The sequence below is a fragment of the Chitinophaga varians genome, from assembly GCF_012641275.1.
Taxonomy (GTDB): domain Bacteria; phylum Bacteroidota; class Bacteroidia; order Chitinophagales; family Chitinophagaceae; genus Chitinophaga; species Chitinophaga varians_A.
In genome coordinates this window covers 2,191,027-2,248,697 of record NZ_JABAIA010000001.1, presented here as the reverse complement: position 1 = coordinate 2,248,697, position 57,671 = coordinate 2,191,027, and the positions used below count along the sequence as shown (strand labels likewise).

The following is a 57,671-nucleotide window of genomic DNA, read 5'->3' as shown; positions in this document are numbered from 1 at the left end:
TTGGTAAACCATTCGGGGGTATTGAAACCCGGTACGAGTGCGTCGTCTTTGGTTTTGTCCTGTGCGAGTTTGTTGAAATTGGCGTTACCGCTGACGGTATAATTTTTATAGATGTCGTAGGTGACAGCTACTGCGAAGCCGTAGTTGCTAACGGTAGATTTACTGTTGGTCCACACGCGGTAGCGGTTCTGCAGGGTTTTATCGAGCATCTGGTTCAACACTGCGGCGTCGGGTGAATTAACGTTACCGGTTTGCGGTACCACTGCTTCAATCTGACCGATAAAGTTTTTGTAGGAGCTGTAATAGCCATCCACATCGATGAATAATTTATTGTCGAGTAACACAGCTTTATAGCCTGCCTCGAAAGAGGTGATTTCTTCCGGCACGATAGGATCGAGATTGGCCACTTTGAGAACGCCTGCGTTTTTAGCGGCAGCAGCGTCTTTGCTGATATGTTCCGCGTTGATGGTTTTGTTTACGGCTACGTTGAAAGCGTCAACGGAGGTGGTGAGGTAGGAATTTTTGAAATAGCCCAGTCCTTCTTCAATAAAAGCGAGACCGCCTACACGCCGTACCTGGCCGTTGTTAACAAAAGAGTATGCTTCAAACAGGGAGGGGAAACGGAAGCCGTTTTGCCATGATATGCGGAAGTTGTGTTTATCTTTTACAGTATACACGGCTGCGATGCGGGGATTCACTTTCCCGGCAAACTGCTCGTTTTTATCGTAGCGCAGGGAGCCGGTAAGTTTCAGGGCGTCATGGAAGAAAGACCGGCTGATTTGTGCGAAGCCGCCTACTTTGCCGTACCAGATATGTTTGCCGCCTTCCTGGTTACGTTTGTCTAGTGGCAGGCTGAAATCCACGAAGTTGTTGCCATCGGGGATAATCTCGTAGGTGCGGTAATCGGCGCCCACCAGTACATCGGCGAAATGGACGTATTTACGCAGGTTCCAGGTTCCTTCTGTATGATAGAAGCGGCTTCTTTGTTTGAGGGCAGCGCCGCCGGTGGTGTTGAGCGGATTTTTGGAGGTAGGGTATATATCCCAGTCGTTGATGGTTTTGATTTTGTCCCTTTGTGCTTCAAAGGCGGCGGTGCCGGGCTCAAAGCGGCCGGCATCTGCAAAAGCGCGGGCTGCTTTATGTGCGGCAACGAGGTCCTGGCCTTGTGTCAGCGCGTTATTAAGACCGGTGGTATAGTCTTTCTGCCATACTTTGTCGGATTTAAAAGACTTCTCCAGGTTGTCGGCCAGTGGGTTCATGTTGTAGGAATCGCCGGTATTCTCGATGGAGATGTAGGAGCGTACGGTGAAATCGGGGTGTACGATTTCCAGTTTGTGGTTGGAGACGGTAACACCTTTGAGCCCGATGCGGTTACCACGCTGGAAGAAGCCGTCCATCTGGCCCCAGCGGGAAGCGAGGGAGATCTCTATTTTATTCGGCAACCGGAAATTGAGGGAGCCGTCTATTTTGGTGTTGCGTACGGTATAGTCGCCCACGAGGTCTTTTTCCCAGTAGCCGGTACGGTGCACGGTGTAGGCGCGGCCGTCTTTGTCGGTAATGGAGATATTGCCCTGATCGGCGTATTTGTTCCAGTTATCGGCGGCGATATTGTTCTCGCCGCTGAGCTGCGGGAAATCGGGATTGATCTTGCTTTGCGGCGTGAAGTCATCGTGACTGTCGGCGTACCAGTCGGTGCCCTGCATGTAGCTGGCATTGATTTTCCAGGCGAACCATTTGGAATAGGCCTGTGCATAACGTACGGCCGTTTCCGTGAGGGGCTTGGGACTGCTGCCATTGCCGTCGAAATGGTTGAATGCGATTTTCTGATATACGCTGACGCCCTGGTAATCGAAGGGATTTTTAGTGACGAGGTTGGACATGCCATTGATGGCGTTCATGCCGTACAGCGCTGAAGACGCGCCGGGCGTGACTTCCACGCTCTGGATGTCCAGCTCCGTAGGCCCGATGGCGTTACCCAGCGGTACGCCAAGCGTGGCAGCCTGGTTGTCTACCCCATCAACCAGCTGCATGAAGCGGAAGTTATTGGGCACGTTAAAGCCGCGGGTGTTGAATACTTTAAAGGTAAGGCCGGCGGTGGTCATCTGTACGCCTTTGAGGTTGCCCAGTGCGTCGTAGAAGGTGGACGATGGCGTTTCTTTCAGGGCACGGATGTCCAGTTTTTCGATGGCTACCGGGGAGCGCAACAGTTTCTCCTGCTGCCGGGAAGCGGATACCACGACCTCGTTGACCAGCAGCGATTGGGTAAACAGCTGTATGGCTACTTTGCTGTTACTGTTTTTAACCTCAAATTCCTGCGGCTGATAGCCAATCAGGCGGATCACCAGTTTCAGCGGAAAACGGGTGTTGGTGGTCAGCTGAAAACGGCCCAGGCTATCGGTGGTAGTGCCAAACGAGGTGCCTTTTATCTGTACAGAAGCGCCTGGCAGGCCGGCGCTGTGATCATCCGTGATTTTGCCCTCGATTACATAAGAGCCGTTGAGTTGTGCCTTTGATAGGGTTGGACTGAGTACCAGGGCCAAAATGAGGATTTTGGCCAGTATCGGAAAGAACTTTTGCATGATGTGGTAAAAGTTATAACATTATATAGATCCTGGATTGTGATAAAAATGGTAGGGAGCGTCGGAAAGCCCGATGTTTAAGCCTCAACATCGGTGTAGCAACAATGTATGTACAGTTTCAAAAACCATATAGTCTATAGAATTGGTAGACAAATATAGAACGGGGATTGTTCATTTCAAAGCCGTAATAAAAAATAAATTGCAAATAGTTGATAACGAGACAAATAATTTGGGGATTTTTTGAACCGGATTTTGGGGGATGTTAGGGAGGTGGCAGGGCTTCTGCTGGATATCGGCAATAATTTAGGGATTTCCTGGTTTTCGGTTTTCTGACTGGAGTAAATACTATCTACCCCAAAATCAAAAAATCGAAAATCAAAAAATCCCTGAATAAAATATCTAAGTACTAAATGTCTGAATAACTAAATCTCCACGGGTGCTTTTTCCTGCTGCGGGGCGGTATGCCGGGCCAGGAATCTTCTCTGGAACAGCAGGATGGTGATCACGCCAATGGAAATGGCGGCATCGGCGATGTTGAATACCGGGCGGAAGAACACAAAGTAGTCGCCTCCTTTGAAAGGCACCCAGCTGGGCAGGTAGCCTTCATAGATGGGGAAGTACAGCATATCCACCACACGGCCGTGGAGGAAGCTGCCATAACCGCCGCCGGCAGGCATAAACTTCGCTACTTCATAGCCGATGCTGTCGTTGAAAATAAGGCCGTAGAACATGCTATCTATCAGGTTGCCAGCTGCGCCTGCCAGGATGAGGGAGCCACAGATCAGCAAACCGGTGCTGTATTTTTCCCGGATAAGCTTTTTGATGTAGATGAAACCAGCCACTACTGCTACCAGCCGGAAGGTGGTCAGCAGGATCTTGCCGAAATCACCACCAAACTTGAGACCATAGGCCATCCCTTCATTTTCGATGAAATGGATACGGAACCAATTGGGGAAAATGATGAACTCCTGTTGCATGAACATGTGCGTCTTGATCCAGAATTTCAGCGTCTGATCAATGACCAGGATAAGGATAACAATGAGTACTACGTGACGATATTTCAACTTATATTAAAATTTTGTCAAAAATAACAGATTATTTCAAAGTCCGAAACCTGCAATATCATTATTCCTGAAAATATACCCGTTTCACCCGCTGTGAAATTCCTGTTAATATTTCATAGGCAATGGTGTCTGCCCAATCGGCCAATTGCTGCACTGACAGGTCCTGGCCGAAAACGATCACCTCGTCGCCTTCCATGATATCAGGGATATGGGTCACGTCCAGCATCAGCATGTCCATGGCCACTGCGCCGATAACGGGCGCCAGTTTGCCACGGATCAGCATTTTACCTGTGCCGTTGCCCATTCTGCGGGGGTAACCGTCGGCATAACCAATACGCACAGTGGCGGTCACGGCCGGTCCTTTGGCAGTCCAACGGGCGCCATAACCCACCGTGTCACCGGCTTCCAGGTTCTTCAGCTGTGCCACCGTGGTTTTCAGGGTGCTGACATTCCGCAGCTGGTCCTGGATTCCATTGCTGTAATCGAGGCCATACATGCCAATGCCCAGTCTTACCATGTCCAGGTGCAGGTCCGGATGACGGGTAATACCGGAACTATTGGAAATATGTCGGATAACCGCATAACTCAGCGCTTTCTGCAGCTCATGGCTCATTTCATAGAATAAACGGCCCTGCTGTTGTGTCAGCGCGTCTTTCTCCGGGTCTTCGCTGGCTGCCAGGTGACTGAAAATAGACTGCACTTTGAGCAATTGGTTGGCCGTGAGGGCCTGCGCCAGTTCGGGGATATCCTTCTTTACAAAGCCGAGCCGGTGCATACCGGTGTCCAGCTTGATATGGATCGGGAATTCGGTCTTGCCGGCAGCGCTCACTTCTTCCATAAACTGCAGCAGGATGCTCATGGAATAGATCTCCGGTTCCAGGTTCCAGTGCAGGATAGCATCGAAACTGGCTGGTTCGGGGTTCATCACCATAATCGGCATGGTAATGCCGGCACGGCGCAGTTCCACGCCTTCATCGGCATAAGCCACGGCGAGGTAGTCTACCCCATGGAATTGCAGCAGGTTGGCTATTTCAAAGCTGCCGCTGCCATAGGAAAACGCTTTTACCATGGCCATCAGTTTGGTGCCTGGTTTCAGCAAAGACTGGTACTGCTTCACATTATGCGCGATAGCTGTCAGGTTGATCTCCAGGATGGTCTGGTGTGCTTTCTGCTCCAGCAGTTTGCCGATACGCTCAAACTGAAAAACACGGGAGCCTTTCACCAGAATGGTTTCGTTCTCGAAATCATCGGCATTGAACTGCTGCACATATTCGTCGGTCGTATTGAAAAACTGTGTCTTTAAGCCTTCCACCTGCTGGAAACTTTTCTTTTCCCGGCCGATGTTTTTGCCGATGGCGATGAGTTTATTGATGCCTTTTTTCTGTAACAGGTCAGCCACTTCCTCATACAGGATAGCATCGCTTTTGCCGCTTTGCAGGATATCGCTCAGGATCACGGTGCGGGTGGCATGCTGTTGTTGCTGTTGCAGGAAATCGAGCGCAATGGTCAGTGAGCCCAGATCGAGATTATAGGCGTCATTGATCACGGAGCTGTTATTGATGCCCTGTTTCAGTTCCAGCCGCATGGCCACATTGCTCAGCAGGTCCATCCGTTGTTGTATCACTTCCTGCTCTTTGCCGAGGTACAGCATCAGGGCCCAGCAGTGAATGGCGTTTTCGATGGAACCTTCATCTACAAAGGGAATGCTGATATGCAGTGTTTCCTGTTTGTACAGGGCCTCAATACGGGTCTGGTTATCGTGTTTGTCGATGGTGACGATGCGCAGGTCGGCGTCTGTTTTACGGGACCAGGAGAACAGTTCCGGTCCGCCGCCGCCTTCCTGGTTTTCTCTTTTGCCTACCTGGTTGTGGAAAGACAACACACATTCGTTGAGTGCGAGGTAGTCTTTACAATAGATAAGAATATCGCTTTTAGCAAAGAGGACCAGCTTTTCGTTGATCTTTTGCCGGATGTTAAGGAACCCTTCACTATGCGCTTCGCCGATATTGGTGAAGATGCCAACAGTAGGACGGATAATCTTCTCCAGGTTCACCATCTCACCGGGCTGTGAAATACCGGCTTCAAAAATAGCCAGCTGATGTTCAGGTTTCATCTGCCATACGGAGAGCGGCACCCCTATCTGGGAGTTGTAGCTCTTCGGGCTGCGCACAATGTTATAATCCTTTTCCAGCAATTGGTACAACCATTCTTTCACGATGGTTTTACCGTTGCTGCCGGTGATACCAATAACCGGAATATGGAACTGCTGCCGGTGGAATGCTACCAGCGTATGCAGCGCCTGTAAGGTATCTTTTACCAGGATAAAGTTGGCTTTAGGATATTTTTCCAAAGGCACGGGCTCACTCACAATGAAGTTGCTGACCCCTTTGCGGTACAGCTCTTCAATATACTGATGAGCGTTGCGCCGGGGGCTAACCAGGGGTATGAACAGAGATGTTTCCGGAAAACTCAGCTTCCGGCTGTCCAGTAAGAGATGTTCAATTTCAGAAAATCCGGTCTCTTGCAACAATTCCCCTTTGAGCGTCTTGTTAATGCTTGCTGCGTTATACACTTTTATCAGATTTGAATAATCATTAACAACTGCTGTGACTCTTGAAGCAGTCATTTTATTACTAGGCTTTTCTTTCCGGTGACTCATTTTTCTGATGACGGAGGGAATACCAGATTGACCCTCCCAGACAAAGAACAATCACTAACAGCGATACATATATCGGTATATGGATAAAGTAATCTGCCAGCATTTTCAGTCCTATGTATATCAGTACGATGGCAATACCCTGGGGCAGATAATCAAATTTATCCACCGCCCCTCTCAACAAAAAGAACAGGGACCGTAATCCCAGTACCGCAAATATGTTGGAGGTGTACACCACGACCGGTTGTTGTGATATGGCAAATACCGCCGGAATGGAATCCAGGGCGAAAATAATATCGGTTACGGCAAGCATCACGACTACTACAGATAACGTAGTCAGATACACCTTATTATTTCTGCGGACCACAAATTTTCCATCTGCCTCTTCATGCGTTACCCGCAGGTATTTGTTCATAAACCGGTAGGCCACATTTTCTCCCGGTTTAAATTCATCATCCGGTTTCGCTGTAAACATCTTATATCCGGTATACAACAGAAATGCGCCAAAAAGGTACAATATCCAGTGAAACCGCGCGATCAACACCACTCCCACACTGATGAAAATAGCCCGAAAAACCAACGCCATCAGGATACCTATCAATAATACACGCGAGTAGTGCTCTTCCTTTATTTTAAAGAAACCAAAAATGAGAATAAATACAAAAATATTGTCCATAGAGAGTGATTTCTCCATGAGATAAGCACTCATGAAACTGATGGCCGTATCTGCGCCATCTTCAAACCACATAAATCCAAAGAACAATACTGCAAGCCCTACCCAGAAAATGCTCTGCCACAGAGCCGTTTTTAGCGTTGTTTTGGTGTTTTTTTTACTAAATAAACCCAGGTCAAAAACTAAAGCCAGGACTATCACCATGCCGAAAATGAGATATGTCCACTGGATGGGTGTCATGAGACGCTCGCTTTTTGTGAAGGGCAAAGATATGTATTTATCCACGCAAAGGCGTCAGACAGACCATTGGCAAAGTGCATATAATAAAGTTAAAACCGGATGACGCCGGTCATCATTTATTTGTATGGGTTAAAAAAATAATATTTTTTACTGCGATATCTTTGGTATTACAGGCTGATTTATCTGCCTTTATTCGGCAAACTTACGCTGGCGCACAAACTGGAATACCATCGCGAAAAGCAATACCAGTCCTATTGGCACCAGGAAGCAGATAGCCTGCCATTTTGTTTTTTCCTTTTTTATTTTTTCTGTGTCCAGCAATCGGAGCGCGAGTTCTTTGTTCCGGCTTTCCATGATACCGCTCTTACCGCTCAGATATTCGAGACAGTTAAGAAAAAACTCTTTATTGGCGAAGGCGAAGCCGGGATTAAACTCATTAATGCCCATTTGCAACGGGCCGTCTTTGCGGGACACTGCATTGGCTATAAGGTCGCCATCGCTGACAACGATCATTTTATTAGCAGTATCAGCTGTTTCCCGGAAGGGATGTCCGCTTGCCTGCTGAAAAGCAGCCATAGTGGCCTGGTCCAGGCGGTTGCGGAACAATGAGGTGAAACGCCCTTCCAGCAATACGGCCGCAGGGATGTGCTGCTCGCGGTATTCCCGGATATTGGGTTTTGTTTTTACAATGTCCCAGCTAACCTGTGCCGGTATACGTACACGGCGGCTGCTGCGGGAGGTGGTCAGCAGGATGGTTTTCTTTACTCCTTCTGCTTTAACGGTGTCCATAGAGCTGACAAAGCGGCTCAGTACCATATCCATATTTTTTACAATAGGATGTGCGCCGGTGGGCGTCAGCATCGGGAAATAAGGAAATGGCACCGGTTGTATCTGCGGCCTGTTGCCCACATTGCCCACTACCAGCGGCACGATGTCTGACTGCAGGTCCTGCACCAGGTCCTGATTGATACGCACGCCATAACGGAATAACAGGTCTTCCAGGTTCAGCCCTCTGTCGAATGCAAGGAATTCGGAACGCTGGTGCAGGCTGTCCATAGCGGCGTTGGTTTCATCCAGGAACCACAACACTTTTCCACCGTTCATGACATACTGATCGATCTTTAATTTGTCCTGATCGCTGAAAGCCGCTGCAGGCTTGGCAAACAGGATGATATTGAAATCCTGCGGGATAGCAGGAACAGATTGCAGCGTCAGCGTGTCCAGTCCGTAACCGGATTGCAGCGTGGTGAGCGCGTCATATACTTCTGCGCCCAGCGATTCTCCATGGCCCAGCATATAGCCTACCAGCGGCTTTTTTTCTTCCTGCAATTTGCTGATGGCATTGGCAAACTGGTATTCCAGCAAGGCTTCCGAGCTGTTCATGGTCTGCAGGGGATCTTGTCCGCCCTGGTTTTTCAACAGGTTCACGCCGATCGTTTTCCCTTTGTAATGCACCAGTGCGCCGGGAAAGATGAGCTTTTCGGAATAGCTCTCGTTGGCATCTTCCTGTACTTTCATATTAAACGGCATGATGCCCTGTGCGGTAAGCTCACCGAAAAACTTCATGCGGGATGAGTCGGAAAGGCCCTGCCCCGGATTGATGAAAGTGACACGGATATTTTGTTTGCCGTATTCACGGAATTCGTCCAGCAGCTCCTGTGTGGACTGTGCCAGCTGTTTAAAGGAGGCAGGATAATCCCCTTTCAGGAACACTTCAATATCTACCGGGCTGTTGAGCTGCCGGAGCAGCTGTTTGGTCCCGCTGGTGAGCGTATATCTTTTTTCAGCAGTCAGGTCCCATCGGCCGTGGAAGTAGGCCGCGGCTATATTCACCCCTATAAGTACCAGGATAATGACCAGTGCCCGCTGTATGTATTTTTTTCGTTTAGCCATACTGTTTATATTAACCGTTCTGCCAGAGTTTTCTTTGTAGGGATAATTTGGTGAGATATAACATCAGGCCGATGACGCTGATAAAGTAGACGATATCGCGGCTGTCGATGACGCCCCGGCTGATAGACGTATAGTGGAAGCGGATACCGGCCATTTGCAGGTAATAATCTGCGCCACCGCTGAAAGCGGGGATTTTGCTGAGCGCATCGAAGCCATTGTAAAAAATATAGCTGGTGAAAACGGCAATCAGAAAGGCGATCATGGCATTGGCCGTAAGGGAAGATGCCCACAGGCCGATAGCAGTGAAAACGGCGCCCAGCAGGAACAGGCCGGTGTAGGCGCCCAGCATGCCGCCGTTATCGAGCTGTTGCGGGTTTACGCTCAACTGCCGCACGGCGATGTAATATACCACGGTTGGTACCAGGGAGATGCCTACGATCAGCAGGCTGCCCCAGAATTTACCCATCACAATCTGCCACCAGCTGAGGGGTTTGGTGCTCAACAGCTCCATGGTGCCGGTTTTGAACTCGTCGGCAAAACAGCGCATGGTGATAGCAGGTATAAGCAGCAGGTAGATCAACGGAGCAAGGTCGAACAGCGGGTCCAGATTGGCATAGCCGGTGTCCAGCAGGCTGGTGTCCGGGAATACGAAGAGGAACAGGCCGTTTGCCAGTAAAAACAGCACAATGGCCACATAACCCGTGACGCTGCTGAAAAACTGGTTTATCTCTTTCTTAAAGATGGCAAGCATGGACAGTTGTGTAAGGATTAGGATACATAAAAATACAAATATATAAGATTATGGTTGCCGGGAAGAAAATCATGGATGTGCCCAGGAAGCGCTGTCCTGCAGATGTCCTTCCAGGTACATCTCCCAGAGGGGGCTTTCGGCCCGCAGCTGTTGAACGGTGCTGGTAACGGTACGGATAGCATAATCGATTTGCTCGTCGGTGGTGAACCGGCCCAGAGCGAAGCGCAGGGAGGCATGGGCGAGATCGTCGCCAATACCGAGGGCTTTCAGCACATAGCTGGGTTCCATGGAGGCCGCTGTACAGGCGGAGCCGGAAGAGAGTGCAATTGTTTTGTTGAATCCCATCAGTAAGGTGGTGCCTTCTATATATTTAAAGGAAATATTCATGACATGCGGCAGCCGGTGTTCTACAGAACCATTCACATGCGCCTGTTCTATTTGTAATAACGCATCCTGGAGGCGGTTTCGCATGAGCGACAATCTTTTTGCATCAGACGACATTTCCTGTTGGGCCAGCTCACAGGCTTTACCCAGTCCTACGATGCCGGGCACGTTGAGGGTGCCGGAGCGCATGCCTCTTTCATGGCCGCCGCCGTCCATCTGGGCGGTGAGTTTTACCCGCGGATCGCGGCGCCGCACATACAGCGCACCTACGCCTTTGGGCCCGTACATTTTATGGGCACTGAGCGTGAGCAGGTCAATATGATCGTTGAGCACATTGACCGGTATTTTACCAACAGCCTGGGACGCATCGCAGAGATAAATGACGCCGTGCTTTTTGGCAATGGCGCCAATGGTCTGCACCGGATGAATGACGCCGGTTTCATTATTGGCGTACATGAAGGCAATGAGGATGGTCTGCGGGGTGATAGCGGCTTCCAGCGCTTCCGGGTCAGGAAGGCCTTCACTGTTGACCGGCAGATAAGTCACTGCCGCGCCTTTTTTCTCCAGGTGCTTGCAGGTATCCAATACAGCTTTGTGTTCTGTTTGACAAGTAATGATATGATTGCCTTTGGCGGTATAGGTCTCAAAAACGCCTTTGATGGCGAGGTTGACCGCCTCAGTGGCGCCGGAGGTAAAGACGATCTCCTGTGGTTGCGCCCCTATCAATCGGGCTACCTGTTCCCGGGCCTGGTCCACGGCTGCTTCCGCTGACCAGCCAAAGGCGTGGCTGCGACTTGCCGCATTACCAAACATCACGGTGAAATAAGGCAACATGGCTTCCAGCACCCGCGGATCGCAAGGCGTGGTGGCGTTGTTGTCCAGGTAAACGGGCAGATCTAACATATTCTCTTTATTTTTTATATTATCTCCCAAACAATCCAAATCTACGACATAAGTTCTATTTTTACCGGGTTAAGAAAGACAGTAATTAATCATACCGGTAAAAGAATTTCCCATGTTAAAAGTTGAGCATATCGGGATTGCGGTCACATCCCTGGACGTGTCTGTTCCGTTATTTGAGAAACTATTGAACACACCCTGCTATAAAAAAGAGGAAGTAGAGAGCGAACAGGTACAGACCGCTTTTTTTCAACAGGGTGAAACCAAGATAGAATTATTGGAAGCTACAGGGCCGGACAGTGCCATTGCTAAATTTTTGGCTAAAAAAGGAGAAGGAATGCATCATATTGCTTTTGAGGTGGCGGATATTTATGCGGAAATGGCCAGGTTGCAGCAGGAAGGCTTCGTTTTGCTGCAGGAAACCCCCAAGAAAGGCGCTGATAACAAGCTGATTTGCTTCCTACATCCTAAAAATACGAACGGGGTTTTGATCGAAATTTGTCAAGAGATCAAATAACGAATTCATTATACATATGGAAATTTAATAATTAAATTTATTTTAATTTTTTTTCCATTTTAGCAATCCAAACAGACAATGTGATACGTAGATAATTACGAGCGACCCTGAAAGGGACCCTAAAAACCAAAATCAGAAATAATAAATGCCCAAAAATTTTTGACTTTTTTGAACAAATATATTTTCTGATATGTTATCTCAATAAAAGACAATCAAAAACAAAAAATAAAAAAGACAGACCTTTTATTAACACAAGATATTATAAAACTTATAGTTAATATATGCTGTAAGTTTTCACGATTACTCTAAAGTTGGCATAGGTTATGAACACCTGCGGGTTTTTTAGCTTGCAGGTCTTTTTTTTTAGCTAACTCCACACTTTCTCCTTTCGTCTCTTTTAGTATTTTAAAAGAAACAAAACTTCAAAAAAGGGCGGATAGTTTATTGAATATCTAAAATGGCAATGGAAGCAGTTGATGAATTAGTTCGCTAATCAGGTTTAATCACAGCTGCATTACAGTTTACTGTCGTTGTTGTTTTCTGCCTATAAGTACTGCATATAGGCGTTTAAGGTATTAAACGCATTTGTTTTCAGATTATTGTAACGGAGCGTCTATTGAAATCAAGTCAGATAACTTACATCATAAAAAAAGCCCCTGCTGGTCACACAGCAGGGGCTTTTTTATGATGTAAGAAATTTTTTTTAGTTGAAGATATACCGGATACCCACTTGTCCCTGCCAGCGGGAAAGCGCGTTGGTATTGTCTCTCCAGGAATTGGTAACGGGGATCTGGTTGTCCTTGTCCTGGTAAGGGAAAGAGAATGCCGGTGCGGCGGTAGGCTTACCGGTAGCATCGCGGAGTTGTCCTTCATATTTCAGGAAGTTAGGCACATTGGCAATCTGATAGGTACCCCATCTTCTGTTGAGCAGGTTGCCGAAATTGATGATATCAAAAGTCAGGCGCAGCGTATGTTTGTTTTTCTGTTTGCCGCTGAACACGAAGATATCCTGTGTGATGTTCAGGTCCATGCGTTTGAAGAATGGCAGCACTACGGCATTGCGCTCTGCATATTGGCCGCGGTGGTGGCTCAGGTAATCATCCTGTTTAATGAAATTGTCCAGCTGGTTCCAGATAACCGTTTCACTGCGTTTGTCTGCAGGGTTGCTGGCATCGAAATTTTTATCACCATAACCTACCGGTACCAGTTTGATATCATTTTTGGTAGCCGGAATAAAGATCAGGTCATTGTTACCGCCGGAGCCGTCATTATTGAGGTCGCCATTGTAAGTATAGGAGATAGCCCCGTTAGGCGCGGCTTCAAACACCATACCGACAGACGTGGCGAAGTTCTTCGCCCAGTTGAAACGGTAAGTGGCTGCGGCAATAATGCGGTGCGGCAGATAGTAGTTGGAATAACCCAGAGACGCTTCATTGGGATCGCCGCTTACAGGACGGTCGCGCCAGTTGCCCTGCGCAATAGTACCGCCATCATTGATGGAGCGTGACTTGCTGTAGGTATATGCTGCGCTCAGGTACAGGTTAGGCAGGTTTTTCTGCACCTGTAAAGTAACGAAGTAAGAATAGCCTTTGCTGGTATTACGCATCAGGATGGCATCGCTGATATTGGGATTGCCGAGGCTGGTGCCTGCACCGTAGATTTTAGTGCTGCTGTAACGTAAACGGTGGTCCGGCGTGCTGTCCAGCTGGAGACCGGTAGCAGGCAGGTTCACGTTCTGGAAGTATACGGCATTGATGTCTTTGGAATAGTTGCCTTCCAGTGTGGCCACAATGCCCCAGGGCAGCTGACGGTCTACTGCCAGGGTTGCTTTCAATACCTGCGGATACTTGAAGTTGGGATCAATTACCGCAATGTTATATTGTTTGGATGGCTCAGTGGTGACTACACGGTACTTGCCCGGGTCTGCATTGAAGGCATACGGAATAGTGGAAGCGGGATTGTTGGGATCTGTCTGCGCAACAAAAGATCCGAATTGCACACCGTTGTTGCCTGCCTGGTTGCTCAGCCATACTGCCGGCGGAGGACCGGAGAACAGGCCAATGCCGCCACGTACCTGTGTTTTGCCATCATGGGTTGCGTCCCAGTTGAAGCCGATGCGCGGAGAGAACATCGGTTTGGTTTTAGGCGCACGGCCTACGTCCAGATGAATGCCATCGCGGAACGTCAGCGTTGTCAGCGAATCGTTTCTGTCGAAAGTGCTTCCGATAACGGGAACGTCTATACGCAAACCATAGGTCAGCGTAAAGTGATTGGTGATGCTCCATTTGTCCTGGATGAAGGCGCCCAGTTCCAGCTGGTTGATTTTAGCATACGGGAAAGAACCGTCTTTGGTAGTGGTATAAGACAGCGCGTAACGGGAGGCGGTAAGCGCGCCGGTCTTTGCGCTGGCGTAAAAATCAGTCATCGAATTGAAACGGTAGTTGCCCATATAGTTGGGAGCAAAACCGTTCAGGAACGTTTTGTAATAGTTCTGGGTACCGATGGTGATTTCATGTTTACCACGATAGAGGTTATAGATATCGGATATCTGGAACACGTTTGTGTTCAGTTTATTGTTGTAGGTAAACGGCTCATAACCGAAAGCGGTATAGCTGTTGCCTTGTCCGTCGAGGATATCCACCAGCGGGAATTCTTTGGCAGACAGCGGAGTCCTGAAATCGCGCATGGCGGAGAAACCTACCTGTAATTTGTTGGAGGCGCGGTTGCCGATGCGGGTGTTCAGCTCGGCGATGAAGATATTGAAGTTGTTATTGATCGTATATCCGCTGCCGCTGAAAGGCAGACCGGTGCTGCTGGGCTGGCGGCCTGCTCCCGGTGCGCCGCTGTTGCTGGCGGGAATGTCTTTGTAAGATTTCAGGTAGTTGTATTTGAAAGTAAACGTATTGTTTTCGTTTACGTTCCAGTCAACTTTAACGGTGATTTTATCGCTGGAAGTGCGGTAAGTGTAGTCCTGGTAGTCACCGGGGTTATACTGGTAGTTGTCGATCAGGAACTGGCGTAGTGCGTTCAAAGTATCGGCTACCGCCCTGGAAACGTTGCCTGTGGCAGGTGCGCCGGCTTTACTGTTAGCAATCAGGCTGGTGGCAGGTGCAGTGATTCTTTCCTGTTCAGCGCTCACGAAGAAGAACAGTTTGTTCTGTACGATAGCGCCGCCGGCGGAGAATCCGCGCAGGTTGTAATCGAAGACAGGTTTGGTAACGGTGGCATTGCCTACTTTCAGGCCCTGCAGTCCGGGTGACTGGATATAAGTGTACACAGAGCCTTTGAACTGGTTGGTACCGCTTTTGGTAACGCTGTTGATGCCGGCGCCGGAAAAGCCGCCTTGTTTCACGTCATAAGGGGAAACGTTTACCTGTATCTGTTCCAGCGCTTCGAGGCTGATTGGCTGAGAGGCGGTCTGGGAGCCGAGGGTAGGCTGCAGGCCGAAAGAGTTGTTAAAGTTGGCGCCATCAACCGTGATGTTGTTGAGCTGATTGCTTCTGCCGCCGATATTAAGACCATTGGCGGAAGGGGTAAGTTTGGTAAAGTCCTGCATGGAGCGGGTGATAGTGGGCAGGCGGTCCATCTGCGCACGGGTGATCACTTCCTGGCTGCCGGTGCGGGCTTTGTTGATTACTTTGTTTTGTGCGGCGGTTTTCACCACAATTTCATTCAGGGTGCTGGTACTCTGTTGCAGCTTGATGTCTGCTTTGTATTCCTGTCCCAGCTGGAGGAATATATTTTCCCTTTTTTCATCTTTGAAACCGATGTAAGACACGGTGAGCACGTAAGGGCCGCCCACACGGAGGTTAGGCAGGTTAAAGCGTCCGTCTTTACGGGATACGGTCACATAACGGGTACCGGTTGGCTGATGCAGGGCTACGATACTGGCGCCTGGCACGGGCCCGTCGCCACTGCCGATGATGCCGGCAATGTCTGCGGTGGTTTCCTGGGCAAAAATCAAAGCAGGGATTAGTAGTATGCAAACCAGCATACATAGGGTTTTACACCAATTGTTCTTGTGCATTACGATTCAGATTTTGGGCAAATATCAAATGAGAAATAATAGCATTAAAAATAATACAATTATGAAATCATTAATATTTCGCCCAAAAAATCTGCAAATAAATTACGCGATCACTTTTTCCATACCGGTGCTGCGGGAGCCTTTGATCAGTATATGTGTGTCCTGGAACTGTTGCTGCTGAAGCCATTGGGCCGCTTCTGCTGAGTTATCAAGATAAATGTAAGGATGGTTGACCTTTTTAAAATCACCGCCCACCAGCACTACTGCTTCCCAGTGATGACGTTGTAATTGTTCTACCAGGGCTTCGTGTTCTTTGATACTGTCTGTACCCAGTTCCATCATGGCGCCCAGCATCAGTACTTTTTTAGGGGCCTCGATGCCCACGAAGTTATCGATGGCAGCTTTCATGCTGGAGGGGTTGGCATTATAGGCGTCCATGATAATAGTGTTGGAGCCTCGCTGCATGACCTGTGAACGGTTGTTGGACGGCGTATAGGCGGCGATGGCGGGACCGATTTTTTCTGCCGGCACTTTAAAGTGGCTGGCTACCGCTACTGCGGCCATCACATTAGGGAAGTTATACGCGCCGGTAAGTTTGGTTTGTATGAATCCGATGTTATCGTTGGCTACTTCAACACCCAGCAGAGCTTTGTCTGCTGCGGGCGTGCCGGTGTAGTCGGCTTCTTTGCTGCCGTAAGTAATAATATGGGAGATGCCCTTGCTCATGTCCATGAGATAGGGATAGTCGTTGCAAACGAATACGGTGCCGCCGTTGGCGCGCAGGTAATCATACAGTTCCCCTTTGGCGATGCGGACACCTTCTTCGCTGCCGAACCCTTCAAGGTGGGCTTTGCCGATATTGGTGATAATGCCATGGGTAGGCAATGCGATGGTGCAGTAGCTGGCGATCTCTTTCTGATGGCTGGCGCCCATTTCAATAACGGCTATTTCCACGTCCGGCTTAATGGCCAGGATGGTCAGCGGCACGCCGATATGGTTGTTGAGGTTGCCGATAGTGGCGAAAGTTTTGAAACCGGCAGACAGGGCGGCGTTGACCAGCTCTTTCGTAGTGGTTTTACCGTTAGTGCCCGTAATGGCGAGGAAAGGAATGTTTAACTGTTTCCGGTGCCATAAAGCGAGTGCCTGCAAGGCTTCCAGTACGTTGTCTACCAGCGCCATTTTGTCTGGCTGCGTATAATACGCGGCCTCGTCCACCACGGCGAAGGCTGCGCCCATTTCCAGTGCTTTGGCAGCAAATTCATTGCCGTTGAAATTATCTCCTTTCAGGGCAAAGAAAATATCATTCGGTTGCAACTTGCGGGTGTCTGTCTGAATGCTGCCATGCTGCAGATAGATATGATAGATTTGTTCTATGGTCACGAGTGGAAGATTTTCTGCAAAATAACAACTAAATCCAAATAGTGTAACCCTGGCAACCCATTCACTGCATCTTTCGTATCAGATACAGGTCAATAAACAATTATGAAAAAGAAAACCCATCTTTTGTTAGCGGGAGTTCTCCTGCTGGCAGCCTGTAAAAATGAACAGGCGCCGGCACCGGTGATCCCGAACGAGGGCCTCGACTGTAAAGTGGCCCGCATTTTCACTACTTATGCGCAGCAGGCCATCCAGGCCAATTGCACCTCCCGCGGATGCCATACCGGCAATATCCCACGGGGCCGTGCGGATTTTTCCACCCCGGACAACCTGAAAGCCTACATCACAGCGTCCCGGGCAGTTTTTATCCAACGTGTCACCAGCGCTCAGGCGGATATGCCGCCATCACGTTTCCCGGCATTGTCTAAAGGGATGAAAGATTCCATCGCCTGCTGGATAGAACGAGGTATGCCAGATCAGTAAATCCAAATCTTTTGCTCATGAAAAACCTCTTCCTTCTTTTTTCTTTGGTGATCATCACCAGTGCGGTATCAGCGCAGGATGTTTTCTCCTGCAAGAATACCCGGTTCTCTTTCTTCTCATCGGCGCCACTGGAAGATATAGAGGCTAAAACCGACAAAGGCGTGTCCGCCATCAATGTAAAGACCGGCGCCATTTATTTTAAAGTACCGATCGCTTCTTTCCAGTTCCGGAAAAAGCTGATGCAGGACCATTTCAACCAAAATTATCTGGAGAGCGACAAATTCCCCTTTGCCGAATTCAAGGGGAAAGTGGTGGAAAACACAGACCTCAGCCGCAACGGCACCTATGAGGTGACCGTGGAAGGTATGCTGAACCTGCATGGGGTAGACAAAGCCTATCGTGAGAAAGGCACCATCACTGTAAAAGACGGCAACATCACGGCCGGCTCCACTTTCAACATCCGCGTGGCAGACCATCGCATTGATGTGCCTTCCATGGTGGTGAAAAACGTAGCAGAGGTAGTGGCGGTAACCGTCAACGCAGTGTATACCGCCGTGGTAAACCGGTAATCCTTGTCATCATTATTATTATTAAACATACCCATGAAAATTATTGCATTTCTGTTGCTGTGCACCAGCATCAGCGTATATGGCCAGGCCCAGCAGGACCTGAGCCACCTTTTCGATTCTACCGGTCCCGCACATCCGAAAGTGTTGTACACGTATAAAGGCACCCGCATTATTATGGGGCATTCAACGGACATGTTGCGCAAACATGAGCTGGATTTCCGTGTAGACCACCGCTTCGGCGACCTGGGCGGTGAATTTGGCGGTTCCAAAACATTCTATGGCATCGATAACTCCACTGACATTCGTATAGGGCTGGAGTATGGCATCACTGACCGGCTGATGGCGGGCCTTGGCCGCTCCAAAGGTTCCGGCGAACAGCGCCAGCTAATAGACCTGCTGGTGAAATACAAACTGGTAGAGCAAACACAGGACGGCCATGTGCCGGTGTCCGTGGCGTTGCTGGGCACGGCGGTCATGTCTGCCATGACATCAGAAGAAGATCCGCATAAAGCCGCCTGGTTTGGCGATGCCTCCGACCGCATGAGTTATGTGGCGCAGAGCATTGTGTCCCGCAAATTCGGCGACAGGCTGGCGTTTTCATTGTCCCCTACTTATGTTCACCGCAACCGGGTGGGTTATATGGACATGAACAATATGTTTGCCCTGGGCGTGGGAGGCCGGTTGAAGGTATCCAAACGGATCGGCATTGTGGCGGAATATTTTTATCCGTTCCGCTCACAGGCCAGCCGCGACTATTACAAATCGCAGGGCATCACTTTCTATAACCCGCTGGGCGTAGGACTGGAAATAGAAACAGGCGGGCATGTGTTCCATATTAACTTTACGAATTCCACAGCTATCCAGGAAACGCAATTTATTCCTGAAACCACCACTTCGTGGTTACAGGGGCAGTTCCGCTGGGGTTTCAATATTTCCCGTAGATTTACGTTATTCGGGAAAAAGGATTGGAAAAAATAAAATGTAGCATACAAGTTGATTCCGGACTGGCCCGCATCGCAGCGAAAGTGATGCGGGTGAAGGCAGTGGCCATGGTACTGGGGCGCACTATACATCTGTATGGGGCGTCCCGGCTGGAATTTCTGTCAGATATAGCCTGGGTCCGGCACGAGGCCTGCCATGTGTTACAGTACCGGCAGTATGGCATGATAGGTTTCCTGACACGGTATTTGTATCAGTCAGCCCGGTGGGGATATTATCATAATCCGCTGGAAGTGGCCGCCAGAAAGGCGGAAGCTGACCCGGGCATTCTGGAAGGAATAGAAATTATTTAAAAAATCGTTAAAGTGTTGCGGAAAATATAATTTTTATACCCACTGGCTTTATTTTTCTTATTTTTACGTCAAAGGTTGTTTTTATGGTTAAGAAGGTAACAGAGGGAATCACTATCAGCGTGGAAACATTCTACCAGCCGGATTATTCTAATCCTATTGGAAGCGAATTCATGTTTGCTTACCGTATCACCATTGAGAACAACAATACTTTCCCCATTAAATTGCTGCGCCGCCACTGGTACATCATTGATTCCAACGGCACCCACCGTGAAGTGGAGGGTGAAGGCGTGGTAGGCGTACAGCCGCTACTGGCCCCCGGCGAGACTTATCAATATGTCTCGGGTTCCAACCTTCGCACTGAAATAGGCAAGATGTACGGTACCTACCAAATGGAAAACCAACTGGACAAGAAAATCTTTGAAGTAAGGATTCCTGAATTCCAGATGGTGGTTCCCTTTAAGCTCAACTAACCTTTACGGTCTGTACCTGGACGCCTTGAATATTTCCAGCAGGTTTTTCGACTCCATCAATTGCTGAACGCTTACGTCAGCATGTTTTTCCATGTATTTGTTCACGATACTGTAGCCCACGAAGTAGCCGATTTTTCCGGGAGATCCTTCGGGCATGCCTTGTGTGGCCGGTGCGTCGTTCATGAAGAGGTTGATCTGCTGCCAGTCTGTTGTGTATAACAGGTTGTTCTGCACGAAAAACTGCCAGATCAGCTTTTCATTATCATGGCACCATTGCAGCTGCTCTTTCGTATAGCCGAAGCGGATAGAGTCGGGCGTATTGGGAAGTACTTTGGACAGGAAATACTGTTGTTTGCCGGCTTCGATCATCTGTTCCAGCAGGCCACCACTGTTACGGGGCGCAGGATACAGCTGTTGTTGCAGTACCTGCATACAGTTGGTGGTAATATACTCCGGCGCAAAACGGCGGATCATATAATCAGGATAGTCAGGTATCTGGGCATAAGGGGCAAAATCGGCCCCCATATACATGTCCAGCCCTATCCCCAGGATGGAGTCGATCGTAATGGCACCATAATTGGCGATACCGGAGGTAAAAGTGATCACTTTGGGTGCACGGAAAGCGGGAATGTAATATTTGGTATACCGAAACGCCTCTTCCAGCTGTTTTTGCAGCGTACCGGCGTTAGCGTATTTTTGAGACACGGCGGTTTCCAGTTGCCGGAAATCACGGTTGGTCAGGAAAAGCCGCAGCTGGCGCTGTACTTCCTGGCTGCTGTCTGCATAAGCGCCAAAGTTCATGATCTCCGAAATATAGATGGGCATGAAAAGCGGATAGGACTGATGCAGCCGGGTGAGCCCGGGTTGGATATCATTGGTGTCGATAGTGAACAGCGCCGAATCGAACCGCTGGATACTAACGTTCATGGGTATATGGCTTACGTCCGGAGCTTTATTGCCGGTTTTGCAGGCGTACAGCAGCAGTGCCGCAAGGCAGCCAGTCAGCAGGGAATATGTGGGATTGTTTCGCATTCAGTAAAATTACGAATTACGAATTATGAATTACGAATTCGGGGCTGTTTATTAGGCTGTTACCTAGTGAAATGTCCGATAATAGGTTATCAATTCGTAATTCGTAATCCGTAATTCGTAATTGATTTTCGTAATTTCATCGTTAAAATGAATCATATGAAGCGGTTTTTTTTGCTGGCATTAACATTAGGGATAGCAACAGCAGGGATGGCACAGAGCGGACAGGGTACTTTTGTCCGTAAAGTACGGCTGGGCTTTAAATTAGATCCGATGATCTCGATACTGAAGCCACAGGAGTCGGGCGTAAGCCGCAACAGCTCCAAAGGAGGACTGAGTTTCGGGCTGATGGCTGATTTCAACCTGAACGAAGCCGGCAATTATGCGCTGGCCTCGGGTTTTAACGTAGTGCTGGGCGGCAGTAAGCTGAAATATGATGCCGGCAAAGGACTGAGCGAGTTCAGGGCCAATCCGGCAGAATACAACATGAAACTTACTTACATCGAAGTACCGGTGGCGCTGAAGCTGAAAACCACCTCGGCCAACGATCTTAACTTCTGGGGACAGTTCGGTACCTATCTGGCTTTCCCGGTCAGCGGCCGGGCGGATGTTATCTCCCTGAATGAAACGCATGACAGGGTAAACATACTGCCACAGATGAACCGCATCAATATCGGCATGCTGATAGGCGCCGGCGTGGAATACCCGCTGGGTGAAACCCTCACCGGTATTGTAGGCCTTACCTACCAGAACGGTTTCGTGGACGTTACCCGAAACGGCAAATGGGATGATGGTAAGGTAAATATGAATAGCTTTGCGCTGCGGCTGGGCGTATATTTTTAACAGTCGATCTTAAACTTTTTTCAAGGGTATGAAAATTATACTGGCACAACAGAACTATCATATAGGTAATTTTGAACACAACACACAGAAGATCATCGAAGGAATAGCCGCTGCCAAAGCACAGGGCGCTGAACTGGTGGTGTTTTCCGAACTGTGTGTATGTGGTTATCCCCCACGCGATTTCCTCGAGTTTGAAGATTTTATTGCGCAATGTTACCATGCCATAGACGTGATCAAAGCGCATACGCACGATATCGCTGTACTGGTAGGCTGCCCGGCCCGCAACCCGCAAAGGGAAGGCAAGGACCTGTTCAATGCAGCGTGGTTCCTCCATGAAGGGGAAGTAAAGCAGGTGGTGCATAAAACGCTGCTTCCCACCTACGACGTTTTTGATGAATACCGTTACTTCGAGCCTTCTTACGAATGGAACATCATTCCATTCAAAGGGAAAAAACTGGCTGTGACCATTTGTGAAGATATCTGGAACCTGGGTGACAACCCGCTGTACCGTATATGTCCGATGGACGTGCTGATGGCACAGCAGCCGGACGTGATGATCAACCTCTCCGCTTCCCCGTTTGATTACGATCACGATGAAGACCGTAAAGAGATCATCCGCGCCAATGTGCTCAAATACAAGCTGCCCATGTATTATTGTAATACGGTGGGCTCCCAGACAGAGATCGTGTTCGACGGCGGCTCCCTTATTTACGACGCTGCCGGCAATGTGGTAAAGGAACTGCCTTACTTCACCGAAGCCATGGGCGGCGTGAATTTGGAAGACCTGCTCTCCAAAGGTGAAGCCCCTGCTAAAATGGAGGCTTTCACACCCCTGACGGAACTGGTGTTTGATCACAATATCAACCGGATATACGACGCGCTGGTGCTGGGCATCCGCGACTACTTCGGCAAGATGGGTTTCAAAAAGGCCATCCTGGGCTCTTCCGGCGGTATCGACAGCGCCGTGACCCTCGCCATTGCGTGTGAGGCGCTGGGCGCCGAAAACGTACGGGCCGTGCTGATGCCTTCCCCTTATTCTACTGAACATTCTGTAGATGATGCCGTGGCGTTGTCTAAAAACCTGGACAACCCTTATGATATCATCCGCATCAATGATATTTACGAGAGTTTTCTGGCCACGCTGGAGCCGTATTTTAAAGGACTGCCCTTCAATGTGGCAGAAGAAAATACCCAGTCCCGTATCCGCGGCAACCTGCTGATGGGCCTTTCCAACAAATTCGGGTATATCCTCCTGAACACCTCCAACAAAAGTGAGCTGTCTACCGGCTACGGTACCCTCTACGGCGATATGGCCGGTGGCCTGTCCGTACTGGGCGACGTTTACAAAATGCAGGTGTACGCCCTCGCGCGGTACATCAACCGGGATAAAGAGATCATCCCGGTAAATATCATTGACAAGGCCCCTTCTGCAGAGCTGCGCCCCAACCAAAAGGACAGCGACAGCCTGCCGGACTACACAGTGCTGGACAGACTGCTGTACCAGTACATAGAGCGCCGCCAGGGACCTAAAGAAATTATTGCTCAGGGATTTGACTCCGCTTTGGTTTCGCGGGCCTTAAAGATGGTCAACACCAATGAATACAAAAGGAATCAATTCTGCCCTATCATCCGCGTATCTTCCAAGGCCTTTGGTGTGGGCCGCCGGATACCGATAGTAGGTAAATATCTCAGCTAAATGCTATTTTTCTATCTTTGAGCAAATTTTTTAATAATACAACATGTTACAAGTACCGTTTATACGTCAAAATAAAGAACTGGTATTAGAGCGTCTCGCCCTGAAAAATTTTAAAGAAACAGGCCTGGTAGACGAAGTGCTGGAACTGGACGACAAGCGTAAGCGCCTCACACAGGAATATGATGAAACACAGGCGCAGGTGAACAGTCTCTCCAAAGAGATCGGTAAACTGATGGCGCAGGGCAAAAAAGAAGAAGGCGAAGCACAACGTGCTGCCGTAAACGCCCTGAAAGAGAAACTGGGACCTGTGAATGATGAGCTGAACGCTACCGAAAAAGCGCTGCACGATACTCTCGTTAAGCTGCCTAATCTGCCTGCTGCCATGGTGCCTCCCGGTAAAACCCCGGAAGAGAACGTGGAAGTGCGCCGTGGTGGCAACATCCCGACGCTGGCCGCTGATGCCGTGCCTCACTGGGACCTCGCTAAAAAATACCAGCTGATAGATTTCGAACTGGGTAATAAAATCACCGGCAGCGGTTTCCCTGTTTTCCAGAAACAGGGCGCCCGCCTGCAACGTGCCATGATACAGTACTTCCTGGATTTTAACCTGGACAACGGTTATACCGAATACGCCCCTCCTTACCTGGTAAACGAAGCCTCTGCCTTTGGTACCGGCCAGTTGCCTGATAAAGAAGGACAGATGTACCACGCCACGGAGGACAACTATTTCCTGATCCCCACAGCAGAAGTGCCGCTGACCAATATCTACCGCGATGAAATCGTGAAAGACACTGATCTGCCTATCAGAATGACCGGATATACCCCTTGCTTCCGCCGTGAAGCCGGCTCCTACGGTAAAGACGTACGTGGCCTCAACAGGGTGCACCAGTTCGACAAAGTAGAATTGGTACAGATTGTACATCCGGAGAAATCTTACGAAGCGCTGGACGAGATGGTGGCCCATGTGGAGAAACTGCTCAACAGCCTCCAGCTGCCCTATCGTATTCTGCGGTTGTGCGGCGGTGATATGAGTTTTGCGTCTGCCATTACCTACGATTTTGAAGTGTACAGCGCCGCCCAGCAGAAATGGCTGGAAGTGAGCTCTGTGTCTAACTTTGAGACGTACCAGACCAACCGCATGAAGATCCGCTTCAAAGAAGCCAACGGCAAGCCACAGCTGACCCACTCCCTGAATGGCAGCTCTTTGGCCCTGCCGCGTATTATGGCCTGTCTGCTGGAAAACAACCAGACGGAAGCGGGTATTCAGTTGCCAGCCGTACTGCACCGCTATTTCGGCGCAGACAAAATTGCATAAACACCATCTGTTTTTGATGATAAAGAGCAGCCCTAAACCGGCTGCTTTTTTTTATTTTCGTACCATGAGACATTTTTTGCCCAACGGAGCAGAACTGATCATCCGGCCACCGGTGGTGGAAGATGCCCTCGGCTTGCTGCGTAATTTCCAGCGGATGACGCAGGAAACAGAATTCCTGTTGTTCACCCCCGGAGAGGCCCTGGAGCTGAATGAGAAATCAGAAGAGGATTTTATCAAAACGTACCTGAAGAACCCCGACCAGCTGATGCTGGTCGCCATTGTTAATGATACACTGGTAGGGTCTATCACCGTAAACCATAGCGGATATTATAAAAGAGGGCATACCGCTGAAATGGGCATCGCCGTAGAGCGCGCCTGGAGCGGTCTAGGCATCGGCCGCCGGCTGATGACCGCTATGCTGCGCTGGGCCGAACAACATGCAAAAATACAGCTGATATACCTGCAGGTATTTGGAAACAACGATAAAGCCATGCATCTCTATCGTAACTTCGGGTTCCTGGAATGTGGCCGCCTGCCTTACGGCATACAACAGAAAGAAGGGCAATATGCCGACCTGGTGACGATGTACCGCCGGGTAAAACCATGATCATAAAGACGATTTGTTATGCAACGATATGACCGACAGACAAGACTGGAAGGCTTTGGCCCGGAAAAGCAGCGTTTATTGCAGGCCGCGTCCGTGCTGGTGATTGGCGCCGGCGGACTGGGAGTGCCCGTGCTGCAATACCTAACGGCCATGGGTATAGGAAAAATAGGAATTGTGGAGCATGATACCGTATCCGTTACCAATCTGCAACGGCAGGTGCTGTACTATACCGCCGATCAGGGGAAACCCAAGCTGGCGCTGGCCGCAACAAGGCTGCAACAACTTAATCCGGAAATACAGATTGTGCCACATGATACCTGGCTTACGACAGACAATGCGCTGGACATTATCGGCGCGTATGACGTAGTAGTGGACTGCTCTGATAATTTCGGCACCCGCTACCTGGTGAACGACGCCTGTGTAATAGCAGGCAAACCGTTGGTATACGGCGCCATCTACAAATACGAAGGACAGTTGAGCGTGTTCAACTACCAGGGTGGCGCTACCTATCGCTGTATTTTCCCTGACGCGCCGGAATCAGGCGAGATGCTGAATTGCAGCGAAATAGGCGTACTGGGCGTACTGCCCGGCATCATCGGTTGTTACCAGGCCAATGAAGTGGTGAAAGTGATCACCGGCATTGGCACACCGCTGAAAAACCAGCTGCTGACAATTGACACCTTACATAATACCCACCTAACTTTTAATATTACACCGGTAGCTGCCAATCAACAGATAACACGGTTGGCAGACAACTATCAACAAACTGTTTGTGAAGTGAATAATCTGCAATCCCTGTCTGTAGAAGAGCTGCAGCAATGGCTACAGCAAGGCGATGCCCTGCAACTGCTGGACGTGAGAGAAGATGACGAATGGGAGATCTGCCATCTGCCACAGGCCATTCATATCCCTATGGGACAGGTATTGGGCCGTGTGAGCGCCCTGCAACCTGAAGCGCCGCTGGCGGTACTGTGCCATCATGGTATGCGTAGCCGTGCCGTGGGACAGCGTTTGGTGGAGATGGGCTTCAAACAGGTGTATAATGTGGAAGGTGGTATTCATGCCTGGGCCTGTGCCATTGATGACCAGATGCAAACTTATTAATGTGACCATAGAACTCTGTCTTCTCTTTTTCCTGGTAGCGCTGGTATATTCTGCGGCCGGTTTCGGAGGTGGTTCCAGCTACCTGGCTATCCTGGCTTTGTGGGGCATCGATTTTCAACTGATGAAGTCCACCGCTTTATTATGCAATGTGGCCGTGGTGGCCGGTGGCGTGTATCATTTTTACAAAAGCGGCCATCTTCCGATGAAGAAGGCGCTGTTGCTGTCTTTCGTTAGCGTGCCGCTGGCTTTTGTGGGAAGTTATCTGCCACTTAAGCAGGAAACCTTTTTCCTGTTGCTGGGCGTAGCGCTTACATTGGCAGCCGTGTTCATGTGCTACCGGTTGTTCTTTGAGCGTAACCAGCAAACGGAAACCCTGCGGGAAGGTAACGGTGTCCTGTATGGATTTATCGGCGGCGCTATCGGCCTGCTGTCCGGCATGACCGGCATCGGCGGTGGTATTTACCTGGCGCCGGTATTGCGGCTGGGCAAGTGCGATACCGCAAAAAACGTGGCAGGACTGAGCAGCTTCTTTATCCTCGTTAATTCTATTTCAGGGCTGCTGGGACAGGCCGCAAAAAAAGCCATTGTATTTGAACCTGCCTTCGCCGGTCCACTGTTGCTGGCGGTAATTATTGGCGGGCAAATCGGTGCGCGGCTGAGTGCCCGTGTGCTGAAACCCAAATGGGTGGCGGGTGCTACGGCGGTGTTGATTTTATATGCAGGCGTGAGAATGCTCATAAAGTAATTACGAATTATAAATTACGAATTACGAATGGAGGGCTGTTTTATAGAGCGGTTATTTAGTAACCTTTCCATAAAACAGCCCTCCATTCGTAATTCGTAATTCGTAATTCGTAATTGATTTTATCCTCCTATCACAGACATGCTTTCCGGTGTGCCGGCGTGCAGCCGTTCGGCTGCAAACCCGTTGGCAGCACGGTGATGCAATGCCTGCTGAATAGCCGGCAGCAGCGCTTCTCCTGACCGCATCAGGTCTCTTGCATTTAAAGCATCGGGGCCATAAAGGCACGTTTTGACACTACCGGTGGCGGATATACGAAGTCTGTTGCAGGTGCCACAGAAAGTGCGACTATAGGCAGGAATCACGCCGATATTGCCGGCATGGCCTGGAATACTGTAGTTGAGCGCGGTGGAATGGGGCGCATCCGGTAATTTATGCAGGGTGTATCTTTCCCGTAGCGTATCGAGGATAGTTTCATAATTCCAGTTGATGCCTGAAAAGGCATGTCCCTGGCCATTAAATGGCATTTCTTCAATAAACCTTACTGATACGGGCAGCTCGCGTGTAAGCGCTGCAAAAGGTACCAGCTCGTCTGTGTTGACCTGGTCCATCACCACCACATTGATCTTCACTTGCAGCTGATGGGCCAGCAGGCTGTCCAGTGTTTGCATGACAGCAGCGAACCGGTCGCGGCGCGTGATCTGGTGAAAACGTTGAGGTTGCAGCGTATCAAGACTGAGATTGACATGGGTAATGCCCAGTGCTTTCAGGTCGGGAATATAACGGTGGGTAAGCACGCCGTTGGTGGTGATGGCTATCTGCTGTATGCCGGCAATAGCTTTAATACTGGCCAGCAGGGGAATAAGGCCCGGGCGAAGAAACGGTTCTCCACCGGTGATCCTCACTTTCGAGATGCCGGCAGACGCCAGTGTTTCCAGCAGCGTGACGATTTCTGCATCTGTAAGCAGTGCGGACGATTTAACAAACCGCATGTGCTCCGGCATACAGTAAGTGCAGCGGAGATTGCAACGGTCTGTTACCGACAGTCTAACGTAATCGATTATACGATGATGGGCGTCCGTCAGCATGTTCAGCAGTTTTTGCCTGCGTTCGGATTTTCAAAAGCCTGGCTGTCATCTTCATTTCTTGGGGAAAGGCACTGGAAATCCTTTTCCACCAATACTTTCAGCTCAGAACCATCAGGATTGGGAAGTATTAATTCAAAGCCAACCTGGTCCGGTGTGTACCAGCGCTGTAACGTCTCTGCCGGCAGTAACAGATGTACGCCGTCGTGTTCCATTTTGATCACCGGGTCGGTGATGCTTTTGGAACGTACGCAAAAATGAAGCACGCCCGCGCCGATATGGGTGATAGACTCAACTTTGCCGGTAGTTTCCAGCAGCTCCATATCTGTTTTGTCCAACCGGTAGCGGATGCTGTTCCCTCTTATCCTGATCTTCATAGAAAGTGATTTTCTCCGGTATTAAAAGTACTATTTTATCACTGCTATATTGTAGTTTTAACCAACAAATTTCAATGTATGGGCCTTCTGCTTTTTGGTGTGGCGAAAGATATTGCCGGTGCGGCGCTGGTTGGTTTGCCGGAAACGGTGACCAATGTGGCGGAACTGAAACAGTGGTTGTATGACCGTTACCCTGCCATGCAGCAGCTCAGTTCCCTGATGATAGCGGTCAACCGGGAATATGCGACTGATACACAAATCATCCGTGCAGGTGATGAAGTGGCGGTGATACCGCCGGTGAGCGGCGGATAGTTCCCGCAAAGGCGCTTTCACAGGATTTTAAAAATAATTATGGACACATTAATAGCCATCAAAGATACCATTACCGTACAGGAAGCGCTGGACTTTATCCAGTCGCCGGAATGCGGCGGAGAGGTGATTTTCACCGGAACAGTGCGGAATGATACCCGTGGCCGCGGGGTGACGAAACTGTTTTATGAATGTTATGAAACGATGGCCCTCAGCGAGATGCAGAAAATAGCCGACCGGGTAAAAGCACAGTGGGACATCAAAAAACTGGTGATGCTGCATGCTATCGGCGACAAATATCCCGGCGATATTGCCGTGGTGATTGCTGTGGCCTCGGCACACCGTGGTATTGCGTTTGACGCCTGTGAGTTTACCATCGACACATTGAAGGAAACAGTGCCTATCTGGAAGAAAGAGTTTTTTACGGACGGAGAGATTGGCCAGTGACCTGCTTCAGGGCCACAGCCTTTTCTTCTGGCGTATTGGCATTATATTGTTCGGTGGCGTAAGGATTGTGCAGCAGCCGTATATGGGTGTTCAGCAACGTTTTACGGGGACAGTTTTTGCCTGCCTCCACATTTTGCCATAAAGCGCGCAAACCGGCAGGCTCCCAGATAGCGATCAGTGGCTCCGGAAGGTCATTCACCGGACTGATGAAGGCGGTGGCCGATTGTTCCGCATCACGTTCGCGGACCAATATTTCAAGGCTCTGCCGGCTGATCAGCGGAAGATCGCAGGCCAGCACCAGCCAGGCGCTGTCAGGTTGCGCCTGATGAGCACTTAGCAGTCCCGCGGAGGGGCCGCCATAAGGCACGCTGTCAGATATCAACCGGGAATAGTGATCAAAATCTGTTTGTTGATCTTTCCGGCAGGACAGATACGTTTCCAGTTTAAAAGACGTCAGTAAATCCGCCAGGTATCGCCACTGCGGCATACCGTGATAGCTGATCCTGCTTTTATTTTCCTGCATGCGGGTACTTTGCCCGCCACAAAGTACCAGTCCTTTTAATGGTGCGATATTATTCCCTGTCATAGCTTACTCTTTTCAAAAAATCAGTCTGTTTAGTGTGACTATCCGCCATGCCCGTAGTCCTGCTTGCCGCCGGTTTTACTGATCAGCCGGGTTTGGCGGATGATCATTTCCTGCGTGAATGCTTTGCACATATCATAGATGGTGAGCGCAGCTACGCTGGCGCCGGTGAGGGCTTCCATTTCCACGCCTGTTTTGCCGGTGGTTTTTACAGTGCAACGGATAATGGCTTCTTCCTCTTCAAGATGTATCTGTACATCGCAGCCGTCCAGCAACAGGGTGTGGCAGAGCGGAATGAGGTCCGGCGTTTTTTTGGCCGCCATGATACCGGCTATGATGGCCGTCTGGAACACTGCGCCCTTGCGGGTTTGTATGTCGTTGTTGCGGAACTGTTCCCGTACCAGTGCGGGTAAATACACCCGGCTTTCGGCAACGGCTACACGATAAGTGCTGCCTTTGCCGCTTACATCTACCATTGCCGGCTGACCGGAGGGATCGAGATGGGTAAAATCGCTGCTTGATGGATTGGCCATAATATCATAAATTTAATCACTTTCACCTGTACAAAAATAATACAAAATGATGCTGACTGTTGCTGCTGCGTATACTGCCGTATTACAGACCGTGAAGGACATGGGCACAGAAGTGCTGCCTTTTGAAGCGGTCACCGGGCGCATATTGCGTGAGCCCGTTAAAGCTGACAGGCCTTTTCCGCCGTTCGACCGGGTTACGATGGATGGTATTGCCATCCTGTACGACAGTTTTGCCCGCGGGCAGCAGATTTTTGGTGTGGAAGATATACAGGCCGCCGGCGCTCCGCGGCTACAGTTGTCCAATACGGCCAATTGCATTGAAGTGATGACCGGCGCCATTTTACCGGAACTGACAGATACCGTGGTGCCTTACGAACAGCTGCAAGCCACTGACCATGAAGGGTTCCGCCGTTTTACCATCACTGGTAACGTAACACAGGGACAGAACGTTCATCGCAAAGGCACCGATGTGGCGGAAGACACCGTGCTGTTGTCACCGGGGACCCTGATAGGCCCTGCGGAAGCGGGCGTGCTGGCCACTGTCGGGAAAACGCTTGTAACGGTGGCCCGGTTGCCGCGGGTAGCTGTGATTGCCACCGGTAATGAACTGGTGCCAGTAGATGCCACCCCCGAAGAACACCAGGTGCGCATCTCCAATATATATAGCCTGATGGCTTCCTTGCAGCAATGCGGTATTACCGCAGTATACGTTCACCTGAGCGATGAGGAAGCTGCCATGCAGGAGCGGCTGGAACCATTATTGCGGGAGACAGATGTGTGGATCAGCTCCGGGGCGGTATCTGCCGGGAAATATGATTACCTGCCGGCGGTACTGCAGCGATTGGGTATGCAGCAACGTTTTCATAAAGTGCAACAAAGGCCCGGAAAGCCTTTCCTGTTCGGCACTTTCGCCAATGGTCCGGTGGTGTTTGCCCTGCCAGGCAACCCGGTTTCGGGTTTTATGTGTTATTACCGTTATGTGCTGCCCTGGCTGAAAGCTGCTATGGGAGCGCAGGAAGAAGCACCCGTTTATGCCGTGTTGCAGGAAACAGTGACTTTTAATCCTCCATTGGAATATTATCTTCCTGTTAAGTTGCAATCATTGCCCGATGGCACCATGGGTGCTGTTCCCCAGCCTTACCATGGCTCGGGGGACCTTGCCAGCCTGCTGCTTGCCGATGCTTTTATGGCGTTGCCACAGGATAAGAATATTTTTGAAAAAGGAAGTTGTTATCCTGTCTGGAGATTTCGTTAAACCCGGGCGGCAAAACTCAGTCTTAGATTAAACTATTTACGTATGCCTGTAGTTGCCAAAAAACTGGAAATGCAACATCTCGCCTGGCGTGCCGGCTTCGGTGAAACCCTGCCCGTTATCTCCGACTGGGAAAGAAGACGGCGAAAAGAAATCGTGAATAAAGTATTGATCGGCCCTAAACGGGCTGAACTGGAATCGATAGACGTTATCAACGCCACTGACCTGCCGGATTACCGGCGCTCAAAAGACATGACGGCCGAACAACGTAAAACCGTCAATGAAATGAACACACAGGGCATCAAAGACCTCAGCGTGGCCTGGATGAATATGATGCAGAAAAGCGATCACCCGCTGCGTGAAAAAATGAGCCTCTTCTGGCACGGCCACTTTGCCTGCCGCACACAGAACGTGCTGTTCAACCAGCAGCTGATCAGCGAAATCAGGAACAATGCCCTGGGCAACTTCGGCGACCTGCTGACGGCCGTCTCCAAATCTCCGGCCATGCTACAGTTCCTTAATAATCAACAAAACCGTAAGCAGCATCCCAACGAAAATTTTGCCCGCGAAGTGATGGAACTGTTTACCATGGGCCGTGGACATTACGCGGAAACAGATATTAAAGAAGCTGCCCGCGCCTTTACCGGATGGGGCTTCGATGAAGATGGCCAATTCGTGTTCCGGGAAAAACAACACGACGACGGTATCAAAAATATCCTCGGTAAAAGTGGTAACTACAATGGAGACGATGTACTGAAAATACTACTGGAACAAAAACAAACAGCCACTTTTATCACTACCAAACTATTCAAATATTTTGTAGATGATACACCCGATGATACCCTTATCCAGTCTCTTTCAGAGAAGTTTTATCACTCAGGGTATGATATCAAAACACTGATGCGGGAGATATTTATGGCCGACTGGTTTTATGACAGCAAATACATTGGCAACCGTATCAAATCGCCCATAGAGCTGCTGGTAGGCATACGGAGGACCGTTCCCATGGCTTTCGAGCAGGAGGAAACGATGCTGGTGTTTCAGCGTATACTGGGACAGATGCTGTTTTACCCGCCCAACGTGGCCGGCTGGCCCGGTGGCCGTAGCTGGATAGACAGCTCCAGCCTCATGTTCCGGATGCGTGTGCCGCAGGTGATCCTGTACTCACAGGTGCTGAACGTACGGCCTAAAGAACTGACACCGGAAATGGGAGATGGCGGCAATTATAAAATGACATTGCAGATCAATGATTTCCTGAAAAGGCAGTTCGCCAAAAAAGTAAATGCACGGATCGACTGGGACCCTTATGTTCAGGGCTACGCCGATGTTCCCCGCGAAAACCTCGCGGACACTATCGCCGGCGTGTTGCTGCAACAGCCCGGCAATATCAAAAAAACGCTGCTGGAAAAATATGCTGACACCAGCTCCCGCGAAGGATATATCAAGACGGTTACCATCGATGTGATGAGCACTCCGGAATATCAACTTTGTTAATCATTCACCAGAAAGCTATTAGTTATGTTAATACTTAACAGGCGTCGTTTTTTACAGGTAGGTTCCCTGGCCTCAGCAGCGGTGCTGATGCCCAAGTTTCTGAAAGCGCTGGAAACCGGCGCACTGGTGCCTCCCGGCAATAAAGTGCTGGTGATTGTACAACTGTCAGGCGGCAACGATGGCCTGAATACCATCATCCCCTACCGTAACGATATCTATTACCGTTCCCGTCCGGCGTTGGGCATTAAACGGGAAACGGCCTTGTCGCTCAATGATGACCTGGGCATCCACCCTTCTTTGGACGGACTGAAAGCCTTATACGACGACGGTTCCCTGGGAATCCTCAACAACGTGGGATACCCCAATCCGGACCGTTCGCACTTCCGTTCCATGGATATCTGGCATTCAGCCAGCAAGGCAGAGGAAATATGGAGCGATGGCTGGGTAGGCCGCTACCTCGACGCCCAGTGCAACGGCTGTGATAAGCCCACGCAGGCACTGGAGATTGACGATACCTTAAGCCTGGCACTGAAAGGTGAGCATAACAAAGGACTGGCGCTGACAGATCCGGGCCGCCTTTCCAATACCAGCAATGACCGGTTTTTCAAAGATCTGTTGCAACAGCATGCGCATGAAGATGAACACCATAATGTAGAGTATCTCTACAAAACCATGGGTGAAACGATCTCTTCTGCCGCTTATATCCAACAGCAGTTCAAGACTTATCAATCCAAAGAAAACTACCCCGGCACCGAGCTGGGACGTAATATGCGCACCATCGCCAACCTGATCATGTCTGATATCAATACCAAAGTGTATTATGTGTCGCACGGCAGTTTTGATACCCATGTGAATCAGCAGGACCAGCAGGCACGGCTTTTTAAACAGTTGAGCGATGCCCTGACAGTATTTACCGGTGATCTTAAAAAGAATAACCGCTTTCAGGATGTGGTCGTAATGACCTTTTCCGAGTTCGGACGGCGTGTAAGCCAGAATGCCAGCGGCGGAACAGACCACGGCACAGCCAATAACATGTTCCTGATAGGCGGTGCTTTAAAACGGCAGGGAGTGTTGAATGACGGGCCAGACCTGATGAACCTGAAAGACGGGGATTTGCAGTATAAGGTGGATTTCAAAAGCGTATATGCCACGCTGTTAGATAAATGGCTGGGCGCCAATGATAAAATGATCCTGAAATCTGACTATGCGAAGCTGGATTTCATTTAGTAATAAGCAATAAAGCCCATGCCAGGAGCATGGGCTTTATTGTTATACAAAGGTATGCTTAGAGGGCAGTTTAACATATAAGCCCTCACACCATCAATAACGAAATATTGACAATAAACACATCTAAAACAAAACCTAGCCCAGGGCTTCAGCCCTGGGATTATTGTGCTGTAACGCTATAAATCGCTCTGAAGGCAGCGTTTTTGATGGTGCGGCTGCCGCCAACCCCGCTGAGGTCTTTCACGGTGCCGGAGAAGGTCCCTTCCACCAGTATATTATTACTGTTGGTGACAGTGAGTACACAGTCAGCGCTGCCTTGTGAGCTGTAAGTGGCAGGATAGCCACCGCTGTTGATCACTATCAGGATGCTGTTACCTGCTCTGGTGCAGGGATATACGCCCGGAGGGAAAGGTACTTTCAGTCCGGCCATAGAGATGTTGATAATATCGTTATTGACGGTTTTCCCGGTAATTTCCAGTTTATAGTAGTCATTGGTGGGATCATCGTCCTGGAAGTCAGGAGCGTAAGCCACTCCTTTGGGATTCTCGCTGAGATAGATTTTATTATCCAGTCTTACGGAAACAAACTTACGGTCTTTGCTATCGTCTTTATCTTTTCCGCAGGAGCTGCCGAGGATTACAACGGCACTGAGTAATGCGGTTACAAGTATGCGCATAGGTACTTATTATAGAAAGATGTAATAAAAATTCCGATAAAAATAATCATTTTCAGAATAGAAAAACGGATGCCGGCCCGGTATTGTTACATTCCGGTGCCGGCATCTTAAAATATCCTGATAACTTGAATGTTATGCTTTTCGGGCGGTGCGATAGAGATACCAGCCCATAAAGGCGAAGAAAGCACATCCCAGTACAAAGTAGCCGCCATGGCCTAATATACCGGCGAGGCCGTCTTCCATATTGAGTTTGGCGAGTATCGCAGCGGAGCTGTCAAATCCGGCCAGTATGGCGATAATGACACCTGCCACAGCGCCTCCTGCCACAAGGCCGGTGGCAAAGAGATTGCCTTTGCCCAGTTCTTCTTCTGCTGCGGACGTGTGGACATTGGCTTTTTTGTTTTTATGGTCTACCACGCCGCGGATAGCGCCACCAATGAAGATCGGCAAAGTGGTGGACAATGGCAGATAAGCGCCTACCGCAAAGGAGAGCGAGTTAATGTTGCACAGTTCCATTGTAACGGCGAGGAATACACCTACCAGCACAAACTGCCAGTCGAGGTTAAACGACAGGATGCCTTTGGCCAGTGTAGCCATGAGCGTGCCTTGCGGCGCCGGATAGTATGCGCTGCCGATAGCATGTTCAGTAACGCCTTTGCTGATCATTTCAGCGGTAGGCTTGTCGAGGAATTTTACGGTCAGCCCGATCACGATGGAAGACACGATGGCGCCGATGAACAGGGCCAGCTGTTGGTACATGGGCGTAGCGCCCACGATATAACCGGATTTCAGGTCCTGCGAAGTACCGCCTGCATTGGCGGCAGCAATACAGATCATACCGCCTACCACCAGGGCCATCGGCTCATATACTTTGCCGGTCCAGCCTACAGCGATAAACACCAGGCAGGTGCCCATCAGCGTGGCGATGGTCATACCGGAGATAGGGTTATTGGAAGAGCCTATCAGGCCTACGATACGGCTGGACACCGTTACGAAGAAGGCACCGAAGACTACCACCAGCAGTCCCACCAGCATTTTTTTGCCGATGGAATCGCCCGGGAGCTGCGGCAGGAAAGCCATCAGGAGCACCAGGGCGATGCTGCCGAACAGTACTACCTTGAGGCTCAGGTCTTTTTCCGTTCTCAGTACGTTTGCCTGTGCGTCGCCGCCTTCTTTACGGTCTTTGATAGCGCCGATGCTGCCTTTAAAAGACGAGATGATGGTGGGGATGGTTTTCAGCAGGGTGATGAAACCGCCTGCCGCTACCGCGCCGGCGCCAATCTGGCGTACATAGGCATAATATACCGCGGAGGAATAATCAGCGAAAGTATGGGTCACAGGGTCCCAGTTGCCTTGTCCGCCAGGTGTTTGCAGGCTGGCGAGATAACCGATTTTTACCAGTTGGGAGGCAATCACGTCGCCAGGCAGCAGGGAGGCCAGCAACGGGATGAGGGCCAGCCAGGAGAGCACGCCGCCGGCTACCAGTACGCCCGCAATACGCGGACCGATGATATAACCCACACCCATATACTCCGGGGTGATGTCTGCGCTGATTTTGGCGGAAGGGAAAAACCTGCTGGTTTGTTTGGTCATGTACGCCGGTGTTTCAGCGATAACATGTAATATCTTCTGGAAGATGGCATAGGCAAAGGCGAAACCGAGACCATAGAAGGCGGTACGGGCAAAGTCGCCCCCTTTCTCGCCGGCAATGAGCACATCGCCGCAGGCGGTGCCTTCCGGGTATGGGAGCGTTTTGTGTTCCTTCACGATCAGCGACCGGCGCAGCGGGATCATCATCAGGGTGCCGAGGATACCGCCGAAGATGGCCAGAATGAGGATGGTGAAGTAGTTAAAGAACTGGGCGCCACCGCCATCGCTGAGGAACAGGAAGCCCGGCAGGGTGAACACTACGCCGGCAGCAATGGATTCACCGGCGGAACCGGTGGTCTGGATGATATTGTTTTCCAGAATGGTGGTGTTGAAGAATTTTCTGCCTAACGTGATGGCAATTACGGCAATCGGGATGGAAGCGGAAACGGTAAGACCGGCTTTTAGGGCGAGGTATACGGTGGCGGCGCCAAAGATGATCCCAAAGATGCAGCCCAGTAAAATGGATTTGAGGGTAAATTCTTTCATTTGAGTGCCTGGCGGCACAAATGGTTTGAAGTTGTTGTCAGCCATATTGATAAGGTAAAAAAGTGTTAAGGGCTGAAATTTACGAATTACGGGGTTACTTACCGCGTATAAAAGGAAGACCGGAACAAATTGTATTGTTCCGGTCTTCCTTTTTATACATAAGAGGTATGCCTGTTATCTTACGCCATGCATCCATTTTTTCAGGAAGCTGGTAGAGAGGAACAGGAGTACTGCGGCGCCACCTGGCAGGATCACGAACACCATAAAGAACTCATAGAGGTTATGGATCGTGTAACCGGCGAAAGTTGGGTAGTGGGCAGCCAGTTTCAGTTCATGTAATTTGTCCAGTTGCTGGGCAGTGGCAGTGATGGTACCGTCCAGGATGCCCTGGAGGTCAATATTATTTTTAGCGGCCAGCTCAAATTTATCCTGTGTAGGCGGCAGTAAGGCGCCCAGTGTGCCTGCCAGCGCGTAGCCGGCGGCGTTGGCGAGGAACCATACGCCCATCAGCAGGGAGGAGAAGCGATGGGGCGCCAGTTTGGCCACCAGTGACAGGCCTATCGGGGACAGGCACAGTTCACCGAGGGTATGGAACAGGTACATCACGATCAGCCAGATGACGCCGAGTTTCTGGCCGGCGCCCAGGTTTTTCACCTGCAGGGCGATGATGAAGAAGCCCAATGCCAGCAAAGCCAGCCCGATGGATTGTTTTATGGGTGAGATGGGCTCCAGGTTGCGTTTCTGAAGTTTCATCCATAACCAGCTGAAAGGAAGTGCAAATACGATGATAAAGATGGAGTTGGCGTTTTGTATAAAGCTCGGCGGCATGTCCCATCCTAAAAGGTGACGGTCTGTCTGATAGTCGGCCACAAAGGTGAGGGAAGAACCGGCTTGCTCAAAACAGGCCCAGAAGAAGATCACAAAGAAGGCTACAAAGTAGATCACGAGGATACGTTGTCTTTCTACTTTGGTAATGCTTTTATCGGTCAGGATCAGCACTGCGAGGCTGATGCCGGACGCGTAGATGAAGGGATACAGCCAGGACTTGATTGGATTGGGATCGAGAGAGAGGTAGTGGATGATGAAAAACAGTACCACCAGGAGGCCCAGAACGCCTACAATAGCGCCGGAAGAGAATTTGGCCTTATCAGCTTCGCCTTCAGCGAGGTTGGCGGCTGGTTTGCTAAAGTCGGGTTTGCCGCCGATCGCTTCGCCATCGGGCGTCACCACATATTTGTCTTTCAGGAAATAGAACAGGACGGTGCCGAGGAACATCGCTATGCCGGCAGCCAGGAAGCCCCATTTGAAAGCGCCTACCATTCTCACGTTGTCAACTTTCACATCACCCAGCAGCGGGCAGATCAGCATACCGAGGAAGGCGCCGGTGTTAATGCCCATATAGAAAATAGTGAAGGCTGCATCCAGGCGGCTGTCGTTTTTAGGGTACAGCTGGCCTACCATGGAGGAGATATTGGGTTTAAAGAACCCGTTACCGATGATGATCACGAACAGGGCCACCCAGACAATCAGTTTGGCAGTGTCCACGTTGGTGGCGTAAAGCGCAGCGCTGAGTACCATCAGCAACTGCCCGATGCCCATAATGAAACCACCTAACAGAATACAGTTCCGGTTGCCAAGGTAGCGGTCGGAAATGTATCCGCCAAGCATAGGGGTGAGATAACTTAAACCGAGGAAGCCGCCATAAACGTAGGAAGACTCAGCTTCAGAGAATGCCAGTGCATTTACCAGGAAGAGGGTCAGCAACGCCCTCATGCCATAAAAATTAAATCGCTCCCACATTTCCGTGGTAAATAAGACAGCAAGGCCTTTAGGATGCCCCTTTGACGAGGCGTCAGCAGGCTTCTGTGCAACAGCTGTTTGCATCATAAATGGTTAGTTTTAGCAATAGTCGTTTTAAGGTTCTGTAAATTTCTAAATGCGGCAATTTAAAGTAAAATAGGATATCTCGTAAAAAAATGGTGGAAATGGTCAGTTTTTATGGTTTTTTGTGCTTTTTTCATCTTTCTTTGCATTTTCTTTCGCACCTGCATTTATTAGGCAATTCATATGAACATTTTATTACTAGGTAGTGGTGGCCGGGAACACGCCCTGGCCCGGAAAATGTCCCAAAGTCCACAGTGTGGCCAGTTATTTATCGCGCCAGGCAATGCCGGCACATCGCAATGTGGAACGAACGTCGATATGGGCGTGAGTGAATTTGAGAAGATCCGGGCTTTTTGCCTGGAAAATGCCATCGACCTGGTAGTGCCGGGATCGGAAGAGGCCCTGGTAAATGGTATCTATGATTTCTTTGCCCAGGATGCCGCCCTGCAGCATATTCCGGTGATGGGTCCTTCCAAAGAGGGCGCCCGCCTGGAGGGCAGCAAGGCTTTTGCCAAGCTGTTCATGGAGCGGCATCAGATCCCGACAGCTGCTTACCGGGAATTTAATGCAGACAATTTTGAAGAAGGCGTGGCTTATCTTCAGCAGCATTCCTTACCAATTGTATTGAAGGCCGACGGGCTGGCTGCCGGTAAAGGCGTGGTGATCACCAGTTCACATGAAGAGGCCGTGGCCGAGTTTGAACAGATGATCCGTGCCGCCAAATTTGGCGATGCCAGCAAAACCGTGGTGATAGAGCAGTTCCTGACTGGTATTGAACTGTCTGTGTTTGTGCTGACGGACGGCCATTCCTATAAGATACTGCCGGAAGCAAAGGACTACAAACGAATTGGTGAAGGCGACAAGGGCCTCAACACCGGCGGTATGGGAGCGGTATCTCCGGTACCTTTTGCCGATGCGGCTTTCATGAAAAAGGTGGAAGACAAAATAATCCGCCCTACAGTAGCGGGCTTGTCAAAAGAAGCGATAAAATATAACGGATTCATCTTTTTTGGCTTGATTAATGTGGAAGGAGAGCCTTTTGTTATTGAGTACAACTGTCGCATGGGCGACCCGGAAACGGAAGTCGTAATGCCCCGTTTACAAAACGATTTACTGGAATTGTTTACCACGGTATCAAACGGTACGCTGGCAGCGCAAACCATTTATGCAGATCCGCGTGCAGCCGCCACCGTCATGCTGGTGTCCAGGGGCTATCCGGAAGCATATGAGAAAAACAAGGAGATCAGCGGCATACCAGCGCCTACGCAGGACCAGGTGGTATTTCATGCCGGGACCAAACAATCGGGCGCGCAAGTCGTGAGCAATGGCGGCCGTGTGCTGGCCATCACTTCGCTGGCAGCCAGCCTGCCGCTGGCACTGGCCCATTCGGTGCAAACCGCGGAGCAGATTTCGTTTGAAGGCAAAACGTATCGTCGGGACATCGGTTACGAGTTCATTTAGTCATTTGGTTGTTTCTTTATTTGGAAGTTTCTCTGAGGAAACATGCTTTCCAAATGATCAAATAACTAAATATTAAAATGGTAAAATAATCATGTCGGGTTGCCGTTTAAACAACAAATAACTTTTTTTAATATTTAGCCGTATTATTGCAAGAATATCCACTTTTTGCATCGTATATTCGTTAGAATTATTCATTTTTGCATTCTAATTTTTGACCGTATCAACAATGGGATTTTTTAATTTTTTAACGCAGGAAATCGCGATTGATCTGGGTACAGCGAACACGCTGATAATACATAATGACCAAGTGGTTGTGGACGAGCCTTCCATTGTAGCGATAGAACGGGCTAGCGGTAAAATTGTGGCCGTAGGTAAGAAGGCCATGATGATGCACGAAAAAACACATGAATATCTTCGAACGATACGTCCCCTGAAGGATGGTGTGATCGCGGACTTCAATGCCGCTGAGGGTATGCTCAGGGAACTGATAAAAATGGTTTATCCTAAAAAGCCGTTGTTTGCTCCCAGCTGGCGTATGGTGATCTGTATCCCTTCCAGCATTACTGAAGTGGAGAAGAGAGCGGTACGTGACTCTGCCGAGCAGGCAGGCGCCAAGGAAGTGTACCTGTTGCACGAACCAATGGCCGCCGCCCTGGGTATCGGTATCGACGTGGAAGAACCAGTGGGTAACATGATCATCGATATCGGAGGTGGTACCACCGGTATCTCTGTGATCGCCCTGGCAGGTATTGTGTGCGACCAGAGCATCCGTATCGCCGGTGACGAATTCACCGCTGATATTATGGAAGCGCTCCGCCGTTACCATAGCCTGTTAATTGGTGAACGGACAGCCGAACAGATCAAGATCCATATCGGATCGGCACTGAAAGAGCTGGACAACCCACCAGATGATATCCCGGTTAACGGTCGTGACCTGGTGACCGGCATCCCTAAACAGATCATGGTATCTTACCAGGAGATCGCCGAAGCACTGGACAAATCTATCTTTAAAATCGAAGAAGCCATCCTGAAAGCGCTGGAAACAACGCCTCCGGAGCTGGCATCAGATATTTACCGCAGAGGCTTGTACCTGACCGGTGGCGGTGCGCTGCTGCGCGGCCTGGACAAACGCCTTGCCCAGAAAATCAAACTGCCGGTACATGTAGCAGATGATCCGCTGCGTGCCGTAGTAAGAGGTACTGGCATCGCTTTGAAACATGTGGGCAAATATCCGTTCCTGATGCAATAAACCTATTTAGGTATTTGGCTATTTGGTTATTTAGAGATTTCCGGGGAAAAGGACTCTCTAAATGACCAAATAGCTAAATAATAAAATCTCTAAATGACTCGCGCTTGTGCGGAATTTAATCATTTTCTTTAGGCGATATTTCAACTTCTTCTTATTTCTGCTGCTGGAAGTGATTTGTATTGTGTTGGTATTCCAGAACAATAACCTGCAGCGATCTGCCTACCTTAACTCCGCCAATGATATTAGTGGGAAGCTGTACGACAAATACAACAACGTACAATATTACTTTCACCTGAAAGCTACCAACGACAGCCTGGTAGCGGAAAATACCCGCCTGCACAATGCCGTTCGCACCAGCTTTGATTCTGTGGTGACAGGCACCGGCCTCAAAATAGATACGATCCGCCAATACAGCGACGATACCCTTCACCGGGTGATCGGCACCCAGGTCCGCCGCTATAAGTACTTTGAGGCTAAGGTGATCAATAACTCCGTTAACAAACCCATCAACTATCTGACTATCCACCGCGGCAGCCTGCAGGGTATCCGTCCCAATATGGGCGTTATCAGCAGCAGCGGCGTGGTAGGCGTGGTAAGAAGCGTGAGCGATAACTATGCAGTGGTGCTTTCCATGCTTTCCAAATCCAACTCGGTGTCTATCAGCGCCAGGCTGGGCCAGGGCAAGGAAATGGGGTCTGTACACTGGGACGGTGACAATGCCACCTATGCCCAGTTAAAGGATATCCCGAAGAGCGCTAAAGTACATAAAGGGGATACCGTGGTCACCAGCGGCTTTTCAGCGCTGTTTCCTGAAAATATCCCCATTGGTTATGTAGACACGGTGATGATGTCGGATAAAGCCGGCACCTCTTATAATATCCGTCTGAGACTGGCCACGAATTTCTATAACGTGCAATATGTGTACGTAATAGAAAATCTGCTGAAAGATGAACAACAACGACTAGAAGACTCAACTTACAAGTTGATTAAATGAGTATACTGTTAAGAAATATTATCCGGTTTGCATTCCTGTTGCTGATACAGGTGTTTGTGCTCAACAAGATACTGATCCACCAGCTGGTGAGCCCTTATCTGTACATGCTTTTCATCCTGGCGCTGCCTTTTAACCTGCCGCGCCCGGTGGTGATGTTGCTTGGGTTCCTGATGGGTATCTCCCTCGATATGTTTTCCAACACCATGGGGATACATGCGGCAGCCTGCGTGTTTATCGCTTACCTGCGACCGTTTATTATCAATGTCCTGTCGCCCCAGGGTGGCTTTGAAACCACTCAGAAAACGCCGTCCATGACCAGTATGGGCGTTTCGCAGTTTCTGATCTATGCGGCGGTGCTGGTATTTCTGCACCACGTGGTCTTTTTTATCCTGGAAGTTTTCGGCTTCGGCAACCCATTGTACCTGATGCTGAAAATCCTGCTTTCTACTGCTGCCAGCCTTATTTTAATCGTTTTATACGAATTGCTTTTTTTCACAAAGAAATAGCAGTCTGCAAGAAGCGTTTGCCAAATATTACTATTAAATTTATACATCGGAAAAAAAGGAGGTTGGCAGCTGTTTCCGCCAACGACAAGCATTTTAAAATTTATCCGTCCTCAATAGCATGTCAGTTTTTAATCAGCCCAGAAAAAGAGTTATACAGGCGATTATACTTGGGATGGTGGTGCTGATCATTACCAGGTTGTTTTTCCTGCAGATCGTGGAGAAGAAGTACGCGAAGCTGGCGGATGCCAACGCCGTACTCAGAAAAGTGGTATATCCCAGCCGTGGTATCATCTACGACCGGCAAAACAGGGCTATCCTCAGTAATGACGTGCTTTACGACCTGGTGGTAACACCGGCCAGCGCCAAAAACATTGACACTGCCTACCTCTGTAAGATATTAAACATCGATAAGGAAGAATTCCGGAAACGTATTGTCAACGCGATCGTGAGAAACGGCCGCGTAAGACAGTCGGTTTTTGCGCCACTGTTGCCGGCTGAAGTGTTCGGCCAGCTTCAGGAGAGCATGTACCTCTTCCAGCCCGGATTTGAGCTGGTGCCCCGTCAGATACGCTCCTATCCTTATTCGGCGGCGGCCAATATCCTGGGATATATCGGAGAGATCTCGCCAGAACGCCTCAAAGACACCGCTTATTCTTCCTACAACTCAGGTGACTACCTCGGCCTGGCCGGACTTGAAAGGACTTATGAAGCGGTGCTCATGGGCACACGTGGTATACAGTACCTCGTGAAAGACAACCTGAACAGGCCCCAGGGCGCCTATGAAAACGGTGAATTCGATAGCGCCGCCGTTGCCGGTAAAAACCTGCGCCTGTCACTCGATATTGAATTACAGCAGTTCGGGGAAAAACTCATGAAAGGCAAAATGGGCAGTATTGTGGCCATCGACCCGCAAACAGGCGGTATCCTGGCCATGGTGAGCGCGCCTACTTTCGATCCTAACCTGCTTACCGGTTCCTACCGCAGCACTAACTCGGTGCTGTTGAACCGTGATACCACGAAACCGACCTTCAACCGTGCCATTCAGGCCACTTATCCGCCTGGTTCCACTTTCAAGCCGATGATCGCGCTGGTGGGGCTGGACGAAGGCGTTATCACGCCCAGCTTTGGATATCCCTGTGGCGGCGCCTACTACGGTTGTAGCAGGCCCATCAAGTGCGAACACCATGACGCCGGTCACGCTGCCAACCTGCGCCTGGCGCTCTCCCACTCCTGTAACTCGTACTTTTCGCATGTATATCGCCTGAGTGTGGACGCGGCCAAGTTTGGCGGCATTCGTTCGGGTGGGCTTCAGAAATGGTCCGATTATATGAACAGCTTCGGCTTCGGTCACCGCATCGGGGTGGACGTGCCCAGCGAAGCCCGTGGTATTGTGCCTACGCCCGCGTTCTACGATAAAATGTATAAAGGCAGCTGGAACTCCTGCACTTCCGTGTTCCTTGGTATCGGTCAGGGTGAGCTGACGCTGACACCGTTACAGATGGCCAACGCCATGTGTATTGTGGCCAACCGCGGTTCCTACTTTATCCCGCACTTTGTGCAGAGCATTGATAATGACGATACCCATTTACTCGACAAATACAAGGAAAAACACGTGGTGGCGCATATCTCTGATACTGCCTACAGTGCTGTAATCCATGGTATGACAGACGTGGTGGAAAGCGGTACCGGCCGTGTGGCCCAGATTGAAGGCATCACCATCGGCGGTAAAACCGGTACGGCCGAAAACTACGGTATCGTTGACGGTAAACGGACCAAACTGAAAAACCACGCTGCATTTGTGGCGTTTGCACCGGCTGAAAACGCCCGTATAGCCGTGGCCGTTATTGTGGAGAACTCCGGCTTCGGCGCCCGTTACGCGGCACCTATCGCCAGTCTCATGATGGAGAAATACCTGAAGGACTCCATCTCCTCCAAAAGACAGGCCCTGATGAAAACCGTAATGGAAACGGTGACACTGGACCCGGCCATGGTGGCTAAATCAAAACTGGACTCGCTGAACAACAGCGCCATTATCAAGAAAAACGGAACTAAATAACTAACAACGAAATAAACATACGCAACCGCTCATGAACCGCTCGCAAGCCAAACTGACACAAGGGATTGACTGGCCGATTGTAGGCCTGTACCTGGCGCTGGTGATCATCGGCATCATGTCCATCTTTGCTGCGGAATACCGGGGCGATGATAACGTCTGGCAGAATATTATCCACCTGAATAAAAACTATTCGCGCCAGATCATGTGGTTCGGTATATCACTGGTACTGGCGGCTGTGATCTGGCTGACGGACAGTAAGTTCTTTACCGCCACCTCCAACCTGTTGTACGCAGGCGGTTTATTACTATTGCTATTGGTATTGGGCATTGGTAAGGACGTAAAAGGATCTCACTCGTGGCTGGTGATCGGCGGTTTCCAGTTTCAACCCGCGGAGCTGACGAAGCTCTGTACCAACCTGGCTTTGGCCAAATACCTGTCATCGCAGGAAACAGACTTCACCAAGTTGCGGTCGCGGCTGATCGCCGCTGCCATCGCGCTGATTCCTGCAGGCATCATCATTCTGCAGGATGAAACGGGGCTTGCGCTGGTATATTTTTCCTTTTTCCTCGTGATGTTCCGCGAAGGGCTGCCTGGTATCCTGCTGGTGATAGCCTTCTCCGGTATCGTGCTGGTATTGTCCGCCCTGCTGGTAGATAAATATGTGCTGTTTACGATCTTCTCTGTGATCACCGCGCTGGTCATCTATTTCATGCGACGGGAGATCAAACGGAAACGGTCACGTTTGCTTGTCATCATCGGCGTATATGCTTTCTGTTCCGTGTTCGTAATGTTTGTGGTGCCTTTTGCTTTTACCAAGGTGTTAAAGGACTATCAGGTGCGTCGTATTGAGGTGATGCTGGGCAAGGAAAATGATCCCAAGGCAACTTACAATACCCGGCAGAGTATGATTGCCATTGGTTCCGGTGGTTTCTGGGGCAAAGGATACCTGAAAGGGACACAGACCCGTTTTGACTTCGTACCGGAACAGAGTACTGACTTTATCTTTTGTACTGTTGGGGAAGACTTCGGCTTCCTGGGCAGTGTGATCTTCCTCGGATTGTATGTGGCCTTGCTTTTCCGGATCATATTTGTGGCAGAGCGACAGCGATCGACCTACTCGCGCGTATATGCCTATGGGGTGGCCAGTATTATCTTCTTCCACCTGGCGATTAATATCTCGATGACCATTGGTTTGGCGCCGGTGATTGGTATCCCGTTGCCATTGGTGAGTTATGGCGGTTCTTCGCTGATGACCTTCACCATGCTGATATTTATTATGCTGCGGCTGGACGCAGACCGGCAGATGGTGTTGCGGTAACCGGGGCTGCAACCTAATGGTGAATGGGCTATCTTTGCATCATGGCACGAATTATTCCATTATCAGAAGGTTCATTTACGGTAGATGCTACCAAACGGTTTTCTCCTTTCAGACTGGGCACAGATAACCTGCAGGACCGTCCGCACGGTTCCCTGCTGGTAGAGATACAGCCTTTTCTCGTGATCACTGACCGTGACTATATATTATTTGACGCCGGGCTTGGTTTCCGCAATGAAGACGGTGTATTGCAGATCCATCAGCACCTGATAGACCATGGCATCAACCCCATGGAAATCACGAAGGTGTTAATGAGCCACTTGCATAAAGACCACTCAGGGGGCGTATCTGCAGCCGATCCTATTACCGGCGAACGCACCCTCACCTTTCCCAACGCCACCTATTATGTGAATAATGAAGAGATGCTGTATGCCATGGAGCATGCAGGCAAATCATACCTTTCCGAAGACATCATACTGCTGCAACAACGCGATAACGTGGTGTTTACGACCGGCAACGGCACTATAGACGGTTATATTCATTATGAACTGACCGGTGGTCACTGCCCTTATCACCAGGTATTTCTGGTAGATGACGGAGAGGACAAAGTCTTTTTCGGGGGCGATGTGGCGCCACAGATTTCCCAGATGAAGAGCCGTTTTGTGGCTAAATACGACTATGACGGCAAACGCAGTATGGAGCTGCGGCAGGAGTTTATGGAGCGTGGTAAGCAGGAAGGGTGGACTTTCCTTTTCTATCATGATACCAAAGAGCCATTTGCCAAATTCTGATAAAGGAGCAGGAGCAGACACCTATGTACACCTTGTATGACCGCTTTACGCTAAGAGGACAACACCATATCAGGACATGGGAGCAAGAGGGCCAGAGCTGGGCTGCCTACAGCAATTACCGGCAAGCCGCCGCTCATGGCCTGTATATACCACAGCCGGTGCTCAATCTGGTGGTACGTGGTGAAAAGAGAATATATGACGGCTTGCAGGTACACCACCTGCGGGCCGGCGATGTGTTTCTCATACCATCGGGCAGTGTGCTCTGCTCGGAGATATTACGACCGTCGGAAGACTATGCCAGTATTAATTTTTTCCTGCCGTCAGACCTGCTGGCAACGCAGTACGCTGCTGCCGGTACCGGCAAACACCTGGTCGGTACTACTTTGACGCTTTCCCCTTCTTCTCAATGGCAACAGCTGACGCAGGCATTGCTGCGTGACTTCCGGAAAGAAGGAGGCGCACCCTCCTATGAAAATATGATGGACCGGGTATTGCATTTGTTACATCGGGAAACCATCACTGTAAAGCAGGCATTGGCCGGGAGGCCGTCGGTCCCCATGCAGCAAATGATGGCGCGCCTGCATAAAGGAATTCATGAAGTGCAGTTACTGGAAGAAATAGCAGCTATGGGAAACATGAGCCTGGCCACCCTGAAGCGGCGTTTCCGGGAAACCTATCAATGCAGTCCCATGCAATGGATATGGGCCAAGCGTTTACAGATGTCGGCGCTGTTATTGCGCACCACTGAACAGCCTGTCCCTGAGATTGCCTATAGTACCGGATTTGCGGACCTTTCGCATTTTTACCGGCAGTTCCGCCGTTGTTTCGGGATGACGCCCGTGCAATGGCGCCGCGGGGAAAATGAGCTTTCCAGCAAATAATCCCGGCAACAAAAGCCCTACCTTGTCGTTTCAAAAAAAGCGATCATAATGGAAAACATGACCTCCTTTGGGAATGCCTGGGTGGCAGCCTGGAACAGCCATAACCTCGATGAAGTGATGTCGCACTATTCACCGGACATTGTCTTTTACTCTCCTTTTATCCAGAAAATCAACAATGACCCTGAAGGCTGTATCCGCGGCGTTGATAACCTGCGTGCTTATTTCAGCCGGGCATTGACGGCCTATCCGGACCTGCATTTTGAATTGTATCATATACTGGAAGGCGTAAATTCTGTTGTGCTGTATTACAAGAGCGTCAACAATTTACTGAGCACGGAAATGATGGTGTTGAAAGACGGGAAGGTGGTAGAGGTAAGGGCGCACTATAAAGCACAGTAAAAATCAATATGGGTTAGTATAAGTAACAAAAAGGGAGATCATGTTGATCTCCCTTTTTGTTATTGTTTAAGGTCTTTTCCTGAAGTTCCCGCCCTGATTGATTCTGTTGAGGCGTTGGTTATTCAGGTGATTGAGCATGATGGTCCTGAATTCGCGTTCGCTTTTGAATACTGCGCCGGCTTTGCGGGCGGGCAGTACGCGTTGGAATTCGTTGGTATATCTTGATCTGATATCGTACATTCTTTTTTCGTAGCCGAGGTCATTGTCCATATTTCTTCTGGCAATGTCGTCGGGGTCGCCGGGGAGTGCCCTGTCCTGCTGCCTTTTGTTGTGGCGTTCGGCGATGAGTGTTTCCACTTCTTTTGTATAGTTTTTATATACCGGCCAGAACTTCTCTGCCTCATCAGCGGAGAGGTTCAGTTTCTGGGAGAGGTACTGCATCTGAAGGTTTTTTATTTTTTCAGCTGCTTCGTCAGATGCGGGCTTTTGTGCCTGGGTTATGGCACTGGTCAACATAAGCAGGACAATCCCTATTATTTTAAGATTAAAGCGTTTCATGCATCACTACTGGTTAGGTAATACCTCTTTGGAAAACGATGATTGTTGCAGGTATTGTTCGATGGCAGCGGGCGGAATCTCTTCATTCAGTTGTTGTTGCAGTGCTTCCGGAGCTGACACGTCGGCAAAGCCGGCAAAGATAGCATCGTTATCAAAAGCGTCAGTATGGTTTTGGAGATAGTATTCAATATCCTGGTTGTCGATCCTTTCCAGTTGTTTTTCCACGCTAAAGTTGCCGTCCCGTTGCAGGAAGAGCAGGGCCGTGGTTCCGGCGAAAGTGATTAAACAGGCGGCTACGGCGTATCTCAGCCATTTCCTGACCGGGTTGCGATGTGCTATGCGTAGCGAAGGCATAGCAGGTTCCGGCGGGATGGCGGCCAGTGAGCCGAAATATCCTGCGGGTACGGTAAAGGGAACCTGTTTGGGTATGGCGGCCAGCAGCGGGGACAGTTCCTTCAGTTCGGCTGTGACCGGGTTTTCCTCAGTAGCATGTATCCGTTGAAGGATGGCTTGTGGAAGAGCCTCAAAATATCCGTTGGGCACCGTAAAAGGAAGATCGGGTGTAAGTACGCCCGCGTGGTTGGGTTGCAGTAAATGAACCTGCTGCAGCACAGCATCCGGTAGCCGGTCAAAATAACCAGCCGGCACCGTAAAAGGCGCATCGGCGGGCCAGTTGGCATCCGGCGCCAGTTGCTTTAATTCATTGCTGATATGTTCGTGCTTGTTCATATACAATTTTTAGACACATCACCGCTTCAATAGTTTAATGAGATTTTAATCTTTTGCCAAAAAACTTTAAAGACGGCTTAAAATCGGGAAATACAGACGATCAGATATCCGTTCCTTTGATAAAATCCTCGATTTTCCTGACTGCATGGTGGTACGATGCTTTCAGGGCTCCTTCTGAGGTGTCCAATACCCTGCTCATTTCTTCGTAGGGCATTTCATCGTAATATCTTAAATTAAATACAATTCTTTGCTTTTCAGGTAGTTGTAGTATAGCTTGTTGCAGTTTCCATTCAAGTTTATTGGCATCAAACTGGGCATCTGCCTTTAGTTTGTTGCTAAGGCCGTCTTCCACGTCAGAGAGGGAGATGGCGAATTTCCGTTTTTGTTGTTCCAGGAACGTCAGGCATTCATTTGTGGCTATTTTATACAGCCAGGTAAACAACTGGGCATCTTCCCGGAAATTTTCCAGGTTCTTCCACACTTTTATGAAAACGTTTTGCAGCACATCATTGGCATCGTCATGTGAAATGACCAGTCGCCTGATATGCCAGTAAAGCCTTTCCTGGTACTTGCGGATGATCAGGGTAAAACCCTGTTCACGGGTTTCGGGCATCCGGTATAGTGCCAGTAATGTTTTATCGTCCTGTGTAACGGCCATAGGTTAAATGGTTCTTGGACAGGTTTTATTTTCCTGAATATAAAGAAAAATCTTGCTGTCAGGTACTTTAATGATGATATAAAGTATTGTTTCTTCTATGATATGTAGAAAATGTAAAAGTTTAACGGGGTGGTAGAGTATTTGTTTGTAGCCCGGGGCTTCAGTCCCTGGATTAAATGAAAACAGCCCATGGACGTTTGGTCCATGGGCTGTAATGAGTTTATCCGGGTGGATTATTGTTTCTTTCTCTGTATGGCTTTTTCAGCAGCGGCCACAATATGGTCTGCGTCGAGGCCGTATTTTTTCAGCAGTTCCACGGGTTTGCCGCTTTCGCCAAAGGTATCGTTGGTGCCTACATATTCGATGGGCACTGGGATATGGCGGGCGGCTACCTGGGCGATGCTGTCGCCGAGGCCGCCGAGCACGTTATGTTCTTCGGCAGTTACCGCGCAGCGTGTTTTGCTGAGGGACTTGATCACCGCTTCTTCGTCGAGTGGTTTGATGGTGTGGATGTTGATGATTTCCACGCTGTAGCCTTTTTCTTCCAGTATTTTACCGGCTTCCACTGCGATCCATACGAGGTGGCCGCAGGCGAAGAGGGTGATATCGGTGCCTTCATGAAGGACCTGTGCTTTACCGATCTGGAAGTCCTGGTTTTCGGCGGTGAAGTTAGGCCATTTTGGACGGCCGAAACGGAGGTATACCGGTCCTTCGTGCTCAGCGATCGCGATGGTAGCGGCTTTGGTCTGATTGAAATCGCAGGGAACGATTACGGTCATGCCAGGCAGCATTTTCATCATACCGATATCTTCGAGTATCTGGTGGGTAGCGCCGTCTTCACCGAGCGTAAGGCCCGCGTGGGAGGCGCATATTTTCACGTTTTTGTTGGAATAGGCCACAGACTGGCGGATCTGGTCATATACCCTGCCGGTGGAGAAGTTGGCGAAAGTGGTGGTATATGGTATTTTTCCACCGATGGTCATACCGGCGGCGATGCCGATCATATTGGCTTCGGCGATGCCTACCTGTACGAAGCGATCAGGAAATTCTTTTACAAAGGCATTCAGCTTCATGGAGCCGAGCAGGTCGGCAGTCAAAGCTACAACATTTGGATTTTTGCGGCCCACTTCCAGGATGCCTTCGCCAAATCCGGCGCGGGTTTCTTTTTCGTTTAGCGGTTGAATATCTTTTACCATTGCGGTCTTTTTAAAATTGAGGCGTAAATGTAAACATTTAATATCAGGAAGTTAGTTGCTCAGTACTTTATTGCGGAGACTAACCTCCCACTGCCATGCTGTGCGCATACAGTCTTCGATGCCAATTTCCGGTGTCCAGCCGAGTTTTTCCTTGGCGCGGTTGTTATTGGCGTAGATCTCGATCACGTCACCGGGGCGGCGTGGGCCAGTAGTATAGTTGAGTTTTACACCGGATATTTTTTCAAAAGCTTTAATGGCTTCCAATACAGTAACGCCATTGCCGGTACCGAGGTTAAAGATTTCGCAGTTAGAGGCATTTTTATGGTCGATCAGATACTGCATTGCTCTCGTGTGTGCGTTGGCGATATCAGTCACGTGGATATAGTCACGTACGCAGGAACCGTCGCGGGTATCGTAATCGGTGCCATAAACCACCATTTTCGGGATTTTACCGATAGCTGTCTGGGTGATCACTGGCACCAGGTTGTCTGGTTTGCCGAGGGGCAATTCGCCGATGAGGCCGGACGGGTGAGCGCCTACCGGATTGAAGTAGCGCAGCAGGATAGACTGGGTATCATTTACCCGGCTATAATCCTCAATGATCTGTTCTCCCATTTGTTTGGTGCGTGCATAGGGGGATTGTGCTTCGCCCAGTGGTGTTTCTTCCACAACCGGCAGTGCAGTGGTATTGCCGTATACAGAGCAGGAGGAGGAGAAAACGAAGTGGGGGATATTAAATTCCTTAATGCATTTCAGCACATTGATGAGAGAGGTGAGGTTGTTATGAAAGTACATCAACGGATCTGCTACAGATTCAGGGACCGTTTTAAGGGCAGCGAAATGGATCACACCTACGATGTCCCTGTTTTCATGGAATACAGCATGGGTATCTTCCAGGTTACAAAGGTCTACTTTGTAATTGCGTACTTTTTTGCCGGTAATTTTTTCCACGCCATCCAACAACTGGGTGGTACTTCTGATGTTGCTGTCAACAGAAACCACATCGAAGCCATGATTGATTAAATCTACAATAGTATGGGAGCCAATATAGCCACAACCACCCGTAACAAGAACCTTCATGATAATTTCAGATTTACGTTTTAATGAGATGTCAGATCATTTTTTGTTCCAGTACTCTTTCGAGGTACTGGCCATAGCCGCTTTTCAGCAATGGTTTGGCCAATTCCATCAGTTGACCGGCAGTGATAAAGCCTTTACGGTAGGCGATTTCCTCGATACAGGCGATTTTGATGCCTTGTCTTTGTTCAATTACCTGTACAAACTGGGAAGCCTGCATCAGGGAGTCGAAGGTACCGGTATCCAGCCAGGCTGTTCCGCGTGGTAAGATAGAAACTTTTAATTTGCCGCGCTTCAAATATTCTTTATTCACATCTGTGATTTCATATTCGCCGCGTGGGCTGGGTTGCAGGTTTTTGGCGATTTCCACGACGTCGTTGTCATAGAAATAGAGTCCGGGCACTGCGAAGTTGGATTTAGGTTTAGCGGGTTTTTCCTCGATGGACAGTACACTCATGTCATCGGAAAATTCGACTACGCCATATCTTTCAGGGTCGGATACCTGGTAGGCATATACGATACCGCCGCTGGGATTTGTATTATCTGCCAGTTGCGTACCGAGGCCAGCGCCATAGAAGATGTTGTCTCCCAGTACCAGTGCCACGCTGTCATTTCCGATAAATTGTTCACCGATCACGAAAGCCTGGGCCAGGCCATTGGGCAGGGGCTGCTCAGCGTAGGACAGGTTGAGCCCCAGCTGGCTGCCATCACCGAAGAGGCGTTGAAAGGAGGGCAGGTCATGCGGCGTAGAGATGATCAGAATATCTTTTATGCCGGCCAGCATCAGTGTAGACAGCGGGTAATAGATCATCGGTTTGTCATATACCGGCATTATCTGTTTGCTGATGGCGTAAGTGATGGGATGTAATCGGGTACCGGAGCCGCCGGCCAGGATGATTCCTTTCATTATAGAACTGTTTTGATTGGATGTTATAGGCTTTTATGGAAAACCGCACAAAAATAGCTGCTCTTATCCACATGACGGCATTTTTATACAAAAAAAGCTCCCCGCGAAGGGCGGAGAGCTTTTTTTAATATTATTAAATAACATGATGTTAGATAAAGATACTGGCGATGAGATAGGTCAGCGCTGCCAGCAGGCCGCTGATGGGAATGGTAAGCACCCATGCCCAGAGGAGGCTGACGGTGACGCCCCAACGAACGGCAGACAGCCTTTTGGTGGCGCCTACGCCCATGATGGCACCGGTGATCACGTGGGTGGTACTGGCCGGGATACCGAGGTGTTCGGTGAGGAACAGTGTGATGGCGCCGGAAGTTTCAGCAGCCACACCTTCCAGCGGTGTTACTTTGGTGATACGGGTACCCATGGTTTTAACGATTTTCCAGCCACCGCTCATGGTACCGAGGGCGATACAGGTAAAGCAGGCCAGCGGAATCCAGTCGGGCATCTCCTTGATATTGGGAATATATCCGGCAGCCACCATGGCAGCGGCGATGATACCCATTACTTTCTGGGCATCGTTACTGCCGTGGCCAAGGCTCAATGCTGCTGAAGAGGCCAGCTGCAGGCGTTTGAACCAGTTCTCCGCCCGGAAGGGATTGGCCTTGCGGCAGATATTCACAATAATGATGGTAATAATAAATGCTACCAGCATACCAATCAATGGTGCCAGTACAATGAAGTACACGATAGGCAACACTTTGTGGTAGTTGATCACATCGAGGGTGCCGGCGCTGGTAACAGCTGCACCGATAAAGCCACCGATGAGGGTATGGGAGGAGCTGGAAGGAATGCCCAGCCACCAGGTGAACAGGTTCCAGGTGATGGCGGCCACCAGCCCGCAGAAGATCACTTTCAGGGTGATGAACTGTTCAAATACAGAGCTGGCTACAGAATTGGCTACTTTAAATTCGCCGATCACGTATTTGGCAATAAAAAAAGCCGCAAAGTTAAAAACCGCGGCCCAAAGCACTGCCTGAAAAGGCGTCAGTACCTTGGTCGATACGATAGTGGCGATAGAGTTGGCTGCATCATGAAAACCATTGATATAGTCAAATATAAATGCCAGTATTATAATTATTACTAATAAAGTCATGGTAACACGAGGATTATGCGGTCAGAGCGATGTATCCCTTAGGAATATTTGATTATAATGGTTTCAATTACGTTGGCGCAGTCTTCGCACTTGTCAGTGGCGATTTCCAGGGCCTGGTATATTTCACGCATTTTAATCAGCTCAGCGGCATTTTGCTCGGTATCAAACAAGTCGGCAATGGCACGGTCGTAGATGTCGTCGGCGTGGTTTTCGAGACTATTGATTTTTACGCAGGCATCCGTGATAACACGCATGTTCTGCATGTTGCGCAGTTCAGGGATGGCTTTGTGCAGCTCCAGTACGCCGAGGTGGATCAGCTCAGCGAGCTTGCGGATGCTCTCGTTTTGTGTGTTGACTTTATACAGGTCCATTCTTTTGGCGGAACCGTGGATATAGTCAGCTACGTCGTCCAGTGTGGCAGCCAGGTAGTGGATATCTTCCCGGTCAAAGGGGGTGATAAAGTTTTGTCCCAGCTCTACAAATATGCGATGGGTATAATCGTCATTTTTATGCTCCAGCCTCTCAATCAGATGCACTTTGTCTTTACGTACGGCCGGATCAATGGTCGCTACCAGTTCGTTGAGTACCTGGGCCATTTCCACGAGGTTGGAAGCCACGTCTTCAAATAAAGAATAGAATACCCGGTCTTTCGGCATGAATAGTTTAACAAAGGAATTGAAGCCTCCCATACGTTTGAGTTTAAAAATTTGCCGCAAAAATAGCTTTCAGAATCAATTGGAGCCAGAAAAAAACCTGAATTAATAATTCCTTAACACTGGATTAATATAAAAGTAATATAGCAATTTTTCCTTTGTATAAGAAATTATAATCATAAACAGGTGCCTACAACCTGTTACATTTTCACATAGATGTCTGACAAACGCGCATTAGATATAGTCGTTATTTCCGACGTCCACCTCGGGATATACGGCTGCCACGCTAAAGAGCTGGTCCAGTACCTGGACAGCATAGACCCCCGCATCATGGTGCTCAACGGAGACATCATCGATATCTGGCAGTTTAGCAAACGTTACTTCCCCAAGGCCCATACCAAGGTTATCCGCAAAATCCTGAAGATGATCGGCAAAGGCACCGAAGTGTACTACCTGACCGGTAACCATGACGAAGCCCTGCGTAAGTACGCCGGTTTTGAACTGAGCAACTTCTCGATCGACAACAAGCTGATACTGGACGTTGATGGCAAAAAGCACTGGTTTTTCCATGGCGACGTGTACGACGTGACCATGAAAAACTCCAAATGGCTGGCTAAACTGGGAGGCAAGGGGTATGACCTGCTGATTATCATCAACCGCCTGGTCAACAATATCCTGGAAAGCATGGGCCGGGAAAAGATGTCTTTCTCCAAAAAAGTCAAACAGGGCGTGAAGTCCGCGGTCAAATTCATCTCGGATTTCGAACAGACGGTAGCGGAAATCGCGATCGACAAAGGTTTCGACGTGGTTTGCTGTGGCCATATCCACCAGCCGCTCATCAAGGAAATGCCGGTGGGTGATAAGACTGTGACCTACCTGAATTCCGGCGATTGGGTGGAAAGCCTTACTGCCCTTGAATATGTTGGCCGGGAATGGACCCTGTACCACCACCCCGTCACTAAAAGTAAAACCGTCCTCCCCGAAGATGAAGATGATACCACCCCCGACTGGGACCCTAAAACATTTTCGGATTTAGCTATTTAATTACTGAAAATATTTAAATGATTAAATATTCAAATATTTTTATATTTGAGTGGGATTTTCACATAATCATAACAAGTGCTTAATATTAAATTAAAAGTAGACTTCTAAGTTTGCTTAACTATTCACAGAAAACCTATTTGGAAGCGCAGTAAATGAAGATTGAAAGAAATGAAAGTACTCAAACTACACCCATTAATGACTATATCCCTGTTACAGATGCAAATTCAACGTTTGTTGTCCTGTAATGTAGCGGTATATGTGCGCCATTCCCTGGCCAATGCTTTTGACACCCTGAAAGAAGCAGGACTGGAAGAAGATACCCTGGTGGAATATCCTATTGATGAAACCCTCAGTCTGCGTGAATTTGAGGAAGACCTCGAAGAACGTTTCAACTTCAGCCTGGAGCTCTGCAATAAAGACAACAAGCCATTCACCAACAAAAGCCAGCATCTTTTCCAGATATCCTCCGCCGTGCAGGATAAAAAAGAAGAACGAAACTATCAACTGGATATTTCGCTGGACATGTTGATGAACAACAACAGGCCCACGCCTCCTTCTTATCTGATGTAGCTACTGTCCGCTTTCCCGGCCTTTCCATATCCTTTGTTGATCTTGACCTATCCTATGCATGATTTCGTATACCCGTTCCTGTTAACAATACCATAAACATTTCTTAACTATTAACATACTGGTAACGTCAGCTTAATACTGCGTTAATGCCTCACGGATATTTTTGCCACCGATATTAAAACGGGATTAAAATGAGATTAAAATCATATTAAAACCGTATAAAACAAAACCAAATATCGTGAAGGGCTTCTATTCTGTACCAC

54 protein-coding genes (2 of these 54 only partly in view) are annotated in these 57,671 nt (G+C 49.4%); 29 read left to right on the top strand and 25 right to left on the bottom strand.

The genetic code is table 11. The features are described from left to right. The 7 genes from HGH92_RS09105 to HGH92_RS09075 all read right to left on the bottom strand — a co-directional run. Positions 1-2,579, bottom strand: partial view of a TonB-dependent receptor gene (locus tag HGH92_RS09105; RefSeq protein ID WP_168870415.1) — the 5' portion only. Its footprint begins 283 nt before the window's first position; the window shows 2,579 of its 2,862 coding nt (coding positions 1-2,579); its start codon is at positions 2,577-2,579; its stop codon lies beyond the left edge, outside the window. A gap of 422 nt (positions 2,580-3,001) precedes the next feature. After that, positions 3,002-3,643, bottom strand: a complete 642-nt coding sequence (locus HGH92_RS09100; RefSeq protein WP_168870414.1) for a lipoprotein signal peptidase — start codon at positions 3,641-3,643, stop codon at positions 3,002-3,004. Between the two features lie 61 nt (positions 3,644-3,704). Then, entirely contained in the window at positions 3,705-6,215 is a 2,511-nt protein-coding gene (locus HGH92_RS09095) for a bifunctional UDP-N-acetylmuramoyl-tripeptide:D-alanyl-D-alanine ligase/alanine racemase (protein ID WP_168870413.1), read from the bottom strand. Between the two features lie 61 nt (positions 6,216-6,276). Continuing rightward, the gene (locus tag HGH92_RS09090) at positions 6,277-7,212 is read right to left on the bottom strand and encodes a TerC/Alx family metal homeostasis membrane protein (RefSeq protein ID WP_168870412.1); all 936 of its coding nucleotides are present in this window, start codon (positions 7,210-7,212) and stop codon (positions 6,277-6,279) included. 189 nt (positions 7,213-7,401) lie between these two features. Next, a complete protein-coding gene (gene gldG, locus HGH92_RS09085) occupies positions 7,402-9,105 on the bottom strand; it encodes a gliding motility-associated ABC transporter substrate-binding protein GldG (protein ID WP_168870411.1) in 1,704 nt (567 codons plus the stop codon). A gap of 10 nt (positions 9,106-9,115) precedes the next feature. Beyond that, positions 9,116-9,856, bottom strand: a complete 741-nt coding sequence (gene gldF, locus HGH92_RS09080; RefSeq protein WP_168870410.1) for a gliding motility-associated ABC transporter permease subunit GldF — start codon at positions 9,854-9,856, stop codon at positions 9,116-9,118. A 69-nt stretch (positions 9,857-9,925) separates the two neighbouring features. Next, the gene (locus tag HGH92_RS09075) at positions 9,926-11,143 is read right to left on the bottom strand and encodes an IscS subfamily cysteine desulfurase (protein ID WP_168870409.1); all 1,218 of its coding nucleotides are present in this window, start codon (positions 11,141-11,143) and stop codon (positions 9,926-9,928) included. 112 nt (positions 11,144-11,255) lie between these two features. On the opposite strand from HGH92_RS09075, the gene mce reads away from it, so the two are divergent. Next, complete coding sequence (gene mce / locus HGH92_RS09070; protein WP_168870408.1) at positions 11,256-11,657, top strand: methylmalonyl-CoA epimerase; 402 nt, start codon at positions 11,256-11,258, stop codon at positions 11,655-11,657. Positions 11,658-12,360: 703 nt separating this feature from the next. On the opposite strand, the gene HGH92_RS09065 is transcribed toward mce, so the two are convergent. Next, complete coding sequence (locus HGH92_RS09065; protein ID WP_247654853.1) at positions 12,361-15,651, bottom strand: carboxypeptidase regulatory-like domain-containing protein; 3,291 nt, start codon at positions 15,649-15,651, stop codon at positions 12,361-12,363. Between the two features lie 135 nt (positions 15,652-15,786). Beyond that, positions 15,787-17,064, bottom strand: a complete 1,278-nt coding sequence (locus tag HGH92_RS09060; protein ID WP_168870406.1) for a UDP-N-acetylmuramoyl-tripeptide--D-alanyl-D-alanine ligase — start codon at positions 17,062-17,064, stop codon at positions 15,787-15,789. A gap of 102 nt (positions 17,065-17,166) precedes the next feature. Here HGH92_RS09060 and HGH92_RS09055 point away from each other — a divergent pair, with 102 nt between their 5' ends. From HGH92_RS09055 to apaG, 5 genes are all read left to right on the top strand, one after another. Continuing rightward, on the top strand, positions 17,167-17,544 hold the full coding sequence (locus tag HGH92_RS09055) for a hypothetical protein (protein ID WP_168870405.1): 378 nt from the start codon (positions 17,167-17,169) through the stop codon (positions 17,542-17,544). 17 nt (positions 17,545-17,561) lie between these two features. Beyond that, on the top strand, positions 17,562-18,113 hold the full coding sequence (locus HGH92_RS09050) for a YceI family protein (protein WP_168870404.1): 552 nt from the start codon (positions 17,562-17,564) through the stop codon (positions 18,111-18,113). A gap of 33 nt (positions 18,114-18,146) precedes the next feature. Continuing rightward, positions 18,147-19,091: a DUF5777 family beta-barrel protein gene (locus tag HGH92_RS09045; RefSeq protein WP_168870403.1), complete on the top strand. Its 945-nt coding sequence runs from the start codon at positions 18,147-18,149 to the stop codon at positions 19,089-19,091. Continuing rightward, positions 19,079-19,405, top strand: a complete 327-nt coding sequence (locus HGH92_RS09040; protein WP_168870402.1) for a DUF4157 domain-containing protein — start codon at positions 19,079-19,081, stop codon at positions 19,403-19,405. The genes HGH92_RS09045 and HGH92_RS09040 overlap by 13 nt, the downstream gene beginning before the upstream one ends. A gap of 83 nt (positions 19,406-19,488) precedes the next feature. Further along, complete coding sequence (gene apaG / locus HGH92_RS09035) at positions 19,489-19,875, top strand: Co2+/Mg2+ efflux protein ApaG (RefSeq protein ID WP_078669198.1); 387 nt, start codon at positions 19,489-19,491, stop codon at positions 19,873-19,875. 3 nt (positions 19,876-19,878) lie between these two features. Here apaG and HGH92_RS09030 read toward each other — a convergent pair whose 3' ends face one another. Continuing rightward, the gene (locus HGH92_RS09030) at positions 19,879-20,907 is read right to left on the bottom strand and encodes a hypothetical protein (RefSeq protein WP_168870401.1); all 1,029 of its coding nucleotides are present in this window, start codon (positions 20,905-20,907) and stop codon (positions 19,879-19,881) included. Between the two features lie 156 nt (positions 20,908-21,063). Here HGH92_RS09030 and HGH92_RS09025 point away from each other — a divergent pair, with 156 nt between their 5' ends. From HGH92_RS09025 to HGH92_RS09000, 6 genes are all read left to right on the top strand, one after another. Beyond that, entirely contained in the window at positions 21,064-21,747 is a 684-nt protein-coding gene (locus tag HGH92_RS09025; RefSeq protein WP_168870400.1) for a porin family protein, read from the top strand. A 28-nt stretch (positions 21,748-21,775) separates the two neighbouring features. Beyond that, entirely contained in the window at positions 21,776-23,443 is a 1,668-nt protein-coding gene (locus HGH92_RS09020) for an NAD+ synthase (protein ID WP_168870399.1), read from the top strand. Between the two features lie 43 nt (positions 23,444-23,486). After that, a complete protein-coding gene (gene serS / locus HGH92_RS09015; RefSeq protein ID WP_168870398.1) occupies positions 23,487-24,758 on the top strand; it encodes a serine--tRNA ligase in 1,272 nt (423 codons plus the stop codon). 64 nt (positions 24,759-24,822) lie between these two features. Then, a complete protein-coding gene (locus HGH92_RS09010; RefSeq protein ID WP_168870397.1) occupies positions 24,823-25,365 on the top strand; it encodes a GNAT family N-acetyltransferase in 543 nt (180 codons plus the stop codon). Positions 25,366-25,383: 18 nt separating this feature from the next. Further along, positions 25,384-26,469, top strand: a complete 1,086-nt coding sequence (locus HGH92_RS09005; RefSeq protein ID WP_168870396.1) for a HesA/MoeB/ThiF family protein — start codon at positions 25,384-25,386, stop codon at positions 26,467-26,469. 1 nt (position 26,470) lies between these two features. Beyond that, positions 26,471-27,214 (top strand): sulfite exporter TauE/SafE family protein, encoded by a 744-nt coding sequence (locus HGH92_RS09000; protein ID WP_168870395.1) that lies wholly within the window; start codon positions 26,471-26,473, stop codon positions 27,212-27,214. Between the two features lie 119 nt (positions 27,215-27,333). Here the strand turns inward: HGH92_RS09000 and moaA are convergent, their stop codons facing one another. After that, positions 27,334-28,299 carry a GTP 3',8-cyclase MoaA gene (moaA, locus tag HGH92_RS08995; RefSeq protein ID WP_168870394.1) on the bottom strand — a complete coding sequence of 322 codons (966 nt, stop codon included), beginning with the start codon at positions 28,297-28,299 and terminating at the stop codon, positions 27,334-27,336. Positions 28,300-28,301: 2 nt separating this feature from the next. Next, positions 28,302-28,673: a DUF7009 family protein gene (locus HGH92_RS08990; protein ID WP_168870393.1), complete on the bottom strand. Its 372-nt coding sequence runs from the start codon at positions 28,671-28,673 to the stop codon at positions 28,302-28,304. Positions 28,674-28,751: 78 nt separating this feature from the next. On the opposite strand from HGH92_RS08990, the gene moaD reads away from it, so the two are divergent. Both moaD and HGH92_RS08980 read left to right on the top strand, forming a co-directional pair. Then, a complete protein-coding gene (gene moaD / locus HGH92_RS08985) occupies positions 28,752-28,985 on the top strand; it encodes a molybdopterin converting factor subunit 1 (RefSeq protein WP_168870392.1) in 234 nt (77 codons plus the stop codon). A 39-nt stretch (positions 28,986-29,024) separates the two neighbouring features. Beyond that, positions 29,025-29,429, top strand: coding sequence for a molybdopterin synthase catalytic subunit (locus HGH92_RS08980; protein WP_168870391.1), 405 nt, complete (start codon positions 29,025-29,027; stop codon positions 29,427-29,429). On the opposite strand, the gene HGH92_RS08975 is transcribed toward HGH92_RS08980, so the two are convergent. After that, on the bottom strand, positions 29,404-30,015 hold the full coding sequence (locus HGH92_RS08975) for an NTP transferase domain-containing protein (RefSeq protein WP_168870390.1): 612 nt from the start codon (positions 30,013-30,015) through the stop codon (positions 29,404-29,406). The genes HGH92_RS08980 and HGH92_RS08975 overlap by 26 nt on opposite strands. Before the next feature lie 38 nt (positions 30,016-30,053). Continuing rightward, a complete protein-coding gene (gene moaC / locus HGH92_RS08970) occupies positions 30,054-30,545 on the bottom strand; it encodes a cyclic pyranopterin monophosphate synthase MoaC (protein ID WP_168870389.1) in 492 nt (163 codons plus the stop codon). Positions 30,546-30,591: 46 nt separating this feature from the next. On the opposite strand from moaC, the gene HGH92_RS08965 reads away from it, so the two are divergent. The 3 genes from HGH92_RS08965 to HGH92_RS08955 are packed head-to-tail and all read left to right on the top strand — an operon-like array spanning position 30,592 to position 34,518. After that, on the top strand, positions 30,592-31,800 hold the full coding sequence (locus tag HGH92_RS08965; protein ID WP_168870388.1) for a molybdopterin molybdotransferase MoeA: 1,209 nt from the start codon (positions 30,592-30,594) through the stop codon (positions 31,798-31,800). Between the two features lie 42 nt (positions 31,801-31,842). Continuing rightward, a complete protein-coding gene (locus tag HGH92_RS08960) occupies positions 31,843-33,291 on the top strand; it encodes a DUF1800 family protein (RefSeq protein WP_247654851.1) in 1,449 nt (482 codons plus the stop codon). A 24-nt stretch (positions 33,292-33,315) separates the two neighbouring features. Beyond that, the gene (locus HGH92_RS08955; RefSeq protein WP_168870387.1) at positions 33,316-34,518 is read left to right on the top strand and encodes a DUF1501 domain-containing protein; all 1,203 of its coding nucleotides are present in this window, start codon (positions 33,316-33,318) and stop codon (positions 34,516-34,518) included. A gap of 160 nt (positions 34,519-34,678) precedes the next feature. On the opposite strand, the gene HGH92_RS08950 is transcribed toward HGH92_RS08955, so the two are convergent. From HGH92_RS08950 to HGH92_RS08940, 3 genes are all read right to left on the bottom strand, one after another. Then, positions 34,679-35,194 carry a hypothetical protein gene (locus HGH92_RS08950; RefSeq protein ID WP_168870386.1) on the bottom strand — a complete coding sequence of 172 codons (516 nt, stop codon included), beginning with the start codon at positions 35,192-35,194 and terminating at the stop codon, positions 34,679-34,681. Between the two features lie 132 nt (positions 35,195-35,326). Then, positions 35,327-37,375, bottom strand: coding sequence for an OPT family oligopeptide transporter (locus tag HGH92_RS08945; RefSeq protein WP_168870385.1), 2,049 nt, complete (start codon positions 37,373-37,375; stop codon positions 35,327-35,329). A gap of 129 nt (positions 37,376-37,504) precedes the next feature. Further along, positions 37,505-39,217, bottom strand: a complete 1,713-nt coding sequence (locus HGH92_RS08940) for a peptide MFS transporter (protein WP_168870384.1) — start codon at positions 39,215-39,217, stop codon at positions 37,505-37,507. A gap of 180 nt (positions 39,218-39,397) precedes the next feature. On the opposite strand from HGH92_RS08940, the gene purD reads away from it, so the two are divergent. The 9 genes from purD to HGH92_RS08895 all read left to right on the top strand — a co-directional run bounded on the left by purD (position 39,398) and on the right by HGH92_RS08895 (position 48,866). Then, complete coding sequence (gene purD, locus HGH92_RS08935) at positions 39,398-40,675, top strand: phosphoribosylamine--glycine ligase (RefSeq protein ID WP_168870383.1); 1,278 nt, start codon at positions 39,398-39,400, stop codon at positions 40,673-40,675. A gap of 226 nt (positions 40,676-40,901) precedes the next feature. Further along, positions 40,902-41,924: a rod shape-determining protein gene (locus tag HGH92_RS08930; protein ID WP_078669179.1), complete on the top strand. Its 1,023-nt coding sequence runs from the start codon at positions 40,902-40,904 to the stop codon at positions 41,922-41,924. Between the two features lie 106 nt (positions 41,925-42,030). Next, a complete protein-coding gene (mreC, locus tag HGH92_RS08925; RefSeq protein WP_168870382.1) occupies positions 42,031-42,918 on the top strand; it encodes a rod shape-determining protein MreC in 888 nt (295 codons plus the stop codon). After that, complete coding sequence (gene mreD, locus HGH92_RS08920; RefSeq protein ID WP_168870381.1) at positions 42,915-43,424, top strand: rod shape-determining protein MreD; 510 nt, start codon at positions 42,915-42,917, stop codon at positions 43,422-43,424. Before mreC ends, mreD begins: the two co-directional genes overlap by 4 nt. A gap of 118 nt (positions 43,425-43,542) precedes the next feature. After that, positions 43,543-45,480 (top strand): penicillin-binding protein 2, encoded by a 1,938-nt coding sequence (gene mrdA, locus HGH92_RS08915; protein ID WP_168870380.1) that lies wholly within the window; start codon positions 43,543-43,545, stop codon positions 45,478-45,480. Between the two features lie 31 nt (positions 45,481-45,511). Further along, the gene (gene rodA / locus HGH92_RS08910; protein ID WP_168870379.1) at positions 45,512-46,798 is read left to right on the top strand and encodes a rod shape-determining protein RodA; all 1,287 of its coding nucleotides are present in this window, start codon (positions 45,512-45,514) and stop codon (positions 46,796-46,798) included. 41 nt (positions 46,799-46,839) lie between these two features. Further along, the gene (locus HGH92_RS08905; protein WP_168870378.1) at positions 46,840-47,586 is read left to right on the top strand and encodes an MBL fold metallo-hydrolase; all 747 of its coding nucleotides are present in this window, start codon (positions 46,840-46,842) and stop codon (positions 47,584-47,586) included. A gap of 23 nt (positions 47,587-47,609) precedes the next feature. Continuing rightward, positions 47,610-48,467: a helix-turn-helix transcriptional regulator gene (locus tag HGH92_RS08900; RefSeq protein ID WP_168870377.1), complete on the top strand. Its 858-nt coding sequence runs from the start codon at positions 47,610-47,612 to the stop codon at positions 48,465-48,467. A gap of 48 nt (positions 48,468-48,515) precedes the next feature. Then, positions 48,516-48,866, top strand: coding sequence for a nuclear transport factor 2 family protein (locus HGH92_RS08895; RefSeq protein ID WP_247654850.1), 351 nt, complete (start codon positions 48,516-48,518; stop codon positions 48,864-48,866). 66 nt (positions 48,867-48,932) lie between these two features. Here HGH92_RS08895 and HGH92_RS08890 read toward each other — a convergent pair whose 3' ends face one another. The 8 genes from HGH92_RS08890 to HGH92_RS08855 form a co-directional block, all read right to left on the bottom strand. Next, positions 48,933-49,307, bottom strand: a complete 375-nt coding sequence (locus tag HGH92_RS08890) for a hypothetical protein (RefSeq protein ID WP_168870376.1) — start codon at positions 49,305-49,307, stop codon at positions 48,933-48,935. Between the two features lie 123 nt (positions 49,308-49,430). Beyond that, a complete protein-coding gene (locus tag HGH92_RS08885) occupies positions 49,431-50,153 on the bottom strand; it encodes a hypothetical protein (protein ID WP_168870375.1) in 723 nt (240 codons plus the stop codon). Between the two features lie 100 nt (positions 50,154-50,253). Further along, positions 50,254-50,811, bottom strand: a complete 558-nt coding sequence (locus HGH92_RS08880; RefSeq protein WP_168870374.1) for an RNA polymerase sigma factor — start codon at positions 50,809-50,811, stop codon at positions 50,254-50,256. Between the two features lie 233 nt (positions 50,812-51,044). Then, positions 51,045-52,007, bottom strand: coding sequence for a transketolase family protein (locus tag HGH92_RS08875; RefSeq protein ID WP_168870373.1), 963 nt, complete (start codon positions 52,005-52,007; stop codon positions 51,045-51,047). A 51-nt stretch (positions 52,008-52,058) separates the two neighbouring features. Continuing rightward, positions 52,059-53,087 (bottom strand): UDP-glucose 4-epimerase GalE, encoded by a 1,029-nt coding sequence (galE, locus tag HGH92_RS08870; protein ID WP_168870372.1) that lies wholly within the window; start codon positions 53,085-53,087, stop codon positions 52,059-52,061. A 31-nt stretch (positions 53,088-53,118) separates the two neighbouring features. Next, positions 53,119-53,991: a glucose-1-phosphate thymidylyltransferase RfbA gene (gene rfbA / locus HGH92_RS08865; protein ID WP_168870371.1), complete on the bottom strand. Its 873-nt coding sequence runs from the start codon at positions 53,989-53,991 to the stop codon at positions 53,119-53,121. Positions 53,992-54,139: 148 nt separating this feature from the next. Continuing rightward, a complete protein-coding gene (locus tag HGH92_RS08860; RefSeq protein WP_168870370.1) occupies positions 54,140-55,141 on the bottom strand; it encodes an inorganic phosphate transporter in 1,002 nt (333 codons plus the stop codon). Positions 55,142-55,179: 38 nt separating this feature from the next. Beyond that, positions 55,180-55,830: a DUF47 domain-containing protein gene (locus tag HGH92_RS08855; RefSeq protein WP_168870369.1), complete on the bottom strand. Its 651-nt coding sequence runs from the start codon at positions 55,828-55,830 to the stop codon at positions 55,180-55,182. A 180-nt stretch (positions 55,831-56,010) separates the two neighbouring features. Here HGH92_RS08855 and HGH92_RS08850 point away from each other — a divergent pair, with 180 nt between their 5' ends. The 3 genes from HGH92_RS08850 to HGH92_RS08840 form a co-directional block, all read left to right on the top strand. Continuing rightward, on the top strand, positions 56,011-56,838 hold the full coding sequence (locus HGH92_RS08850; RefSeq protein WP_168870368.1) for a UDP-2,3-diacylglucosamine diphosphatase: 828 nt from the start codon (positions 56,011-56,013) through the stop codon (positions 56,836-56,838). A 216-nt stretch (positions 56,839-57,054) separates the two neighbouring features. Next, positions 57,055-57,408: a hypothetical protein gene (locus HGH92_RS08845; RefSeq protein ID WP_168870367.1), complete on the top strand. Its 354-nt coding sequence runs from the start codon at positions 57,055-57,057 to the stop codon at positions 57,406-57,408. A 238-nt stretch (positions 57,409-57,646) separates the two neighbouring features. Then, positions 57,647-57,671: the beginning of a TonB-dependent receptor gene (locus tag HGH92_RS08840; RefSeq protein ID WP_168870366.1), read on the top strand. Its footprint extends 2,789 nt past the window's final position; 25 of the gene's 2,814 nt are visible here — the first part of the coding sequence; its start codon is at positions 57,647-57,649; its stop codon lies off the right edge, out of view.

Coding starts and splice junctions, on each gene's coding strand:
- HGH92_RS09090 (WP_168870412.1), bottom strand. CDS start 7,212: ATGACACCCATCCAGTGGACATATCTCATTTTCGGCATGGTGATAGTC.
- gldG (WP_168870411.1), bottom strand. CDS start 9,105: ATGGCTAAACGAAAAAAATACATACAGCGGGCACTGGTCATTATCCTG.
- gldF (WP_168870410.1), bottom strand. CDS start 9,856: ATGCTTGCCATCTTTAAGAAAGAGATAAACCAGTTTTTCAGCAGCGTC.
- HGH92_RS09075 (WP_168870409.1), bottom strand. CDS start 11,143: ATGTTAGATCTGCCCGTTTACCTGGACAACAACGCCACCACGCCTTGC.
- mce (WP_168870408.1), top strand. CDS start 11,256: ATGTTAAAAGTTGAGCATATCGGGATTGCGGTCACATCCCTGGACGTG.
- HGH92_RS09065 (WP_247654853.1), bottom strand. CDS start 15,651: ATGCTGGTTTGCATACTACTAATCCCTGCTTTGATTTTTGCCCAGGAA.
- HGH92_RS09055 (WP_168870405.1), top strand. CDS start 17,167: ATGAAAAAGAAAACCCATCTTTTGTTAGCGGGAGTTCTCCTGCTGGCA.
- HGH92_RS09050 (WP_168870404.1), top strand. CDS start 17,562: ATGAAAAACCTCTTCCTTCTTTTTTCTTTGGTGATCATCACCAGTGCG.
- HGH92_RS09045 (WP_168870403.1), top strand. CDS start 18,147: ATGAAAATTATTGCATTTCTGTTGCTGTGCACCAGCATCAGCGTATAT.
- apaG (WP_078669198.1), top strand. CDS start 19,489: ATGGTTAAGAAGGTAACAGAGGGAATCACTATCAGCGTGGAAACATTC.
- HGH92_RS09030 (WP_168870401.1), bottom strand. CDS start 20,907: ATGCGAAACAATCCCACATATTCCCTGCTGACTGGCTGCCTTGCGGCA.
- HGH92_RS09025 (WP_168870400.1), top strand. CDS start 21,064: ATGAAGCGGTTTTTTTTGCTGGCATTAACATTAGGGATAGCAACAGCA.
- HGH92_RS09020 (WP_168870399.1), top strand. CDS start 21,776: ATGAAAATTATACTGGCACAACAGAACTATCATATAGGTAATTTTGAA.
- serS (WP_168870398.1), top strand. CDS start 23,487: ATGTTACAAGTACCGTTTATACGTCAAAATAAAGAACTGGTATTAGAG.
- HGH92_RS09010 (WP_168870397.1), top strand. CDS start 24,823: ATGAGACATTTTTTGCCCAACGGAGCAGAACTGATCATCCGGCCACCG.
- HGH92_RS09005 (WP_168870396.1), top strand. CDS start 25,384: ATGCAACGATATGACCGACAGACAAGACTGGAAGGCTTTGGCCCGGAA.
- moaA (WP_168870394.1), bottom strand. CDS start 28,299: ATGCTGACGGACGCCCATCATCGTATAATCGATTACGTTAGACTGTCG.
- HGH92_RS08990 (WP_168870393.1), bottom strand. CDS start 28,673: ATGAAGATCAGGATAAGAGGGAACAGCATCCGCTACCGGTTGGACAAA.
- moaD (WP_168870392.1), top strand. CDS start 28,752: ATGGGCCTTCTGCTTTTTGGTGTGGCGAAAGATATTGCCGGTGCGGCG.
- HGH92_RS08980 (WP_168870391.1), top strand. CDS start 29,025: ATGGACACATTAATAGCCATCAAAGATACCATTACCGTACAGGAAGCG.
- HGH92_RS08975 (WP_168870390.1), bottom strand. CDS start 30,015: ATGACAGGGAATAATATCGCACCATTAAAAGGACTGGTACTTTGTGGC.
- moaC (WP_168870389.1), bottom strand. CDS start 30,545: ATGGCCAATCCATCAAGCAGCGATTTTACCCATCTCGATCCCTCCGGT.
- HGH92_RS08965 (WP_168870388.1), top strand. CDS start 30,592: ATGATGCTGACTGTTGCTGCTGCGTATACTGCCGTATTACAGACCGTG.
- HGH92_RS08960 (WP_247654851.1), top strand. CDS start 31,843: ATGCCTGTAGTTGCCAAAAAACTGGAAATGCAACATCTCGCCTGGCGT.
- HGH92_RS08955 (WP_168870387.1), top strand. CDS start 33,316: ATGTTAATACTTAACAGGCGTCGTTTTTTACAGGTAGGTTCCCTGGCC.
- HGH92_RS08950 (WP_168870386.1), bottom strand. CDS start 35,194: ATGCGCATACTTGTAACCGCATTACTCAGTGCCGTTGTAATCCTCGGC.
- HGH92_RS08945 (WP_168870385.1), bottom strand. CDS start 37,375: ATGGCTGACAACAACTTCAAACCATTTGTGCCGCCAGGCACTCAAATG.
- HGH92_RS08940 (WP_168870384.1), bottom strand. CDS start 39,217: ATGATGCAAACAGCTGTTGCACAGAAGCCTGCTGACGCCTCGTCAAAG.
- purD (WP_168870383.1), top strand. CDS start 39,398: ATGAACATTTTATTACTAGGTAGTGGTGGCCGGGAACACGCCCTGGCC.
- HGH92_RS08930 (WP_078669179.1), top strand. CDS start 40,902: ATGGGATTTTTTAATTTTTTAACGCAGGAAATCGCGATTGATCTGGGT.
- mreD (WP_168870381.1), top strand. CDS start 42,915: ATGAGTATACTGTTAAGAAATATTATCCGGTTTGCATTCCTGTTGCTG.
- mrdA (WP_168870380.1), top strand. CDS start 43,543: ATGTCAGTTTTTAATCAGCCCAGAAAAAGAGTTATACAGGCGATTATA.
- rodA (WP_168870379.1), top strand. CDS start 45,512: ATGAACCGCTCGCAAGCCAAACTGACACAAGGGATTGACTGGCCGATT.
- HGH92_RS08905 (WP_168870378.1), top strand. CDS start 46,840: ATGGCACGAATTATTCCATTATCAGAAGGTTCATTTACGGTAGATGCT.
- HGH92_RS08900 (WP_168870377.1), top strand. CDS start 47,610: ATGTACACCTTGTATGACCGCTTTACGCTAAGAGGACAACACCATATC.
- HGH92_RS08895 (WP_247654850.1), top strand. CDS start 48,516: ATGGAAAACATGACCTCCTTTGGGAATGCCTGGGTGGCAGCCTGGAAC.
- HGH92_RS08890 (WP_168870376.1), bottom strand. CDS start 49,307: ATGCAGTACCTCTCCCAGAAACTGAACCTCTCCGCTGATGAGGCAGAG.
- HGH92_RS08885 (WP_168870375.1), bottom strand. CDS start 50,153: ATGAACAAGCACGAACATATCAGCAATGAATTAAAGCAACTGGCGCCG.
- HGH92_RS08880 (WP_168870374.1), bottom strand. CDS start 50,811: ATGGCCGTTACACAGGACGATAAAACATTACTGGCACTATACCGGATG.
- HGH92_RS08875 (WP_168870373.1), bottom strand. CDS start 52,007: ATGGTAAAAGATATTCAACCGCTAAACGAAAAAGAAACCCGCGCCGGA.
- galE (WP_168870372.1), bottom strand. CDS start 53,087: ATGAAGGTTCTTGTTACGGGTGGTTGTGGCTATATTGGCTCCCATACT.
- rfbA (WP_168870371.1), bottom strand. CDS start 53,991: ATGAAAGGAATCATCCTGGCCGGCGGCTCCGGTACCCGATTACATCCC.
- HGH92_RS08860 (WP_168870370.1), bottom strand. CDS start 55,141: ATGACTTTATTAGTAATAATTATAATACTGGCATTTATATTTGACTAT.
- HGH92_RS08855 (WP_168870369.1), bottom strand. CDS start 55,830: ATGGGAGGCTTCAATTCCTTTGTTAAACTATTCATGCCGAAAGACCGG.
- HGH92_RS08850 (WP_168870368.1), top strand. CDS start 56,011: ATGTCTGACAAACGCGCATTAGATATAGTCGTTATTTCCGACGTCCAC.
- HGH92_RS08845 (WP_168870367.1), top strand. CDS start 57,055: ATGCAAATTCAACGTTTGTTGTCCTGTAATGTAGCGGTATATGTGCGC.